The sequence below is a fragment of the Candidatus Pelagibacter communis genome, from assembly GCF_001179945.1.
Taxonomy (GTDB): Bacteria; Pseudomonadota; Alphaproteobacteria; order Pelagibacterales; family Pelagibacteraceae; genus Pelagilacustribacter; species Pelagilacustribacter ubique_A.
Map to the genome: position 1 here is coordinate 57,672 of NZ_CVSG01000075.1, position 48,498 is coordinate 106,169.

Below are 48,498 nucleotides of genomic sequence, written 5' to 3' on the forward strand. Positions count from 1 at the left end.
ATTAAGACTTGAAAATACTTCATTTACAAGAGTGAGCATTTTTATGAATGTTTTTAATTGTCATGTCAACAGAGTTCCAAATACTTGCAAGGTAGAAGAAATTTATTATAAGCCTGGAAAATTTTTAAATGCATCTCTAGATAAAGCTAGTGAAGAAAATGAGAGAAATTTTTTTAAAGTAAAATCAATGAAAGATAATGAGGAAATAATCATAGTTCAAATAGCAGGTTTAATTGCTAGAAGAATTGTATGTGAAGTTGAACAAGGTCAATCTTTGAAACAAGGAGATAGAATAGGCATGATAAGATTTGGGAGTAGAGTAGATATTTATTTTAAAAATAAAAAAGTTTTAGCTAAAATTGGGCAAAATGTAGTAGCTGGAGAAAGCTTAATTGCGTCTGACTAATGGATCAAAATAAAAAATTTAAAATAGTTTCCTCAAAAAAAACTAGATATCTTTTACCAAATATACTCACATTAGGTGGAGTTTGTCTTGGAATAAGTTCAATAAAATTCTCTATCGATGGAAACTTTAGTTTATCAGTCACTTTAATTTTATTAGCAGCAATTGTTGATGCACTTGATGGACGAATAGCAAGATTGATTAAAGGGACATCTGATTTTGGAAAAGAATTAGACTCATTAACAGATTTCGTAAGCTTTGGTATAGCACCAGTGTTTATATTATACTTTTGGGAATTGAATTCTTATGGAAAACTTGGATGGGCCATTGCTTTAATTTACTCTGTTTGTTGTGTGTTGAGGTTAGCTAGATTTAATCTTACTAAAAATGAAAATGAACAAGAATGGAAAAATAATTTTTTCGAGGGAATACCATCACCTGCGGGAGGATTAATAATTTTAATACCTTTAATTTATGAATTAAGTAATTTTAATTTAAACTTTGATTTAAAATTTATCACACCTTATCTAACAATACTTACTGCTTTATTGTTAGTAAGTAAAATTCCAACGCCCTCATTAAAAAAAATATCTATCTCTTCAAAAACTACTATTTTTTTACTTTTGGGCATTGGCACGATATTTATCGCTCTATTATTTTATACCTTTAAAACACTACTCGTTTTAAGTTTCATATATTTAATTTTTATACCTGGAAGTATTTTTTTATACAAAAAAGAGCTTAAAAAACATGCTACAAAAATATCAGATGAAGATCATGAAGATATTTTATAATGAAAAAATCCAAAAGAACAAAGAAAAGTAATTCTTGGAAGATTAAACAACACAGAGATCCATTTTTTAAAAAATCAAAAATACTTGGTTACAGATCAAGAGCATCATTCAAATTAATCGAATTAAACAAAAAATTTAAATTTTTAAAATCAAATACAAAACTTTTAGATTTAGGCTCGTACCCAGGCAGTTGGTCACAAGTTGCAAGTAAAACTATTACTAATGGAAAAATTCTATCCATAGATATTAAAAATATGAGCCCAATTAAAAATGTAAATTTCTATAAAGGTGATATTTTTAAAAAAACTACTAAGATCAAAATAAAAGATTTTTTTGATGGCAAATTAGAGGTAATCATTTCTGATATGGCAGCAAATACAACTGGAAATAAGTCACTTGATTCTATTAGAACAAATCAATTATGCTTAGAAATACTTAATTTATCTTCCAAAATTCTTATTCCTGATGGGGTTTTTGTTTCAAAAGTATTTATGGGTGAAGATTTTGATGAAATTAAAAACTTAGCTGAGATATTATTTAAAGAAATAAAATTTTTTAAACCTTTATCTAGTAGAAATGAATCCAAAGAAACTTATATACATTGTAGAATTTTAAAGACTTTATAATTTTTAAAAATCGTTTATAAGTTAATATGGAAACAATAAAAGAGTCTTTAACCTTTGACGATGTTTTGCTTATTCCAAAGTACTCTGATGTATTACCATCTGAAACTGATATTTCACTAAATCTATCCAAAAAAATAATTTTAAAAGTACCTTTCTTATCCTCAGCTATGGACACAGTCACCGAGTCTAAAATGGCAACGGCAATTGCAGAGTCTGGAGGAATCGGGGTTGTACATAGGAACCTAAACATAAAAAAACAAACTAAAGAGGTAATAAAAGTTAAGAAAAAAAAATTAATTGTAGGGGCTGCAGTTGGTACCAACAGCGAAGATTTAGAAAGAGCCAGGTCATTAATTGATAATGGATGTGATTTGATTGTTATAGATACAGCTCATGGACATAGTGAAAAAGTTCTTAAGATATTATCAAAAATTAAAAAAATAAATTTTAATGTTCCTATTTGTGTGGGAAATATTGCAACTGCGGAAGCTGCAAAAAAATTATATAATTCTGGTGCAGATATTATTAAAGTAGGAATTGGACCTGGTTCTATATGCACAACTAGAATGGTAGCTGGTATTGGTGTTCCACAGATTTCTGCAATTATGGAAGTCAGAGGTGCATTAAAAAATAGAAAAATAAAAATTATTTCAGATGGTGGAGTAAAATTTTCCGGAGACATTGCAAAAGCATTAGCCGCTGGAGCCGATGCCATAATGATGGGATCTATTTTTGCAGGTACGGCTGAAAGTCCAGGAAAAAAATTTAAAATAAAAGGAAGAATATATAAACAATACAGAGGAATGGGCTCAATTGGAGCAATGTCATCAGGTTCAGCTAATAGATATTTTCAAAAAAATTTTAAAGATAAGTCAAAATTTGTACCCGAAGGAGTAGAGGGCAGAGTTGAATATAAAGGAAATGTTTCGAAAATAATTTATCAATTAAAAGGAGGTTTACGATCTTCGATGGGGTACATAGGTGCGAAAAATTTAAATCAAATTTCAAAAAAAGCCAAGTTTATTAAGATTACAAAAGCAGGTTTTTATGAAAGTATGGTACATAGTGTGGAGATTACACAAAAAACAATTAATTATAAGTTATGATACTAAGATTTAAATTAGCTTTAATTTTACTATGTTTACCGAATAAATTAATGGCAAATAATATTTATTTTGATGAAGGTTTAAAACTATTTAATAGTAAAAAATTTGAAGAAGCGAAGTTTAAATTTGAACAAAACATAGTATTTAATCCGAAAAGTGAAATGTCCTATTTGTATCTGTCAAAAATTTTCAAGAATTTGAATGATAAAAATTTGCAAGAAAAGAATTTAAATACAGTCATTCTTTTAAATCCAGAAAATGAGGAAGCAATTTTTAACTTAGTAAAATTAAAACTGGAAGCATCAGATTATAAAAAAAGTAAAGAATTAAATGAAAGATTAAATAATATTTGTGATAAATTTTGTAATCAAAGTAAGAATTTAAAAATTGAAATTGAAAATTTATCAAAAAATTAAATGCAATTTCAAAAATTTAACGAGAGTATTTTAATCATTGATTTTGGGTCTCAAGTTACTAAATTAATAGCAAGAAGAATTAGAGATTTAGGCGTCCATTCTTATGTCATTACCCCATCAGAATTAAAAAAAATTAAAGATTACTCTAAAATTAAAGGTATAATACTTTCTGGAGGTCCATCATCAGTTACAAAGAGTAAATATCAAAGTGTTCCAAAAAATATCTTTTCTAAAAATATTCCAATACTTGGAATATGTTATGGCTTACAGTTAATTGCAAAATTATACGGTGGAAAAATTAAATCATCCAATAAGCGAAGAGAGTTTGGTAGAGCTTTTGTTTTTAAAAAAAGTCGGTCATTATTGACTAAAAATTTTTTCTCTCCTAAAGTTGCTGTCTGGATGAGCCACGAAGATGCAGTAGTTAAACTGCCTAAAGGATTTAAACAAGTTGCCTTTACAAAAAATTCTAAATTAACAATAATCGAAAATAAAAAAGAAAAAATTTATGGCGTACAATTTCATCCAGAAGTAACTCATACAGATAACGGTAAAAAAATATTCAAAAATTTCTTATTCTCCATATGTAAATTAAAAAAAAGATGGAGTATTGCATCTCAAAAAAATAGACTAATTCAAGATGTAAAAAAAATAGTCAAAAAGGATAAAGTTATTTGTGCTCTTTCGGGAGGAGTTGATAGCAGTGTTGTAGCATTATTGATTAACAAAGCTATCAAAAAAAATTTGATTTGTATTATGGTAGATACTGGCTTAATGCGAAAAAATGAATTTAAATACACTTATAAAATTTTTAAAAATAAATATAAACTTAATGTCCGTTTGATTAATGCCTCAAATATATTTTTAAGTAAACTTAAAAATATCTCTAATCCAGAAAAAAAAAGGAAAATTATTGGTAACTTATTTATTAAGATATTCGAAAGAGAGTCAAAAAAATTTAAAAAAATAAAATATCTCGCGCAAGGGACTCTTTATCCTGATATAATTGAAAGTAAGTCATCTACAGGAAGCAAAACTTCAAAAATAAAATCACATCATAATGTTGGAGGGTTACCTAAAAAGATGAATTTAACTTTAATAGAGCCATTAAAAGAATTTTTTAAAGATGAAGTAAGAATTCTTGGGAAAACTTTAGGATTAGAAAAAAATATATGTTATAGGCATCCATTTCCTGGTCCAGGGTTAGGTATAAGAATTATAGGAAATGTGACTAGAGAAAAAATTAAAATTCTTCAAGAAGCAGATCATATTTTTATAAATGAATTAAATGAAAATAATCTTTATCATAAAATTTGGCAAGCTTATGCTGCACTTCTTCCAGTAAAAACTGTTGGGGTGATGGGAGACTCGAGAACTTATGAGTTTACTTGCTTGTTAAGAGCAGTTATTTCCGAAGATGGAATGACTGCGGATTATTTTAGCTTTCCAAAAGAATTTTTAGATAAAATCTCTAATAAAATAATAAATAATGTGAAAGGTATAAATAGAGTGGTATATGATATAAGCTCAAAACCACCTAGTACAATTGAATTAGAATAAATTAGATATAAGCATGAATAAAAAAATTCTAAATATTGTTAAAAAAAAAAATAAATCTAAAATTGTAAGTCTAACAGCTTACTCAAAAAATATTGCAAAAATTCTTGATAAACATTGTGATATAGTTTTAGTTGGAGACTCCATGGCAAATGTTCTCTATGGTTTAAACGATACTCACAAAATAGATTTAAAGAATATGATACAACATACTATAAGTGTAAAAAAAGGTATCAAAAAGTCATTGTTAGTAGTAGATATGCCCAAAGGATCATATAACAATTTAAAATCAGCAAAAAAAAATGCGAAATTACTAATTAGAAAAACAAAATGTGATGCCATCAAATTAGAAAGTAACAATAAAAATTTTGAAATAATAAAATCTTTAGTTAAAATTAATATACCAGTAATGGGTCATATTGGTTTTACTCCACAGTTTAAGAAAAAATTTAAAATTGAAGGTGATACCAAAAATAAAGCCAATAAGCTTTTAAATGAGGCAAAAAATATTGAAAAGGCTGGAGCTTTTTCAATTGTATTAGAGTGTATAGACCCTAAAGCTTCAAAATTAATTACTAATAATTTAAAAATTCCGACTATTGGGATCGGATCTTCAGCAAATTGTGACGGCCAAATACTCGTTACTGATGACATGTTGGGTATAAGTGGTTTTTACCCTAAATTTGTAAAAAAATACTTGTCTCTTGATAGAATTATTGAAAAAGCTATAAAAAAATATAGCAGAGAAGTAAAATTGAAAAACTTTCCCTCGAAGAAAAATTTTTTAAATGGATCAAAATACAGATAAAAAAGTAGAATTTATAGATAAGTTGAAATTGTTTCTTATTGCTCAAAAAATTAAAATAATTTTAATTTTTTTCATTTTAGTACTTTTTTTGATTATTTTTTCAATTATGAAAATAAATCTAGAAAGAGAGAATATCTTAATGTCTGAAAAATTTATTCAAGCAAATATTTATTTAGCTTCTAATGATAAAGAAAAATCTAAAGAAATTTACGAGGAAATAATAAAAAGTAAAAATAAATTTTATTCAATTTTAGCTTTAAACACTATTCTTGAAAAAAAATTGGAGAATAATGAAGAAAAAATAATTAATTATTTTAACATTCTACAAGATTTATCTATTCCGTCTGAACAAAAAGATCTTTTAATTTTAAAGAAAGCATTATATTTAATGCAAATTTCAAAAATCGAAGAAGGTAAAAATTTATTAAAAAAATTGTCCAGCTCTGATTCTTATTTAAAAAAAATATCAGATCAAATATTAGAAAAATAAGTTTTTAAATAAATGAAAAATAAAATTATAATACTATTTATTATTTTAATCTATAGTTGTTCATTTGATAATAAATCTGGCATTTGGAAAAATGAGAATTTAATCACTGAAGATACAAATGATAGTTTTAGAGAGTTTAAAAAGCTCACTATTTCATCTAACCCCTTTAACAAAATCATAAATATCAAAAAAGATTTTAATTTTAAAACACAGCCATTAGTTGATGTAAAAGAGTGGAATGATATTTTTTATAGCGATAATAATAATTTACAAAATTTTAAATATTTAAATCTTAATGAAAAAAATTATAGAAGCAAAAAAATTACAAGAAAAAAAATTAATCAATATATATTATCGGAAAACAATAATATTATATTTAGTGATCTAAAAGGAAATATATTTATATTTTCATTGAAGGAGAAAAAACTAATTAATAAATTTAATTTTTATAAGAATAGATTTAAAAATATTGAAAAAAAATTAAATCTAATAGTAAATAATGGCATTATCTTTGCCTCTGATAATATTGGTTTTTTATATGCAATTGATTATAGAAAAAATAAAGTAATTTGGGCAAAAAATTATAAAATTCCTTTTCGTTCAAATTTAAAGATATCTCAAGATAAACTATTAGCTTCAAATCAAAATAATAAGTTATATTTTTTAAATAAATATTCCGGAGATATTTCTAAACTAATTCCAACAGAGGAAACAAGTGTAAAAAATAGATTTATTAATAATTTATCTTTAAGTAACAATTATCTACTTTTTTTAAATACGTATGGGTCTTTATATGCGGTTAATAAAAAAAATATGGAAATAAAATGGTTCGTAAATTTAAATCAATCCTTAGATATTAATCCTAGTAATCTTTTTTTAGGAAATCAAATAGTTAACAAAGATAATAAGATTATAGTTAGCTCAAATCGATTTACATTTATTATAGAAGCCGAGACTGGAACAATTCTTTTTAGAAAAAATTTTAGCTCCATAGTAAAACCAATTATAATAAATGGTCATTTCCTTTCAATAAGCAAAAATAAATTTTTAATTGCAACTAATATGAACAATGGGAAAATATTATTTTCTTTAGACATAAACAAGGAAATTGCTAATTATTTAAAAATTAAAAAAAAAGATGCTCAAATCAAAAGCATGATGATAGTGAATAATAAAATTTTTGTTTTTTTGAAAAATTCTTTTCTTTTAAAGTTTGATTTAAATGGGAAACTCAAAAATATTGATAAACTACCTTATAAAATAAATACTTTCCCAATTATTATTGATGGATCAATTATGTTTTTTGATTTTAAAAATAGACTCTCGGTAGTTAATTAACTACTGGACTTTCCACTCAATAGTGATAATTGCTTCACTTTTAACCCTTCTAAATTATCTGCTGGTTTTATTGGATAATCACCAGTGAAGTAATGATCACTAAATTGAGGATAATTGTCGTTCCTTTTTGAACCTGTTAAAGCTTTGTAAAGACCGTCTAAACTTAAAAATTTTAGAGTTTTGGCATTAATATATTCAGTCATTTCTCTTATATCTTTTTTATAAGCAAGCAACTCCTTCTCAGACGGCATGTCTACACCATAGAAGTCGGGGTATTTTATTTCTGGGCATGCTATTCTGACATGAACCTCTTTTGCACCACTCTCGTAAAGCATTTTAACAATTTTGTGGCATGTAGTTCCTCTCACAAGCGAGTCATCAATTAAGATTATTGATTTATTCTTTACTATTGTTTTGGTAGAGCTTAGTTTTAACTTTACTCCTAAACTTCTTATATTTTGAGTAGGTTCGATAAATGTTCTTCCAACATAATGATTCCTGATTAGACCTAACTCAAATAATTTTTTCGATTGTTCAGCATACCCGAGGGCAGCTGGCACGCCTGAGTCTGGGACTGGAACTACAAAATCTGCATTTAAATCTGTTTCTTTTGCAAGTTCTGAGCCTAAATTTTTTCTGTACTCATAAGCACATTTTCCGCTAATTAAACTATCAGGTCTTGCAAAATAAATATATTCAAACACGCAAGGTCTAGATTTTTGTATTGGGAACGGTTTTATGCTTTCGAGTTTTTCGTTTTCAACAAAAACAATTTCTCCATTTTCTACCTCTCTTAGAAACTTTGCTCCAACGATATCTAAAGCGCAAGTTTCTGAAGCAAAAATATAAGAGTTATTCAATTTTCCAATTACAAGCGGCCTAATCCCAAATGGATCTCTAACACCCACCAACTTTTTATTCGTCATAAGAATCAATGAATATCCTCCTTGAATTTGAAAAAGTGCATCAATCAATTTATCTAAAAATTTTACCCTTTTTGATTTTGCAATAAGTTGAACAATCGTTTCCGTATCACTAGTAGTTCTAAATATTGCTCCATCTTTGACAAGATTTTTTCTTAAAAGAAGAGCATTTGTCAAATTTCCATTATGAGCTACACTTAAACCTCCCATATGTAAGTCAGCGAAAAATGGTTGAATATTTCTTAATGAGGTTTCACCGGTAGTCGAATATCTATTGTGACCTATTGCAAATTTTCCAGGTAATTTTTCTATAATTTCAGAATTAGTAAAATGATCCCCGACTAATCCTTGTCTTTTTTCAGAGTGATAATTTTTTCCATCAAATGATACTATTCCACATCCCTCTTGCCCCCTGTGCTGCAAAGCATGTAGGCCCAATGCTACAAGTGCTGAGGCATCAATATGATTAGAAATTCCAAAAACTCCACATTCCTCTCTTAATTTGTCTGAATTAAATTTTTTCAATTTTTTCTTTCGTATCAATAAAATCATTACTTGAAGGAAATTCTTCAATTAATAATTCACTACCTTTGTAAATTATATTAAATGATTTTGCTTTATCTGCAGATATACCCCAATTTTTGTAAGGATAAAACCAATTAAATATCGAAAATATACACACACAAACTATATACCCCTTGAAAATACCAAACAAAAAGCCAAAAGTTTTATCGATTGAGCCAACCCCAGTCCATGTTACTGCTCTGCTTAAAACTTTACCAATTAAAATCAGAAAAAATAATGTAAAAATAAATATTGCCATACCTAAACCAAAACTGTTAATAAATTCAGATTCAATATAATCGCTCACATAAGGCTGAAATTTTGGTACCAAAATTATTGTAATAACTGTAGAAAGCACCCACTTCATGAAAGAAATTAAGCTAAGCGAGAAACCTTTTAAAAAACATTGAACAATGCTGTAAGTCATAATAGTAGCTGCAATTATGTCGAACAAATTTATATTTTCTAAAACTTTATCTATACTTTCCATCATTACAAAGGTTTTATCCTGTCTCCAAAAGGCTTATAAACTAAAAGTAACTTAGGAAGCAATGTAAGCACTGAAATCATTGCTAGCAGCATTGCTATTCCAGTGAAAAACCCAAAATAAATTGTCGGTATGAAATTTGATAAAACAAGTATAGAAAATCCAAATACAATAGTTATTGAGGTATTTAATATAGCAACACCAACAGTTTGATGACATCTATCTAAAGTTTGATTATAGTCATTAATTTTTTCAAATTCTTCTTTAAATCTGTAAATATAATGAATACTATTATCAACAGCAATTCCGATTGTGATCGCGGCAATAGTGATTGTCATCATATCAAGAGGAATGTTCATAAAACCAATTATTCCAAGAATAAAAAAAGCAGCAATAAAATTAGGAACTATTCCTATTAAAGATAAAATAATATTTCTAAATAAAATAAAAAACATTAAAAATATTCCCAACATGACTATTCCAAGGGTAAGAATTTGGGATTTAAATAAACTTTGAAGTAGATTATTAAATAGAATTAATACACCAGTTAATTTATACTCCTCTTTTTCTAAATTCAATTTAATTTTTAGATCATTATTAATTTTTTTAATAAGATCATTTCTTCTTAAATTTTCTAAAGAGTCTTTAATCCTTACGGAGACTCTAGCTTCATCCTCTTCAACTGAAATATAAGGTGATATAATTTCTTGTTTTATTTCTTCTGGAATTTTACTATATAAAACTGCGATTTCTAAACTTTGTAATTCTTTTTTATTTAAATCTTCTGCAACTCTTAAAATAGACCCAAAAGATAATACCTTACCTATTTCAGGTAATGATTCTAAATAATCATGCACTTTAAGTATTTTGTCCATTTTATCTCTAGTAAACCAATATTTTGATTTATCTTTATCTTTTTCATTATCTTCATCCCATTCAGAAAATTCGTCATCATCGGTTTTTTCATTTTTTGTTGAAGGAAATTTCAGAATTACATTTAATGGTGTAGTGCCTCCGAGTTCGTCATCAATTTTTTTCATTCCTTTAAAAATTTCAGTTTTTTTATCAAAGTAATTTATAAAACTATTCTCTACTTCAAGTTTTAATATACCAAATATACTAAAAAAAATTATGATTATCGTTGGGCCGAAAATTAAAATCTTATTCTTTTTGGCTATAGACCCAAGTAATGAAGTAATAATAGAGTCTTTCTCTCTTACGTTAATTTCATTCTCTTGAGCAAAAATATTTAATAACGAGGGTAATAGTGTAAAAGTTACTATTAATGAAACAAACAATCCTAGGGTCATCATCCATCCAAAATCTATAATCGGTTTTATTCCACTAAAAATTAATGACAAAAATGCACAAACAGTAGTTAAAACAGTATAAATAATAGGAGGCATCATTTTTTTACTTGTTAAAATAATTGTCTCTCCCTTTGACAAAAGAGGAAACTCTTTTCTCAATTGTAAAAATCTTACAGTAACATGTATATTCATAGCCATGTTAAGTATAAGCATTAAAGCAATAAAATTGGATGAAATGACAGTAACCTTCCAACCCATTAAACCTAGTAGGCCAATCATAATAATAACTGAAGTAGCACAGCCGAGTAATGGCATAACTACCCACCTAATATTTTTAAAAATTAACCATAAGGTTAAAATTATAAATAAAAACACCCCAAACCCGAAAACAATTATATCGTTTTTTATAAAACTCATCATGTCATCGGCAATCATTGGAATGCCCCCCAAATGAATTTTGGCATTCTCTCCATATTTATTTATGATATCCCTTATTTCATTTATATTTTGATGATTTCGAGTATTGTAAAGATTTTTATATTCCTCATATTCTTTTAAAAATTTTTTATAATTTTTCTTTTCCTCCTTTTTTAGACCAGTTTCTATCGATTGATTATAATATTTATCTTTAATTTTTATGTATTCAGCTAATCTCTCGTCTTTTTTTAAATAAACTACTATTCCTGAAGTTTTTCCATCTTCGCTAATTACATAATTTTTATATAAAGGACTATTTAAAATTTCCTCAAAACCTCTTTCTCTATCTATTTCAGGGTAAGCCAAGGTTTTATAATTTTTCAATCTATCCATTAAATTTTCATCTGTGCTTTTCAATAAAGGAACATCAATTACAGTTATTACACTGTCTACCCAGGTCAATTTTTCTATTTTTGATTTTAATAACTGTAAATTAAGTATAGTTTCTTTATCAGTAAAGCTTGAAACCGGAGTGTAGGTAAGAACTAAGAAGTCTTTAGACTTATATCTTTCATTAACTTCTCTTAAATATTTAAGGTCTTTGTCACCCTCTAAAAGGAGTGCATCTGAAGAGGCATCCAGATTAAAATCTTTGGCTTTATAAAGTGAGAAAACTATTAATCCCAATATTAACAAAAGAGTGATTTTTGAAAAATCTACTACAAATTTTTTATAAATATTAGACAACATCAGAATAATTCAGATATATCGTAATTTATTTATAACTAAAGAAAAAACTATGTCTAATTTTTGCTTAAATCTTTAAATTTTGTATAAATTCCTTCAAACTCGACTTTGACAGTACCAGTTGGTCCATGCCTTTGTTTTCCAAGTATTATGTCTGCAAGACCATTTACATCATTCATCTTTGATTGCCATTCGGCGTGCTCAATAGAACCTAATTTAGGTTGTTTTCTCTCTAAATAATAAGCCTCTCTATAAACAAACATTACAACATCAGCATCTTGCTCAATTGATCCTGACTCTCTTAGATCAGCTAATTGAGGTTGTTTATCATCTCTTTGTTCAACTGCTCTAGATAATTGTGATAAAGCCAAAACAGGTACTGATAATTCTTTTGCCAAAGCCTTCAAACCTTGAGTAATTTCAGAAATTTCCTGAACTCTTCCATCATTTTTGTTTGAGCTTGATCTCATTAATTGAATATAATCAACAACTACTAAATTTAATCCATGCAGTCTTTTTATTCTTCTAGCTCTATTACTTAGTGTCGCTATAGTGATAGCTGGTGTTTCATCAATGAATAGAGGAAGATTATATATATTTCTTGAAGTTTCTATATATCTATTTATCTCTTCTTCTGAAACTTTTCCCCGTCTAACATCATCAGATTTAATTTTTGCTTGTTCTGATAAAATTCTAGTTGATAATTGTTCAGATGACATCTCTAAAGAAAAAAAAGCCACTGATGATTTTTCTTCTCTTTTCGAAATATGTTGTGCCGCGTGATAAGCAATATTAGTTGCCAAAGCAGTTTTACCCATAGAAGGTCTTCCAGCCAAAATGATTAAATCAGATTTATGTAAACCTCCTAACTTTTCATCTAAATCAGTTAAACCTGTTGGAACTCCCACAATACCTTGATCACTTTGCATTGCCATTGTCGCCATTTCTATAGTCTGGTCTAGTGCTTGATTAAATTTAAGATATGATTGAGAAAAAGTTCCTTTTTCAGCCAAATCATAAAGAGATTTTTCAGTCCCTTCAATAATACTTTCGGCATTTTGTTCTTCTGAACTAGCATTCAAAGTATCTGCGGATAGTTTATTTGAAATTAAAACTAATTCTCTCCTAAGATACATCTCGTGAACAATTTTAGCATAATCAATTGCTTGTTTAGGTGAGCTTGAAAATCTTGTAAGCTTAACCAAATATTCTGTTCCACCAACTTCTGAAAGCATATTATCTTTTTCAAAAAAATTTTTTAACGTGATTGGATTTGCAATCATTCCCTTGTTATTCAAACTTTGAATTACTTCAAATATTTTTATGTGAGCCGGATCGTAGAAAATTGAGGAGTCAACTATGCTAGAAATTTCATCAATTATATCGTTATTAACAAGTATTGATCCTAATAATGCTTGTTCAGCCTCAATATTTGATGGATGTTTGTTTTCAGAATTATTTACAATAGTTTTAATTTCTTCCACCCGCACATAATAGGCTTGGAAAGATCTTAATAAAGATAAAAGTTACACACTTTTTTTTATGATCTGTGGAAAAGTTATTTAGTCTGAATTTTACTAATCTTTAAAGAGATGTTAGATTTTACTTCAGAATGAAAATTTATGTCTACCTGATAAACGCCTATTTTATCGAGTTCTTCTTTTAAAATTATTTGTGATGGACTGACGTCAGCATTAGTTTTTTGTTTTATCAAATTTGATATTTCTTTAGGTTTTATAGATCCATATAAATCTCCATTTTCTTTACTCTCTTTAAAAAATGAAAACGATTTGTTGTGCACTAGTTTTGCAATTTCTTTAAATTTATTTTTAATTTCTAGATTTTTTCTTTTTAGCTCGTCTTTTTTTTTATTTACCAGTTCAAGATTTTCCTTATTAAACCTAAGAGCCTTACCCTTTTTGAGGAGAAAGTTCCTACCAAATCCACTTTTTACTTTGACCTTATCCCCTATGTTTCCAAGATTTAAAATATTTTCAAGTAATATTAATTCCATTAAATTAATCCTAAGATTTTAGCTCTTTTTATTTCACGAGTTAATTTTTTTTGTTTATTGTACGAGACTGAAGTAATTTTTGATGATATTATCTTACCATTATCAGAAACGTATTTTTTAAGCAGGCTTATATTTTTGTAATCAATTATTGGTGGATTTTTAATAGAAAGAGGACACTTTTTTGAAAATTTTCCATCAGATTTTTGAAACAAACTAAGCTTGTTAAGAGAGCCTGTATTTTTTTTTTTAAATCTTTTATTTTTTCTTTTCATTATTTTTCTTTTCCAAAAAATTCTTTCTTTATGTCTAGTTTTTTATATTTTACTGTAAGATTTCTTATAATCTTACCGTCTACCTTAATTTTTTTTTCAATAGCATCTAAGGTTTTTTTATCACCCTCAAATTTGTAATGAATATAAAATCCTTTTCTATAATTTTTAATTTTATTTGCTAAATTTAGCAGTCCCCATTCTTCGACTTTAAGCACTTTTCCCGACGAATTATTTATTAATTCATTGTAAGTATCTTTAATGATCTTTATTTCTTTCTCAGCCAAATCCTGTTTAGCAACTATAGTATTCTCGTAAAAAGCCATATTATGTTATAAATCTTATAAGAGCTGGGTTATACTATAATAAAATATTATAGCAACATTAATTATTATTGATTAAATTAAGAAATATGGGCGCTTTATTATTTCCTGGTCAAGGATCACAAATTGTAGGCATGGGGTCTGAATTTTTTAATAATTTTAAAAAAGTCAAAAAAATATTTAATGAAGCAGATGAAAAACTAAATTTTTCTATTTCAAAGTTAATTTTAAATGGCCCTGAGGATAAATTACAACTAACTCAAAATACACAACCAGCAATTCTCACAGTAAGTTATTCAATATTTAGAATTATGGTCGATGAATTTGGTTTTGATTTAAAACAAATAAAATTTTTTGCTGGACATTCTTTAGGAGAGTATAGTGCTTTAGTTTGCGCTGAGTCACTTAATTTTCTTGATGCTCTTTATCTTCTTAATGAAAGAGGAAAAGCCATGCAAGAGGCAGTTCCCTTAGGAAAAGGAGCTATGATAGCTGTCTTAGGTGTTAAGATAGATGAAGTAAAAAAACTTATTCAAAAATCACAAAATGATAGTTCTGGGATTTGTGAAATAGCCAATGATAATTCAGAGGGGCAAGTTATAATAAGTGGTGATAGTGATAATATTAAAAAGTTTCAAATTTTTTTAAAAGATAAAAAGATAAAAAGTATCCCTTTGAAAGTTAGCGCTCCGTTTCACTGCTCATTAATGAAACCAGCTGCTGAAAGAATGAGCGAAAAAATAAATAATACTAATTTTATTGATCCAAAATTTGATATAGTTAGTAACGTCAAAGCTTTACCAGAAAATGATGCTAAAAATATTAAAAGTCTTTTGATAGATCAAATTTTTAGTACTGTTAAATGGAGAGAAAGTATAATTAATATCTCAGAAAATGGGGTTTCAAATTTTGTTGAAATTGGCCCGGGAAAAGTTCTTACAGGAATGGTAAAAAGAACATTAAGCAATGCAAAAAGCTTTTCAATCAATTCGATAGCTGATATTAAAAATCTTAAAAATGAATTTAAAAAATAAAAAAGTTCTCATCACAGGTGCTACAGGCGGAATAGGAAATTGTATAGTAAAAAAATTTTATGAACTTGAAGCTCAAATAGTTGCTTCTGGTACTAATGAAAAAAAATTGGAAGAACTTAAAAATAAATTCACTAATATACATGCAGAAAAATTTAAATTAGACAAGCATGATGAAATAGAAAATTTTATTAATCTCGTTGACAAAAAATTAGATGGCATAGATATTTTGATAAATAATGCTGGTATCACTTTAGATAACTTATCAATAAGATTGTCGGAAGAAAATTGGAAAAAAGTTTTAGATATCAATTTAACGTCAACTTTTCTAATGAGTAAATTTGTGATAAAAAAAATGCTTAAACAAAAAAAAGGCAAAATAATTAATATAACATCAATAGTAGGTCACACAGGGAATCTTGGTCAAGCTAATTATGCTGCTTCTAAAGCTGGAATAATTGCTTTTTCAAAAAGTTTAGCTATAGAGTATGCAAAAAAAAATATAAATATTAATTGTGTTTCACCGGGATTTATAAAAACTGAAATGACCGATAAAATAAGTGATGATTTTAAAAAAGTTCTTTTAAGTAAAATCCCCTCTGGCAACCTCGGGTCTGGTGAGGACGTATCAAATTGTGTAGCATTTTTAGCTTCTGATATGGCTAATTATATTAATGGCGAAACAATACATGTTAATGGCGGAATGTATATGTCTTGACAATTCTGTTTAATAATTTATTAAGAAATCATACACACGAAAGGAATTCATGTCAGACGATGTTAAAGGTAAAATAAAAAAAATTGTAGCGGACCATTTAGGAATAGAAGAAGAAAAAGTAACTGATGAAGCAAGTTTTATCGACGATCTAGGAGCAGATAGCTTAGACACCGTTGAGCTTGTTATGGCTTTCGAAGAAGAATTTGGTTCAGAAATATCAGATAGTGAGGCAGAAAAAATATTAACTGTCGGAGATGCTATAAAATTTATTGAAAGCAAAACAAGTTAAAATACAATTTTCGTTTAATGCTACATGGTAAAGAAAATATCATGGTAATATTATCATCACCATCTGGTGTTGGTAAGACAACTTTGACTAAGAAAATTCAACAGAAATATAAAAATTTCAAAATCTCAGTTTCACATACTACAAGAACTCCACGTTCAAATGAGGTAGATGGGGTAGACTATCATTTTGTCTCAAAAAAAAAATTTAAGGAGTTAATTGATGAGAAAAAATTTTATGAACATGCAAAAATTTTTGAGAATTATTATGGTACATTAAAAAAATATGTTGATGAAACTATTAAAGAAAATGATATTTTATTTGATATAGATTGGCAGGGAACGAAACAGCTTTCTAAATACACAAATCTTAATCTAATAAAAATTTACTTGATTACTAACAAAGCCGAATTAAAAAGTAGATTAATCAAAAGAAATCAAAATACAGATGAAGAGATAAAAAAAAGATTTAATTCGTTTGATGAAGATATACTACATTGGAATGATTACGATTATATTATAATAAATAAAAATCTTGAAAATTGCTTCAGACAAATTGAAAAAATAATCGAGATTAATAAAATTGCACCTAATATTTCTTTTCAAAAAACTCAGTGATTTTGTAGTAGATATCAGGATTTAATTGAGATGGTCGCGACTTAAGTTGCAATCCTTGAATCTGACTGATTTCTTTCTCACTTAAAATCTTTTTGATATTTTTATTTATCATTTTCCTACGTCCCGAAAACAAAACATTTGTAACTTTTTCTAGATTATTAATATTTTTAATTTTAAATTTATTTTTTTTTATTGGGCGAAAATGTAATAAAGTTGATGTTACTTTTGGTTTCGGGATAAAGCAATTTGCAGAAATATTGAACTTTTTAAAAACTTTTAAACGATAATTAGATATTATCGATAATCTGCCATAATTAGTTGAAAGATATTCTCCTATAATTTTATCAGCCAGCTCTTTTTGGAACATCAATATAAGGTCATTAAATTTGGGAGGCCAAGTTTTAAATTTCAAAAATTTTACTAAAATTTGTGAAGAAATGTTGTATGGAAGATTACCAAATATAACAGTCTCTTCTTTAATTAATTTCTCAATATTAATACTTAAAATATCATCATTGTATAATTTAAGAATATTATTATGAGAAAATTTTAAGATAAGATTTTCATGTAAAGAAATATCTTTTTCAATAAGTATAAGAGATTTTGGATTATTTTTTAAAATCTCTTCAGTTAAAGCTCCTGTCCCTGGACCTATTTCAATAATATTTTTATTTCTAATATCAACAATATTTATTATTTTTTTTATTATATTTTTATCAATTAAAAAATTTTGACCTAACGATTTTTTAGCAAATTTCATTTTTAAAATTATTTAAAAAAGTAACGCAATTTAAAAGACTTGAATAATTTGCTTTATTTTTTCCAATTAAACCAATTGCGGTTCCATGATCAGGAGAGGCTCTAAAATATTTAAGACCTAAAGTTATATTAATAGCATTAAATTTAAATATCGTTTTAAATGGTGTGAGTACTTGATCATGATACATTCCTACAATTACATCATAATCATTGAAATTCATAAATATTGTATCAGTAACTAGAGGGCCTACTGTGTTTATATTAAGTTTTTTTAACTTAAATATTGCAGGAATTATTTTTTTTCTTTCTTCTGAATTATCTCTTAGTTCACCATTATGAGGGTTTAAACCTAATATACCTATTTTTGGTTTTTTATTGAAATTTTTTATGTACCAAGAATTTATTTTAATAACTTTATTTACGATTAAAGGAATAGTAATTTTTTTTGAAACTTCTTTAAGGTTTATATGTGTTGTAATTGGAGAAACAGCCAATTTTTTATTGTAAATAAGCATGACTTCTGAATCTTTTTTAATTTTACATTTTTTAGCTAAAAATTCGGTCACACCAATTTTATTTTTTTTTAGAAGATTTTTATTAATTGGACAATTTATTATACCAATATTATTATCATTTAATGATAATCTGTGTGCGTAATTAAGGCAATCAATAACAAACTTTGAAGAATTTTTTTTATTCACCTTAAATGGATTTTTAAAAGTAACAGGAACGTCAAAAACCTTTAAATAATTATGTGAGATTTTTTGATTAAAATTATTAACATTTGTTATTTTAATAGAATATTTTAATTTTTTAAATTGTTGTGACAAAAGACTTGTATTAGAAATAAGGAAAACCCTTTTCTTTAATGATTTATTTAATTTTTTCCAAGTTTTATAAATTATTTCAGAATTTATACTATTTGGATCGCCGCTAACTAAAATAATTTTATTTTTCATTTATACTCAATTAAAACTGTGTTCTTTAGTTTTGATAAATGGCTTTTAGAATAAAGATTAAACATTTCATTTTTTTTTTGGTCAATTATTCTTTCCTTAAGTTCCTCTATATTTATATTTTCTACTCTAGCAGTTCTTTCATTAACTAATTTCAAAAAAAGGATACTATTTTGTCTCTTTATTGGATTAGAAATTTGTCCAATCTCCATTGTTTTTAAAACTTCAAAAATTTCTTTTGATAGAGACTTTGAGCTAATCCAGCCCAAATTACCTTTGTTGTTAGCAGAGGATGACATGCTATATTTTAAAGCTGCAGTCTCGAAACCCTCATCTCTGATCTTGTTTTTTAAATCTAAAATAATTTGCTCAATATTAGCGTTTCCTTCCATCAATATTTCAATCTCTGAAATATTAAATTCTTGGAATTTACTTTCATTTTCAATAATTTTTTTTAAGTCTTCTTTCACAGAGTTTTCGTTAATTTCTATTTTTTCTTTATAAAAAAGATAAATAAAATTTTGCCATTTTGTTTGAATTTCAACCTCTTTTAAAAAAAGGTCGTAATCTAGATTATTATCTTTAAATTTATTTTTAAGTTTTGCGATGTCATTTCTAGATACTAAATTTAAATAAGAATTTATCTGATTATTATTTTTTTTAATTTTAAATTTTTTTAATTCGATAATTTTTAATTTATTTTGAATAAGTGACTCTAATGCTTGTTTTTTTAATTTATCTATATTTTCTTGTGTTATCTCATCTCCTGCTAAAACTAAAGTAGTTAAAATTTTATTTTTTACCTCATAATTAGTGATAATTTCATTTTCTACCTTTAAAATTATCCTGTTCGTAATTGCATTGGTTGGAATACATAAAAAATTCAAATAAAAGAATAAAATAATTAAGATTTTGATTTTCATTTGTCAAAAGTCGGTGAATTAATACTTCCAAAAGGTGTAAGCGTAATTTTGAACATTAATGAATTTTCAGGTTCAAGTTCAGAGTCATTATAGAATTCTCTCCTATAAACCAATCCTGCTCTTAAACAATCATTTATATACTCATAACTCAAGTTATAAAATTCAGATGAATCTGTTATCAAATTTCTCTTTGTTTCAAAAGAGAAAGTACCTTGATCTTTGTTTTGTAAATTTATTTTAGTAGTAAAATAATCTTGATTTCCAATATGTTTTTTTTCTTGCAAATAATTGAAGTCAAAGTTAATTGGACCAAAATTCATATTAGTTCCTAATTCATTAAAATTTAAATCTTGATAATTTTGATCAAGTGCAAAATTGTAATTAAGACTAAAATTTTTACTTAATTTTAAGTTTGCAGAACCTACAAGATCTGAGACCTTTTCATTCAAACTTGACTTATCTGGCATTTTGTTATTTTCAACATCTTTAATAACTTGCGCTACTGAAAAATCAAATTCTCTGTCTTTTGCAGTAGTTTTATAGTCAAATCCTAAAGTTCCACTCATACCAGTTTCAAAGTTATGAATATTGCTTAGTCTATTCAAATTAAAAGCAGCACTAGGTGTTAATCTTGATCCAGACGTTTCATTTCTCATACTACCAGGAGCATATCTTAAAAGTAATTTTGGCGTGAGCAAATGTTCTGAACTGTCTTGTTTTTTCCGTAAACTTATTTTTGAAAAAAGACCCAAAGCTCCAAACAATTCACTTGTAGGATCTTCTTTATATTCATCTACATTTTTAATTTCATAATTTATATTTCTTAGGTTACCTAAAATTTTAGTGTTTAAACCACTTTCTAAAAAAATATCTTTTGATCTCCAATCAAAATCATTTACAATAAAATTTTGGAGTTTATTAGTGTCATATAGATGTGTTGAAATATTTGTTTGTAAATCTAAATTACCAACTTTATCATTATTAAGTAAATTTTTATCTATGGTTATTTCGGGTAAAATATACTCATACTTATCTTCGTAACTTTCTTTAAGAGTTTCAAAAATGCTTGCATTAAAACCAAAAAATAAATCGTCATTTTCGTGTGTGAAATTAATGTGATTTTCTAAAGTGTCTGTGTTGTAGTCTACTAAATTAGAATTAATTTTATATAATTTTAAATATTTATCATTGGAAACATCTTGGATAGCTAAACTAAAGCTATTATTAGATCCATCATCGCCTGTGAAGTTTTTTATAAATTTTGAAAAGAAATGAGACTTTTCTCCCGATTTTTTTGTTGAGCTTGTATTTTTGTACCCTTGGGTAAATCCAAAATCTGCGAGAAAATTAGAATTCATGAATGCTTGATGATACTCACCTTGAATTAATGGATTTTCATCTACAAAAATCTTACTTGTTAAAGTAAAATTTTTGTCTCTTCCAATATCAAAAAAGTAAGGTAATGAAACTCCAATTCCTAAATTTTTAGTGTCTGTAAGTGTAGGAGCCAAAAAACCAGATCTTCTATCTACTGTTGGATCAGGATGCGAAAGTTTAGGAATATAAAAAATGGGTATGTCATAAACTTTTATTAATGCGTTGTCATAGTAAATAGTTTTTTTAATGTTGTCATGCAACATCTTAGAAGCCTGTATTGTCCATGGAGGACATTTATCATTTTCTCTATAATCACAAATAGTGAAAATACTTTTATTGAATGTACTTTTTTTAGCACCAAGTTTTATAGAGTTTGCAAATACTCTTGGTTTATTTTTAGGATTAATTTTTAAACTTTCATCATTTAGGAAAGCCTTAATATCAGTGCCTAAAATCTCTTTTTTCTTTGTATCAATATAAATTTGTGAGAATTCGTAATCATTCTTAAGCTTATCTGAGATTTTAATTGAACCAATAGATTGAAATATATTATTTTTTACTTGATAATTAAAGTTCTGTAATTCAATGTAATTACCTTCTTGATCATTTATAGTAGTTGGCTTATTTGAACTAATAGTTTTATTTTTATTATTAATAGTTATATCTCTACCTTTAACTTCATAATTTTCAGAAGTAACAATGTTAGTGGGACCGAAAGTTTTAAAAATTCCTTTAGTTTCATTGAATTCTGCATTTTCTGCAGTAATTACATTATTATCATTATCTTCAGCTATGATTTTTTTTTTTAAAATGAGTAATCCAATCTTTTTATTATATTTTACATATTGACTTTTAATAGTTTTATTTTTTGTTTTTACTACAACATCAGTTTCAAATACTGTTGTTACTTTATCTTTATCTAAAGTAATATTTTTTGCTTGAATCATTATATCCTCCGCAAAAGTATTTGAGAAAAAAATAAAAGTGAAAAGAGAGATATAAATTTTATTTCTCATTTATTTGCAAAACCCCAATAAATGTAAATAAGCTCAATGCAATGACAGGTGCCCAAATAGACAAGGGTAATGGAATTCTGTCAGTTTGACCTAAAGCAATTGATAAATCCTTAAAATAATAAACCAAAACACTTATAATTAGGCCTAAAATTAAGAACTTTAAATTATCAGATTTTTTTAAAGTATTCATAGTCAAAATTGAGGCAATAGCTGTCATTAAAAATAAAAAGAACGGCAGGACAAGCATAGTGTGCAAACTTCGATTTAAAAAACTTTTATTATAGCCATTATTTAAAAGTTTTTTATAATCTATAACTAATTCTAAAAAAGACATAGTATCGGAATTATTAAATAAGCTTGTTATTTTGTCGTAATTATAAATTGACTGGATGTAATGGGTGTTTTTTTTAGTTTTTTCAAAAACTCCATTTACTAATTCAAAAATAATAACATCTTTTAATTCCCAATCATTTGTATTTATATCTACATTTTTTGCAAAAATTTTTTCATATAAATTGTATTTATTATCAAAATGAAAAATAGTTACATCTACCAGTTTGAATCCCTCTGTTTTTCTTGCTGTAATCACCCTATCGACACCTGTTAAATTTTCTTTAATCCACAAACCGTTATTATTAAACGTAACTAAATGATCAATATCACGAGCATATTGAGACTTTGTTTTTTCATAATATTTAACCATTGAAGAGGTTATTGGATTAACAATTATCAAAATAAACCATCCTAAAATAAAAGATGTAAAAGCTAGAATAAAAAAAATCTTTAAATTGGAATATCCGTAAACCTTTAATGTAAGAAGATCTTTATTGTTTCTAATTTTAAGCATAAACCACATACTCGAAATAAATACTATAAAAGGTAAAAGCTTTAAGATCATACTTGGTACAAATATACTTGTAAGCATTAATGGTGTTAAAAAACTAACGTTGTTATTTTTAAAAAATTCTATTTCCTCAAATAAATTTAAAATCATTCCAAAGCTATAAGTTATTAAAACACACAAAAAAAATGTTTTTAAAAAATTTTTAAGTATATAGTTGAAAAGGAGGTTCTTCATGTAATTTTCGACTCCTTTGAAAATTTATAGTTTAAAAGGAAATAAAAAAATAAACTCAAGACAAAAGGCATTATCAGGTAAAATATTCTTAACAAGAAATTTAGCCCTGTGTACCTAATTAATAGTTCAGTCAATAATAAAATAAAAAAACCATAAATAAATATCGATATTTTATTAGAATAAATTCGTTGACTCTTGAGAAGTAAAAATGAACAGACTAACGCAACGACAGGAATATAAAATGGTAACACAACTCTTCTAATAAGAATTGGAAACATTTCTTTATTTATGTCCTCCTTGCAAATTTTGGCGTTTTGATTTTTAGAAATTAAACAAGAAATAAGCGTTAGTGTAGATGTTTCTTGTAACTTTGGTTGTTTAATTGTTGTTGTAACTAAATTACTTAAGTCAATGTTCAATTGTTCAAATTTAAGTATTTCTGTTTCTTCATTTGAACTTTTTGATGAAATAATTTGACCATTGAATAGAAACATTTTTCTTTCTTTTACTATTCCTTTTTCAGCTACAACCGTTGTATTTAATTCATTTGAAATATTTGGTGATAAATTTTTAAGGTTTTTTCCTGTATCGTGTAAAAATATATTTTTAATTTCATTATTAATTTTTTTTTCAACAATAAATGTAAAACCTTTAAATGCGTCACTAAATTGTTGAGTTCTTATTGTAGGTAAAAAAGAATTAAATTGATCCTCGCTTAATAGCTGCCTCGATTTATTTAAAGCTATTGGTGTCAAAAAAGTGGATAGGACAATATAAAAGAGAAGGACAATTACCGAAGTGAAGAACAATAAATTTACTACTTGTATCTTTTTTATTCCCGAGGTCCATAATATGACAAATTCACTATCTTCTAGATGTTTTAAAATAAAAATCACTACGGATAACAGAAAAGCTAATGGAATGAATTTAGGTGCTATTCCAAAAAGGTTTAAGAAAGAGTATTTGAAATATGTGGTCACAGGGTAACCGTTTTCTACTATTAAATCTAAAAAATTTACAGCTCTTACAGTTAGAGCAATAATTGACAAGCCAAAAACAATAACTAAAAACGTCTTTATAATTTCTATAAAAAAATTTTGATAAATTTTGTTTTGAAGCATAGGAAATATTGTATATAAATAAAGCATCCATAAAATAAATTCAACTAATGGTTTAAATATGACTAAATTTACATTGAAAATCTATATATTTGGACTTATATCACTGACACAAATAGGCTTTAATTAAAAATATATGTCAACAAAAATTAATTATCTTAACTCAAACAAAAACAAATCCTTATCGTCTAATATTGTTTTATTTTCTAAAGAGAAATTCAAAATTAATAATTTGAAAAAATATCTATCCAAATCTGAATTTATTTATATTGAAGATTTGCTTAAATCTTTTGACATCAAAAAAAATATTTTTGTTTTTGAGTCAAGCTCCAAAAGAAAAATTATTTTAATATCATTAAAAGATAACATGAAAACTTATGAAGTAGAAAACGTTGGAGCAGAATTTTATGGTCATGTTAATCAAGGGAAAAATAATGAATATTTTTTAATTTCAGATAGTTTAGATGATAAACAAAACAATTTTTTAGGTCATTTTTTACATGGTCTTAAATTAAAGTCTTACGAATTTAAAAAATATAAAACAAAAAACGATAGTAAAAATATTTTAATAAACATTGTTGGAAATAAAAATAAGCCTTCGATACAAAATCAATTAAAATTTAAATCTTTAGAACAAGGAACTTTTTATGCTAGAGATTTAGTTTCTGAGCCAGGAAATGTTTTGCACCCAGATGAATACGCAAAAAGAATATCTTCTTTAAAAAAAGAAGGATTAAGAATAAACATCTATGATGAAAAAAAATTAAAAAAACTAGGTATGTATGCTCTGCTAGGCGTTGGTCAAGGGAGCACAAAAGGTTCTTATCTTATAACAATGGAGTGGAATGGTGCAAAAAACAATTCTAAACCTCTTGCGTTTGTAGGAAAAGGAGTTTGTTTTGACACGGGTGGTTACTCTCTTAAGCCTGCAAGATTTATGGAAGATATGACTTACGATATGGCAGGTTCAGCTACAGTAGTTGGCCTTATGAAAAATTTAGCACTTAGAAAAGCTAAAATAAATGCTGTAGGAGTAGTTGGTCTTGTAGAAAATATGGTGAGTGGAAACGCACAACGCCCTGGAGATATTGTTAAATCTTATAGTGGAAAAACAATTGAAATATTAAATACAGATGCAGAGGGAAGATTAGTTTTAGCAGATGCCTTAACTTTTACTGAAAAGAAATTTAAACCAAAACTAATTGTTGATCTTGCTACTCTTACAGGCGCAATAATTGTCTGTTTAGGCTCTGAATATGCTGGTCTTTTCTCAAATGATAATAAATTATCTAAACAGCTTTTTGAAGCAGGCGAAAAGGTAAATGAAAAAGTCTGGAGAATGCCTTTACATAAAAATTACGATAAACTCATGGATTCTAAAAATGCAGATGTGCAAAACATAAACTATATTGGGGGCGCTGGCTCAACTACTGCTGCCCAATTTTTGCAAAGATTTATTTTGAAAAATACTCCTTGGGCACATTTGGATATAGCAGGAATGGCATTTTCAAAATATGGAGGGGCTTTAAATTCTGGTGGTGCAACAGGATTTGGTGTGAGGTTATTAAATCAATTTGTTGAAGACAATTATGAGTAGTACTGAGCAAACATTATCAATTATAAAACCTGATGCTGTAGAGAGAAATTTAGTCGAGAAAATAAAAGAAATCTTTAAAAAAAATAATTTAGTTATCAAAGATAGTAAAAAAATCCAGATTTCTAAAGAGGAAGCTGCAGACTTTTACAAAGTTCATCAATCTAAGCCATTTTATGATCAACTATGCACTTATTTGTCATCAGGTCCAATAGTAGTAATGATTTTGCAAGGAGAAAATGCAGTAATATTAAACAGAGAGCTGATGGGAGCTACAAATCCAAAAGAGGCTAAAGAAAATACCATAAGAAAGTTATATGGAATATCAATTGATAAAAATTCTGTTCACGGTTCAGACTCAAACTCTAATGCAAAAAAAGAAATAGATTTTTTTTTTAAACATTAATAATTTTGAAAAATTTTTATAATTGACTCAGGAAACACTGAATATTCTAACTTTTGTGTTTTTTGCCTTAATGTTTCTTCATTATCAGATGGATCAATAAAAAAAAACCTCTGAGAAATTATTTTTCCATTATCTAATTTTTCATCTACAAAATGAACTGTACAACCTGTTTTTTTCTCTTTATGTTTTAAAATTTTAGAAAACGTGTTTAAGCCTTTAAATTTTGGCAAAAGAGAGGGGTGAATATTTATTACTTTTTTTCCAAAATTTCTTAAAAATTTTTTTGACAATATTTTCATGTATCCAGCTAAACAAATTATAGAAATATTGCGTTTTTTAAGATCTTGAAGCAAATAATTTTCAAAATTTTGAGATTTTGTATTTATGATTAAATACGGAATAAAATTTTTCTTGGCATGCAATACTCCCAAAGCTTTCTTTTTGTTACTTACTACTAATTTGATTGAAATAGGAAAGCTATAATCCCTAGATCTGTTTATCAAATTTTTTAAATTTGAACCTTTCCCAGATATAAAAATACATGCATTTTTTTTTACCATTTTAAATTCTTATAGAGACTAACCTTTTTTTTATTTCTTGAAATATATCCAATTTCGTAAGGGAGAAAATTTTTAGAAAAATTTTTTCTAATTTTAGCGACATTTTTCTTTGGTGTGATAACACAAAATCCTATACCACAATTAAAAGTTTTTAACATTTCAGCATCAGAGATATTTTTCTTTTTAAGCCATTTAAAAATTTTAGGGATTTTAATTTTAGATAAATCAATGTTCAAGCTTAGCTTTTCTGGAATCGATCTAATTAAATTTTCAATAAGCCCACCACCAGTTATATGAGCTGCAGACGAAATTAAATTATTTTTAGTCAAATTCAAAATTTCTTGAGAATAAATTTTAGTTGGTTTTAATAATTCATTTTTAATACTTTTATCAATTTTATTTTCACCTAGGATTTTTCTGACTAGAGAATATCCATTAGAATGAATACCATTTGACGGTATACCTAAAACTACATCTTTATTTTTTACGTTTTTTTTATTTAAAATTTTTTTTTTTGAAACTATCCCAACACTGAATCCAGCTAAATCAAATTTATCCTTTGAATAAACACCTGGCATCTCTGCTGTCTCGCCACCAATTAATTTACAATTTGAAATTTCACAACCACGAAAAATACCATTTAAAATTTTCTTTGCTTTATTAATTTCGAGTTTACCTACTGCAATATAATCCAGGAAAAAAAGTGGCTTAGCACCTTGCACAACTAAATCATTCACACACATTGCAACTAAATCAATGCCTATTGTATCGAATTTTTTAAATTTGTTGGCTAACTCAATCTTAGTTCCCACCCCATCGGTACATGAGACAATTACTGGGTCTTTAATTTTACTTTTACTAATATCGTATAGGGAGCCAAAGCCCCCAATAAGATCTTTATCTAAATAATTATTCCTTTTTTTGACATTTTTTTTTGATATTTTTGATATGTGTTTAACCAATTTATTAGCTAATGAAATATTTACACCACTTTTTTTGTAACTATTTTGTATTTTTTTCATTAGTAAAAATGATATTTAAACTTAAATGAGTTATTATAAAATTTCTTTCATTATTTTAATTATTTTTCTTAAAACTGGAAATGTTTTATCATTAGAAAATATTTTTAATGTTAATAATATTGAAATTGCGAAAAAGTCAAATAATTCTAATGATGATTTAGCCAATAAAGCAATTAAAAAGGGATTTGAGGAACTCTTAGAAAAGATACTTTTAGATAAAGATATAAAAAAAATATCAGAATTGGAATTTTCTAAAATTAAAGAATTAGTGTCATACTACCAAATTGCCAATGAGACGAAAAATAGTGACAAAGAAAAAGTTAATTTTAATATTTTTTTTGATAAAGATAAATTACATTCACTGTTTTCTAACAAGAGTATTTCTTACTCAGATATTTCCGATAAAGAATTATATTTATTACCTGTAATATTAAAAAAAAACGAGATAATAATTTATAATAATAATTATTTTTACGATTATTGGAATAAGATATATCAATCTGAACTTATTGAATTTATTTTACCGATTGAAAATATTGAAGTGATTCAAAATATAAGTGTTAACAAAGAAAATTTATATGGAATTGACCTTCAAATTTTATTTAAAGAGTATGAAAATAAAAATTTAGCCTTAGTATTAATCGAAGATATTGGATCAAATGAGAAAAAAATTTATTTAAGAACAAAGATAATAAATAAAAAAATTGATAAAACAATTAAAATTAAAAAAGGCGCAAATACTGAAAAATTTAATGATGAAATCATTAAAGTAATTAGTAAGGAATTGATTAATGTTATTAAGTCTCAAAATTTAATAGATGTAAGAACTCCTTCTTTCTTAAATGCAAGACTAATAACTAATAAAAAAAATAATTTGGTAGAATTAAATAATAGGCTACAAAATCTAGATACCGTTGATGGAATATTTGTTCAGGAATTTAATAACAAATATGTGCTATTAAAGATAAGATATTTAGGTAAATTAGATAAAATTATTAATCAACTTAAACAACAAAATATTATGCTTGAATTTACTAACGATCAATGGAATTTGAAAATTAAAAAATGAGTCAGTTAACATTTAAATTTCCATTTAAAAAAAAATATTTTGAGCAAGATTTTTTTGTTTCAAGTAATAATTTTTCTGCGTACAAGCTAATTGAAAGTTGGCCAAATTGGCCAGGTAATTGGCTGAACGTGTATGGAGCATCAGGTTCAGGTAAAACTCATTTATCTAAAATACTAGAAAAAAAAATTGAAAAAATTATAGTTCTAGATGAAAGTAAGCTTGATAATACAGTTGTTTCTGGACTTAATAAAAGCGAGTGCTTAATCATTGATGATTTTAAAAATAAAATTGATGATAAATTATTTTATTCTTTGTTGAATCATTCAAAACAATTAAATAACTATATTTTAGTAAATAGCTTTAAACCTTTAAATAAATTCAATTTTACATTAAATGACTTGAAATCGAGAATTGGTAGCTTTATAAATATTGGAATAGATCTTCCACCAGATGATTTATTGCATGTTATAATTTCAAAATCTTTCTCGGAGAAACAAATAACCATTAGTCCAAAAATTTCTGATTATATTGTAAAAAATGTTGAGAGATCTTATGATAAAATGTTCAAATTTCTTAAAGATGTTGATGATTTGTCTTTATCTTCTGGAAAATCAATAAATATTAATCTAATAAAAAAAGTACTAAATAAATGAATAAATTTAGAACACATAATTGTTCAGAGATAAGTGAAAAAGATCTCAATAAAAATGTAACAATTTCTGGATGGCTTCATAGAAGAAGAGATCACGGAAATTTAATTTTTATTGATATCAGAGACCATTATGGAATCACCCAATGTGTAACAGAAAATAATAATAAATTTTTTTCAATTTTAGAAAAGATTAAACCTGAGTCAGTACTTAAAATAACTGGAAAAGTAATCAAAAGAGAAAAAGGAACAGAAAACTTGGAATTAAAAACTGGAAAAATAGAGATACAAATTCATGGTTTAGAAATTTTATCGAATGCAAAAGAATTACCCATCCCAGTATTTGGTGAACAAGAGTATCCTGAAGAAATAAGACTTAAATATAGGTTCTTAGATTTAAGGCGAGAAGAGATGCATAAAAATATAGTACTTAGATCTAATGTAATTTCATTTATAAGATCAGAAATGTTAAAGTTAGGTTTTTTAGAATATCAAACCCCAATTTTGACATCCTCAAGTCCTGAGGGAGCTAGAGATTTTTTGGTACCAAGTAGGTTAAATCCTGGTAAGTTTTATGCTTTACCACAAGCTCCTCAGCAATTTAAGCAATTGGTAATGGTCTCTGGTTTTGATAAATATTTTCAAATAGCTCCATGTTTTAGAGATGAGGATGCCAGGGCCGATAGAAGTCCTGGAGAGTTTTATCAACTCGATTTAGAAATGTCATTTGTAGAGCAGGAAGATGTATTTAAAGTTGTAGAAAAGCTTTTTGTAAATTTATTTAAAAAATTTTCTTCAAAAAAAATACTATCAGAAGAATTTCCGAGAATTTCTTATAAAGATTCAATGTTAAGATATGGTACAGATAAACCTGATTTAAGAAATCCTTTAATCATCCAGGATGTGACTAATATTTTTGAAAGAGACGATGTAAAGTTTGATATTTTTAAAAAACTTGTGAAATCTGGATCTAAGGTCAGGGCAATTGTTACAAAAAACACAAAAAATAAATCAAGAAGTTTTTTTGACAATATTGATAAATGGGCTAAAGAACAGGGAGCATCTGGATTAGCATATTTTACTTTAGAAAAAGACAAAAAAATTTCTGCTAAAGGTCCTGTGGGTAAATTTTTTAGTGAGGATGCACTCATAACAATTCAATCACAGTGTGAAGCAAAAATAGGGGATAGTATATTTTTTGCTTGCGGCAAACAAAATGAAGTAGAAAAAATTTTATCTCTAGCAAGAAATAAAATAGCACAAGATTTGGAAATTATAGAAGAGAATGTCTTTTCATTTTGTTGGATCGTAGATTATCCAATGTTTGAGAAAGATGAAAAAACAAATAAAATTGTTTTCAGTCATAATCCTTTCTCTATGCCACAAGGAGATATAAAAAGTATGAATTTTGATAAACCTTTAGAAATTAAAGCTTATCAGTATGATATTGTATGTAATGGAGTAGAACTGTCGTCAGGAGCAATAAGAAATCATATACCCGAGTTAATGTACAAGTTGTTTTCTATTGTTGGGTACAATGAAAAGGATGTAAAAGAAAAATTTAGTGGAATGATTAATGCTTTAAGTTATGGCGCACCACCTCACGGAGGGATTGCGCCCGGTATAGATAGAATAGTAATGTTACTAGCTAACAAAAATAATATTAGAGAAGTAACATTATTTCCTATGAATCAAAATGCACAAGATTTGATGATGTCTGCTCCCTCAAATGTTGAGACTAAACAGCTAAAAGAACTTGGTATAAAATTGGATATTAAGAAAAACTAATTTTTAGTTTTTAAATTGATTCTAACATCTGAGAGATCTATCAATTTTTCTTCTAAGTTGCTTCTCACAAAACCTTTTGAGGTGATATTTTTGACTATTTTTAAAAATTTATCGTCAGTATTTTCATTTAGAACAGCTTTAGAACTTGCTATCGATGGTGTGTGAGCAAGTTCCTCTTTACCTAAATAAGAAATCGCTAACTCTCTGAAAACATAATCTAAAATTGACGATGCACTTAAGATCCTGTCATTTCCAACAACGTTTCCAGAAGGTTCGAATTTTGTGTCAATAAAAGCATCGACATACTCATCCAAAGGAACTCCATACTGTAATCCAAGCGAAATAGCTATAGCAAAGTTATTCATCATCGCTTTAACTAATTCACCTTCTTTATTGGTGTCTATAAATATTTCACCAATTTTACCGTCATCATATTCTCCAGTATGAAGATAAACTTTATGATCTCCTATTTGCGCTTTTTGAATATAACCTTTTCTTCTATCTGGCATTTTGAATCTTGTATTATTTTTTTGTTTAATATTAATGTTCTCTATTGTTTTTTTGCTAATATTTCCTGAAATTTTTTTAGAAATTGTGGTATCAACCTTCACATTTTCATTTTTGGTCTCTTTTTTTTCACCAATTTTTTTTGTTTTCCTATTATTTAATTTAACGTCAATTATTTCAACGTTTCCATCATTTCTTTCATCTATTTTAGATAGTTCTTTATCGTTTAGATCACTCAAAGTATGAACTGTTTTAAAAGTACAAGTATAATAAGTTTCAACAATGAATTTTTTCATAATATATTGGAATCTATCTGTTTAAGATATATATTAATACTTAGAAGTGTCTATTATTATATTATACACTTCTTAATTGTGTGGATTTTAAATTTCAAATATGAGTTTAAAAGTAATTTTTACTTGGTGGAATAGACAAACATTGGGAACGTTTTTGAAAACCTTATTTACAGGTAAATTTGTAGGAAAAGATAAATTTGGAAACAAATATTACAAAAATAAAAATGATGAAAGATGGGTAATTTACTCAAAAGAGGTTGAGGCAACTAAAATAACCGCTGACTGGTATCATTGGATTCATCATACAAATGACAAGATTCCCAGTGAGAGTGATAAAAAATATATTTGGCAAAAAGAACATTCAGAAAATAAAACTGGGACAACAGAAAGTTTTAAACCTGTAAAGATAAAAAAAGACGACAATTTGAAAAAATATGAAACATGGAAATAATTTTAAAATAATTTACATTTTTTTAGCATTATTTTCTTCAAATATACTTTCAGCTGAGGAAAAAATTTTAAGTACGCCGTTAATTAATCTTGATCGAATTCAACCAAGTTTTGAAGTTTCCGATGGTGAAAATGATAGTTTATCTACAAAAAATCAAATCAAAGAAAAGAAAAATGAAAAAATTAATTCGCATGCTGTTTTAATTGGTTTAGACAAAATAACCGCTAAATCATCAAAAATTCAAGTGAATTTAGATGAAATAAAAAAATTCGGTCCATTAGAAATAAAAATTCTTAAATGCGGTAAAGTAAAAGTACACAATCAAGTAAATGATGTAGCATATATGCAAGTGAAGGATCTTACTAAAAATGAAAATGAAAAAGTTTATATTTTTAATGGATGGACTTTTTCATCTGACCCGAATTTAACTCCTTTCGATCATGCGATATATGATTTGCAATTACTACATTGTAACAAAGTTTAGAAAAATTTTTCTTTTTCTAACCAGTTAGTATCGAAATTTGAGCTTAAAAACTTTTTATGTTTAAGTATTTTTTTATGCAAATCGATTGTTGTAGTTATGCCCTCAAGGACAAATTCGTCAAGTGATCTTAAAGTTCTTTGAATAGCTTCGGTCCTGTTTCTTCCTTTACAAATCACTTTTGCAATTAAACTATCGTAATAAGGAGTCACTTTACAACCTTGAAAAACTGAACCGTCTACTCTTGTTCTAAAACCAGAAGGCTGATGGCAAACACTAATTGTGCCAGGACTAGGTTGGAAATTCAGAGAAGGATTTTCTGCGTTTATTCTACACTCAATCGTATGACCCCGAGGATTTATATCGCTTTGTTTTAAAGCAGTTTCACCTGTAAAGGCGATCCAAAGTTGCTCCTTAACGATATCAATACCTGTTTGAACTTCAGTTACAGGATGCTCAACTTGAACTCTAGTATTCATCTCTAAAAAATAAAACTTGCCATTTTCATAAATAAACTCAACTGTTCCGGCGCCTTCATAATTTATTTGTTCAACCATTTTAACTGTTTTTTCTAATAAATCCTTTCTTTCGTTTTCAGTTATCACTGGACTAGGAGTCTCTTCAATTAGTTTCTGATGCCTTCTTTGAACAGAACAGTCTCTTTCACCTAGTTGAACAGTTTTATTTTTTCCTGACATAATTTGCACTTCTATATGCCTTGGGTTTTTAAAATATTTTTCGATATAAAGTTCATCATTATTAAAAAATTTTTTAGCCTCTGATTTTGCTAAAAGGAAAAGGCTTTCTAATTTTTCCTCTTCCTCAACGATTTTCATACCTTTTCCACCTCCACCCCCAGCAGCTTTTATTAAAACTGGATATCCAATTTCTTTACAAATTGATTTAGCTTCATCCAAAGATTTAACTCCAGCCTCTGAACCTTCAATAACTGGTAAACCATATTTCTTTGCAACACGTTTAGCTTCTATTTTGTCTCCCATCATTGAAATTATTTTAGCACTTGGGCCTATAAATTTTATTCCATGTTTATTCACAATTTCTGAAAATTTTGCATTTTCTGATAGAAATCCATATCCTGGATGAACAGCTTCAGCTCCAGTTAAATCTACAGCAGACATAATAGATGAAATATTTAAATAACTATTTTGAGGTTGGTGTGAGCCAATACATACACTTTCATCCGCTAATCTAACATGCATAGAATCTGAATCTACATCAGAATGCACCGCAACAGTCTTAATTCCCCATTCTTTGCAAGCTCTAATTACTCTAACAGCTATTTCACCTCTGTTAGCTATTAAGACTTTATTAAACATTATTAAATTATTTTAAAAGAACTAAAGTTTGACCAAATTCTACAGGCTGACCATCCTCGATCATTATTTTTTTAACTTCTCCATTAGCGGTAGAGGGAACATGATTCATTGTTTTCATTGCTTCTACAATCATTACAGTTTGTCCTTTTTTAATTTTATCACCCACTTCTACAAATTTTTTTGCTCCTGGTTCCGGCGCTAAGTAAGCTGTCCCGATTATTGGAGATTTAATTCTTACACCATCAATTTCATCAGATGATTTTAATACTGCTTTATTAGGAGAAACAACCGCACTTGTTTTTACTTGATCAATTAATTTTGATCCTTTTGATACTTTAATTTTTGTTGGCCCGTCCTGATACTCCAATTCAGAGAGCTCAAATTCTTTAAGGTTATCTACAAGTTCTTTTATTAATTTTTTATCTATTTTCATCTTCTAAAATTTTCTTCATAGCTTTTAAAGACATTATATAGCCCTCAGACCCAAAACCACAAATAATACCGCTGGCAACTTTACTAATTAAAGATTTGTGCCTGAAGTCTTCTCTATTATAAATGTTGCTTATATGCAATTCAATAATTGGAATTTTTAATACTTTTAAAGCATCATGAATAGCTACAGATGTGTGTGTATAACCTCCAGCATTTATAATTATGCCATCTTGATCATTTCTTGAATTTTGTATTTGAGTAATTAATTCTCCTTCAATATTTGACTGAAATAAAGAAAGTTTAATATTATTTTTGTCAGCAAAATCTTTACAATTTTTCTCAATGTCTTTTAAAGTGAGACTTCCATATTGTATTTTTTCTCTTTCACCTAAAAGGTTGAGGTTTGGTCCATTAAGAACTATAATTTTATTCATAAGTTTCTTGATATTGAATAACTTAATTATGGCAAAAATACAATTAAATGGAAAAAAAGTAGTAATAAAATCTAAATATTCGATATTGGATCTTTTAAAAAAATACAATTTAGATAAAAAAAAAATAGCAGTAGAATATAATGGTGTAATAGTCCCTAAAGTTTTCTTTAAAAAAAAATATTTAAAAAACAATGATAAACTAGAAATAGTGCACTTTATTGGTGGAGGATAATTTGAAAAAAGATATTTTTAAAGTTGCAGGTACATCTCTTAAATCCAGATTAATTATTGGAACTGGAAAATATAAAAGTCTTTCAGAAACTGCTAAGGCAGTAAAAGCTTCAGGAGCAAGTATGGTAACTGTAGCCGTCAGACGAGTAAATATATTAGATAAAACAAAACCATTACTAAGTGATTATATTAATCCTAAAAAAACAATTTTTTTGCCAAATACAGCTGGTTGTTTTACGTCAGGTGAAGCTTTAAGAACTTTGAGATTAGCAAGAGAAATGGGTGGATGGAAATTAGTTAAATTAGAAGTTTTAGGTGACAAAAAAACTTTATACCCAAATATGATAGAAACAGTTAAGACTACAAAAATACTTGTTAAAGAAGGATTTAAAGTTATGGTCTATTGTACTGATGACCCACTATTAGCAAAAAAATTAGAGGATAATGGCGCATCAGCTATTATGCCTTTAGCTTCCCCAATTGGTTCTGGTTTGGGAATACAAAATAAAGTTAATATTTCACTAATCATTAAACAATCAAAAGTCCCGGTTATAATTGATGCTGGAATAGGGACAGCCTCTGATGCAACTATTGCCATGGAGTTAGGATGTGACGGAGTTTTAATCAATAGTGCTATAGCTAAAGCTAAAAAACCAATATTGATGGCTGAAGCTTTTAAAGATGCGGTAATTTCAGGAAGAAATTCCTATTTAGCTGGCAGGATGGGTAAAAATCATTTTGCGACAGCAAGTTCTCCAACTAAAGGTTTAATTTGATTTCTTTTTTCTTCTCACCCATAGTGTCCTAGGATTTTTTTTTGTTTTAACCTTTTTTATTTCTTTTTTAGATTTTTTTCCTTCCTTTTTTCCTTTAGAAATATCAATTATAGTTTTTTTACTACTTACAATATTTTCTAAATATTCTATTTTATTTATTAATTTTTTTGATTTATTTAATAGCTCAATTTTATATTCAGGTATAATCAACTCTTTGTTAGATAAAATTTCAACTTTGAACGAGTATTTTTTTTGAAAATATTTCAATTCCTCAAGTAGATTTTTTTCTATATATAATTTCACCTTTTCTGGCACATATGACCTAAGTATTTTTACTTTGTCGCCAAAAGCTAAATACTGAATTTTCTTTAGAATTTTTTGAGAAAACGATCCTAATGACAATTGAGTTTCCCATTTGATAGAACCTTCCCTTAGTCTTTGCCTTGTCATTTCTAATAAACCAAAGTTACTTATCTTTCCTAGTTGTATTCTAGCTCTATCTTTTCTAATACTTTCTCTCATTCTTTTTTCAACTGTACGCCTATTATAAAAATTCATCATATCTATAAAATCTATTACAATTAAACCTGATAAATCTCTTAATTTAATTTGACGAGCAATTTCTTCAGCAGCTTCTAAATTTGTATTTAATGCAGTTTTTTCAATATTTGTTTGTTTTGTTGACTGACCTGAGTTGATATCGATGGAAACCAAAGCCTCAGTGGGATTTATGACTATATAGCCTCCAGATTTAAGTTTCACAGTGGGTTCAAAAATATTATTTAATTCTTTTTCAATATTCGCATCTTGAAACAATGGTTTTTTACCCCTGTATTTTTTAATATTTTTAACGTTTTTAGGCATTAGCTCTTTCATGAATTTTTTCGCTTTTTGATATGCTTCATTACCTTCGATATATATATTTTTAGTGTCGTTATCATAAGTATCTCTTAAAGTTCTTTTAATTATATCTCCTTCCTCATAAACCAATGAAGGCGCATTGGAGTCTATTGCTTTATCTTTAATTTCTTCCCAAGTTTTTAAAGTATTTTGAAAATCTTTTTCAATTTCATTTTTTGTTTTATTAGCACCCGCTGTTCTAACGATTACTCCCATACTTTTTGGTATTTGAATTTCGTTCAAAATAGTTCTTATTTTTTGTCTATCAGAAGAGTTAAAAATTTTTCTTGATATTCCTCCACCTTTCGGAGTGTTAGGCATTAAAACCATATATTTTCCAGCCAATGAAATAAAAGTGGTTAGAGCAGCTCCTTTTTGACCTCGTTCCTCTTTAATAACTTGAATTAGGACAACTTGACCGGGCTTAATTACTTCTTGAATTTTATATCTTTTAATACCGTATGAAGATTTTATTTCTTCTCTATACTCTTTTTTTTCTATTTCACCAGATTTAGATATTTCGTTATTTTCAACAATATTATTTTCTTGAGAAGAATTTGATGAATTATTCTCACTAGACTCTTCTAAATTCTTATTTTTTAAACTTTCCCTTATTTCCTCTTCAACTTCTTTGATTTTTTCTTTATCTTCAAAAGGGATCTGGTAATAGTCTGACTGAATATCATTAAAAGCTAAAAAACCATGTCTATCCCTTCCAAAATTAACAAAAGCAGCCTGTAAAGACGGCTCAACTCTACTTATTGCTCCTAAATAAATATTATTTTTAAAAGTTAAATTGTTTTTGTCTTCAAACTCATATTCTTCAATTGAATTAGTAGATTTAAGAATAATACGTGTTTCATTTGGATGCGATGCATCAATATATAAATTTTTTTCCATTTTGATTGAATTCCTTTTATTTTTGCAAAAACTGTGAATTTTAATTTAGTCATATGGTTATTTTATACGATTTTAACTATAAATACACATATTTAAATTTAAATGCCTAAAGAAAGTCAAATTTTTTAACAATATAAAGGTTAGATGCTTAAATTTATTAATTTTTCTATTAAATCTATTATAATTTTTTTTATAATAACACTGCTCTTTTTATTATCTACTTTGTGGTACTTTTCCATTGGTTTACCTGATTATAAAAAGCTATCTAATTATCAACCACCTATATCAAGCAGAGTCTATTCTGAAGATGGAAAATTAATAGCAGAGTATGCCATAGAGAAAAGATTGTTTGTTCCTTATGACTCTATACCTACTACGATAATAAACTCATTTCTTTCTGCAGAGGATAAAAACTTTTTTAATCATCCGGGAATAGACGCTAAAGGAATTTTGAGAGCTTTCATAAACAACATTAAAAATATATCACAAAACAAAAGATTAGAAGGAGCTTCCACAATTACTCAACAAGTAGCTAAAAATTTTCTTCTAACTAACGAAGTTTCAATAAAAAGAAAAATCAAAGAGGCAATTTTAGCTTTTAGAATTGAAAGAGCTTATTCAAAAGAGAGAATTTTAGAACTTTATTTGAATCAGATTTACCTTGGACAAGGAACATATGGAATTGCTGCTGCAAGTCTAGAATATTTTGATAAACCAATAAAGGAATTGAGTTATGCTGATGCCGCTTTACTAGCTGCTTTGCCTAAAGCTCCAAGTAAATATAATCCTTACAGATTTCCAGAGATAAGTAAATTTAGAAGAAATTTAGTTTTAAAGAATTTAGAGGAAAATAAATTTATTTCTAAAGATGAGTTTAAAAATTTGAAAGCTTCAACATTAAAATTAAAAAAAAGAAAAATAGAAATTGTAAATGAGGCAAATTCTTATACCGAGGAGGTTAGGCGATCAGTAAAAGAAAATTATGGTTTTGAAAAATTATATTCAGAGGGACTTAGCATAAGAACACCACTTAATATTAATTATCAAATTCAAGCACTTGAGTCTCTGAGAAAAGGAATTGAAGATTATGACAAACGACATGGGTGGAGGGGTCCAATTTCAAATACTCAAAAAAATAAAAATTGGAAATATAAATTAGATAGTTTTAAATTAGATCCAACCTTGGGCTGGAAATTTGCAGAAATTCAAGGTGTAAATAATACAGAAATAAATTTTAAAATTATCAACGAAAAAGATACAAAAGATATTTTCGGTGTACTAAGTAATAAAAAAGTTAAGTGGGCCCTTTCTAATAAAAAAACTTTAAAAGAAGTTTTTAAAGTTGGTGATATCGTATTTGTAAAAAAAAATAAAAATTCTTGGGGCTTAAAGCAATATCCAAAAGTTAATGGAGGTATTGTAGCATTAGATCCTTACACCGGAGACGTAAAAGCTCTAGTAGGTGGTTTTAACTTTCGGTCTAGCGAATTCAATAGAGTAACGCAAGCTAAGAGACAACCCGGCTCAGCATTTAAACCTATTGTGTATGCTGCAGCATTGGAAAATGGTTTTTCACCTAATTCAATTATTTTGGATGCACCATTTGTTGAAAGTCAAGGTGTGGGATTAAAAAACTGGAAACCAGAAAATTATGGAAAAAAATTTTACGGGCCTACTACTTTAAGAAAAGGCATAGAATATTCCAGGAATTTGATGACAGTGAGAGTAGCAAAAATTTTAGGATTGAATAAGATTTTAGAATTATCAAAAAAATTGGATATTTATGATGATATACCAGAACTTTTATCTGTTTCACTTGGGGCAGCTGAAACTACACTGTTAAATCTAACATCAGCTTATGCTCCATTTGTTAATGGAGGAAAAAAAATTAATCCTACATTAATCTCAAGAATACAGGATAGAAGAGGAAATACAATTTTCAGTTTAAAAAATAGAAAATGTATCGGTTGTGATAAATTTATAAATCAAAGTGAGGAACTTCCAAAGATAGAAAATACCAATATGAGAGTTTTTAGTGAGGAAACCGCTTACCAGATGGTGTCTATTCTTAATGGTACAGTCAAAAGAGGAACAGCAAAAAAATTAAAATCACTTAATGTTCCTTTAGCAGGTAAAACTGGCACAACAAATAAAAATTTCGATGCATGGTTTATAGGATTTTCTTCAAATTTAGTAATCGGGGTTTACATTGGTTTTGACAACCCACAAACTTTAGGAAAATTTGAAACTGGATCAAAAGCAGCTTTACCGATTTTTAAAAATTTTATTGAAAGTGCGCTTTTTAAAAATGATTTTAAAGAGTTCAAAGTCCCTGAAAACATTTATTTGACGTCTTTAAATTATGATACCGGACTAAAAGCTTCGTTAGGGGATAAAAAAACTATTATTGAAGCTCTTAAGGTGAAAGATATTAACAACATTAATAATAATAATTTAATTTCAATTAATAACCGTGATACTTTAATCAAATATAGGCAATTTTACTAATGCAAAATTTTGAAAATCAGCTGAACAATTTAGAAAAGAATCTTAAAAATATTAGGGGGTATCTTTGATAAAAATAAAGTTGAGAATAAAATCAAAGAACTTGAAAATATATCGCAAAAAGAAAATTTTTGGAAAGATCAAAAGCTTGTAAGAAAAACTGTCAAACAGAAAAAAATTTTTGAAGAGATCCTCAATACTTATAAAAGATCATTTAATGATATCTCAGATTTAAGAGAATTGTTTAATATTGCAATCAAGGAAAATGATGAAGAAACAATCAATGATTGTAATAATAAAATAGAAGAAATTCAAAAAACTTTAAGAAATTGCGAAAAAATTTGTTTTCTTTCCGGAGATAACGACGATTTGAACATTTATTTAGAAATACATGCAGGAGCTGGAGGCACTGAAAGTCAAGACTGGGCTGATATGCTAAGAAGGATGTATATAAAATGGTTTGATAAAAAAAAATACAAATATGAAATTATAAGTGAGCACAAAGGAGATGAAGCTGGTATTAAGTCCTCGATTTTAAAAGTAGACGGCGACTACTTGTATGGATTAATGAGATCTGAGTCAGGTGTTCACAGATTAGTTAGAATTTCGCCATTTGACAGTGGCGCGAGAAGACACACAAGCTTCGCAAGTGTTTGGGTTTATCCTGTTGTTGATGATGACATAGATATAAAAGTTGATGAGAAAGATTTAAGAATTGACACTTATAGATCCAGTGGAGCTGGTGGGCAACACGTAAATACAACTGATAGCGCAGTGAGAATTACTCATCTTCCAACTAAAATAGTTGTTCAATGTCAAAATGAGAGATCTCAACATAAAAATAAAGAAACTTGTTACAAAATGCTTAAAGCAAGATTGTACGAACATGAGATACAAAAAAGGGAGGAACAAAATCAAAAAAATTTAGATTCTAAAACCGATATTGGTTGGGGTCATCAAATAAGATCTTATATTTTACAACCTTATCAATTAGTTAAAGATTTGCGTAATAAGAAAGAAAGCACAAATCCTTCTAGTGTTCTTGATGGAAATATTGATGAGTTCATTGAGGAAGGTATTAAAAACAAATAATGAGAAAAATATTTAATTTATCATTTATCTTTATTTTAAGTGTTTTAACCTTGCTACTAGTATTTCTATCAACTACGGGCATAGAAACAAAAAGATTTAATAGTTTAATAACAAAAAAGATTAAAGAAAGTAACGCCAATATAGACTTAAATTTAGATACTATAAAATTCAAGCTTGATATTAGAGAAATTAGTTTATTTTTAGAGGCTAAAAATCCTAGTATAAACTTTAAAGAAATCAAACTTCCTATTAAGAATATAAAAGCTTATGTTAACTTTCTTTCTCTAATAAAATCTGAAAATAAGTTTGAAAAAATAAGTTTAAATTTTAATCAAATTAGTTTTGAAAATATCAAAAAAATTTCATCAATATTAAAACCATCGAATTTCTCGAGTTTTTTGAACAATAAACTCGTTGAAGGAAAATTGAATATACAAATTGAATTTTATTTTAATAAAAATAATGAAATAGAAAACTTTATAACAAAAGGATCAATAGAGGATGCAAAAATTAATTATGAAAAAGAAATCTTTTTAGAAAACACAAACTTTACTTTTTTTGCGGATAACACAGATATTTTGATAAAAAGTTTTCTTGGAAAATTTGGTCCATTGGATATAAAGGATGGTGACGCAAAAATTCAAATCTCCCCAGAAATTTCCATAGAAACTAATTTTTTGAGTAATATAAAAATTGATAATAAATTAAAAAAAGAATATGACTTTTTAAATCAATTCTTAAATTTAAATTCTTTAGATAATTTAAACGGTGAGTTCAACAATACTCTTTTTGTAAATCTAGACAAAACACTCAAAATTAAAAATTTTAATTTTAAAAATAGTGGTAAAATAATAAATGCAAAACTAAATTTTCAAAAATCTATCAAAAATTTTTTACTTGAGGATAGCCTTAAATTTATTATCGTAAAAGATACTGAGATAAATACTTTTATAAACTCAAATAAAAACAATATAGAAATTAAAGGCAAATATTCATTTAATAATAATAATTTTTTAGATTTTGAGTCAGAAAATATAATTAGTAAAGACATATTTAAATCTAAAATCAGAGCGAATATAGACGAAAAAATACAAATAGAACTAATAAATTATACAAAACCTAAAGAAATAATCGCTGAAGTTTCTATTGAACTTGAAAAATTTGGAGATAATCTTAAATTAAAGAATCTTAATTATGCGCAAGGTAAAAATTCAATAGTTATAAATGATCTTAAATTTCAAAAAGGTATATTTTCAAATTTAAAAAAAGCATCAGTAAAAACATTTTCTAAAAAAATATCAAATAATGATTTTAAAATTTTATTTGGGGATAAAATTATAATTGAAGGCAACAAATTTGATGCTAGTAATTTAGCCAAGCTTATAAATCAAAAAAAAAGTGACAATAATCTAAAAAAATTAAATAAGAATATTGAAATTAATATTGCTAAAGTTATTGCTCCTTTATCAGAAAAATTATTAAAATTTAGACTTATTGGAAAAATTGAAAGAGGAAAATTTATAAAAATTTCCTCTAAAGGTGATTTTGGAAATAATAATTTTTTAGATATCACAATGAAAAGTGATAAATTAAAGAAGAAAAAATATTTAGAAATCTACTCAGATATTACAAAACCATTGTTAACTGAATATAGTTTTTTCAGGGGATTAACAGGTGGAAAATTATTGTACACATCAATAATTGATGATAATTCCTCAACTTCTAAATTAAAAATTGAAAATTTTAAAGTTGTAAATGCACCTAACATGGTAAAACTACTAACTCTTGCAGACCTTGGAGGTTTAGCAGACTTAGCTGAAGGAGAAGGGATATCATTTGAAACATTAGAAATAGATATTGATCAAACGGATGAATTAATTAAGATAAATGAAATTTTAGCCTTGGGACCCAGTATCTCAGTTTTAATGGACGGTTATCAAGATAAAAACGTAACAAGCTTAAGAGGTACATTAATTCCAGCAAAAACACTAAACAAAATGATTTCCAGAATACCTTTAATTGGCGATATAATAATTCCGAAAGAAGTAGGAGAGGGATTATTTGGAATAAGCTTCAAAATGAAAGGACCTAAGGGAAAAATAAAAACATCGATAAATCCAATTAGAACAATTACTCCAAGATTTATTCAAAAAATTATAGATAGAAACAAAAAAATTAATTAATCTTAATAATATAATGTTTTTTCTTTCCATAAGAAATTTTTAAAACGTTATTTGTAAAATCTGTTAATTCTAAAATTTTTTTTGGGTCAGCAATTAAAATATCATTTATTTTCAATCCTTTATTTTCAATAATCCTTCTTGCTTCACTTTTAGAATGAACAATTTGATTTTTTGATAAAAAATCTAAAAGCTTTATTCCTTTTATGATATCTTTTTTTTTAACAATAATTTCTGGAAGACTTGATCCTAATCCTTTTCCGTGAAACGTGTCTTTAGCTGTTTGCTCTGCTTTGTTTGATGCAACTTCTCCATGTAAAATTTTGGTTGCTTCATTAGCTAATAAAATTTTTAGATCATTTATATTTGATTTTCTTTTAAATAGATTATCAATTTCATTAGTTTCTAACTCAGTAAAAAAGTTTAAAAATTTTTTTACATCTCTATCATCAGTATTTCTCCAAAATTGCCAATAATCATAAGCAGAAAACAAATCTTCGTTAAGCCAAACAGCGCCTGACTCTGTTTTACCCATCTTTGTTCCAGAAGCCAAAGTAATTAGTGGGGAGGTTATACCATATGCTTCTTTTTTAAGCATTCTTCTTATAAGCTCAACGCCATTTACAATATTTCCCCATTGATCTGAACCTCCAATTTGTAAAATACAATTATTTTTTTTATATAATTGATAAAAATCATAGGCTTGCAAAATCATATAGTTAAATTCCATATAACTAAGTGATTGTTCTCTCTCTAGTCTAAGTTTTACACTTTCAAAAGTAAGCATCTTGTTAATAGTAAAATGACTTCCAATATCGCGTAAAAATTTGATATAATTTAATTTTGTAAGCCATTTTGCGTTATCAACATAAATAGGCTTAGTATTTTTATTTGAAGTATCTAAAATTTTATTAAAAACTTTTTTTATACTTTTTATATTATTATTTATTTCTGTTTTTTCGAGAATTTTTCTAGTTGAGTCCTTACCTGATGGGTCACCAATTAATGTTGTGCCTCCTCCCAACAAAACGATTGGGCGATGACCATATTTTTGCATCATTTTAAGGATCATTATTTGAAGAAGACTTCCAACATGTAAACTTTTAGCTGTACAGTCAAAACCAATATAAGCAGAAATTGATTTTTTATCGCTAATTTCTTTGAGTTTATCAAAGTCTGTGCACTGACTTAAATAACCCCTAGAACTCATCTCAGCTAAAAATTTGTTTTTCATAGCACTTACTGTTTTAACTACTATTATACGAAAATTGTTATAAATAAATAAAAATATGAGTAAAAATTATACATCTTTAGGCTTGATGAGCGGGACATCTGGAGATGGAGTAGATGCTTCCATAATAAACTCAGATGGTGTTAATACATTTGAGACAATAAAAAATAAGTATTATGAATATGATTCTAATATTTACAAAGATTTTCATTTTTTAAAAGAAAGAATATTTAACCTGTACGATTTAAAAAGGCTCTCAAAAGAAGTTAACGAATTAGAAAGGAAAATTACATTATTTCACGCTAAGATTATTAAAGAATTATTAATCAATAACGACAAAACTTTAGTCGGTTTTCATGGTCAAACAATTTACCACAATGCGATGGAGAAAATTTCAAGGCAGTTAGGAGACGGAAAATTACTTTACCAACTAACAAAAAAGAGGATAATTTACAATTTTAGAGAAAATGATATTTTAAATGGTGGTGAAGGAGCGCCTCTTACACCTATATTTCATCAATTGATAGCAACTAAAAAAAAAATAAAACTTCCAATCTGTTTTCTTAATATTGGAGGAATATCAAATATTACAATTGTTAAAAATAAAAGAGGTTATGATGAATTATTTAGTAAAGATATTGGACCTGGAAATTGCCTTATTGATACTTGGGTGAGAAAAAATTCTGATAAAAAATTTGACCGAGACGGACACTTAGCAAGTATAGGAAAAAAAAATGAAATAATTTTCGAACAAGCTCAAGAATTGTATTATAACAGGAACAAAGAAAAAAAATCATTTGATACAAATGATTTTGATATATCGTTTTCTAGAGGTTTATCACTGGAAGATGGAACAACCACACTTACTGAGTTTACAGGAAGTATTATTGGTGAAACATTATCTCTTTTAGCAAAAGACGATAAGATATTTGAGGATATAATAATTTGTGGTGGAGGAAGAAAAAATAATACATTAATAAAAACTATTAAAAAAAATCTTTTTCAAAAATTTAAAATAAGTATGATAGATAACCTTGGAATTGATGGCGATTTTGTAGAGTCTCAAGCTTTTGGCTTTTTAGCAATTAGATCCTATAAAAAATTACCAATAACTTTTCCAAGCACTACCAATTGTAAAAAACCATGTTCAGGCGGTAAAATCGTTGAAAATTAAATAAGAGCGGTCTTCTCTTTTAAATATTTTTCTATTTCCAACGATAATTCTTTTTCTTTGTCTTTAAAAAAATGATTTGAATTTTTTATTTTAGAAAAAATTACCTCAACACCCTTTTGACTTTTAATTCTGTTATCAAGTTCATTAATACTTTCTTTAGTCACTAATTCATCATTTTCACTGTAAATTACTTGACCAGAAGTAGGACACGGAGCTAAAAATGAAAAATCGTAAACGTTAGGTTGTGGAGAAACTGCTATGAAATTATTTACTTCAGGTCTTCTCATTATAAGTTGCATACAAATCAATGATCCAAAAGAAAAACCAGAAACCCAACATTGACTATAATCTAAATTTTGTCTTTCAATCCAATCCAAAGCCGCTGCAGCATCAGAAAGTTCTCCTTGACCATTATCAAATACCCCGTCACTTTTACCAACACCTCTAAAGTTTACCTTTATCACTGAAAAACCATTTTCCAAAAAAATATTATACATAAGTTGAACAATTCTATTATTCATAGTTCCACCGTACTGAGGATGCGGATGAAGAACAATCGCTACAGGTGAACCAAACTTTGGATTTTTATAATATTTTGCTTCAAGTCTTCCGGCAGGCCCAGGAATGAAAATTTCTAAACTTTTTGGTTTCATAATTGATAATGATTATTATTAAAAAAAAAAGTACAGATTTATATCACGTTTTTATGCGACAAATATTTTTTTTTAATCCTGACCAAAATAGTAGGAATTCTTCTAAAACTATTATAATACAATGCTTAATTATGAAATTAACCAACAAAGGTAGATACGCAGTAATGGCAATGGCAGACTTAGCATCAAATGCTAAAGATGGGCCGATAAGTCTTACTGAAATTTCTATGAGACAAAATATTTCATTGGCTTATTTAGAACAAATTTTTTTAAAGCTTAAAAGCAACAAATTGGTTAAGAGCTCAAGAGGAGCTGCTGGAGGATATGTTTTAGAAAAACCAGCCTCCGAGATTAAGTTATCTAATATTATTTTTGCGGTTGATGAGGAAGTTAAAACATTAAATTGTAAAAAAAACTCAAAAAGAGGGTGCAATAACAAATCAACTAAATGTATTACTCATAATCTATGGGACCAATTAGATCAACACATAAATGGTTTTTTTGAAAAAGTAAAATTACAAGATCTTACTAAAACAGTTGAAAAATAACAATGAAGAGTGAAGAGTTAAATAATCAGGATTATAAATACGGTTTTACTACTGATATAGAAAATTTTAAAGCTCCAAAAGGACTTTCAGAGAAAACTATAAAATTTATTTCTGAAGTAAAAAAAGAACCTAAATGGATGCTCGATTGGAGATTAAAGGCATTTAATAGATTAAAAGTTTTAAAGGAACCTAACTGGCAAAAACCAAAATATCCAAAAATTAATTACCAAGACTTGTATTATTACTCAGCTCCAAAAAGCATGAAAGATAAACCAAAAAGCTTAGACGAAGTTGATCCGAAACTTATTGAAACATACAATAAACTTGGAATTCCTCTTAATGAACAAAAAAGATTAAGCGGAGTAGCTGTTGATGCAGTTTTTGACTCTGTTTCTGTGGCGACAACTTTTAAAGGAGAATTAGATAAAAAAGGGATAATTTTTTGCCCTATTTCTGAAGCCATTCAGAAACATCCAGATTTAGTAAAAAAATATTTAGGTTCTGTCATACCTCTTAGCGATCATTATTTTGCAACGCTTAACTCAGCAGTATTTACAGATGGGTCTTTTGTTTACATTCCACCTAACACAAGATGTCCAATGGAACTTTCTACTTATTTTAGAATAAACGCATCTGAAACAGGTCAATTCGAAAGAACATTAATCATTGCGGATAAAGGTAGTTACGTTAGTTATTTAGAAGGTTGCACAGCACCGATGAGGGACGAAAATCAATTACATGCAGCTAATGTAGAATTAGTAGCCTTAGATGATGCAGAGATAAAATACTCAACAGTTCAAAATTGGTATCC

The 48,498-nt window shown here is 27.1% G+C and carries 50 protein-coding genes (1 of these 50 cut by a window edge); 28 read left to right on the plus strand and 22 right to left on the minus strand.

The window, feature by feature from the left end; genetic code table 11:
• The 9 genes in view from AMN78_RS03050 to AMN78_RS03090 are tightly spaced (at most 26 nt apart) and all read left to right on the plus strand, a layout consistent with a single transcriptional unit that may run on beyond the window.
• Window positions 1-406 carry the 3' portion of a phosphatidylserine decarboxylase gene (locus AMN78_RS03050; protein ID WP_075534115.1) on the plus strand. The gene continues 245 nt to the left of window position 1, outside the view, so only the last 406 of its 651 coding nucleotides appear in the window; the start codon falls outside the window, past its left edge; it ends in the stop codon at window positions 404-406.
• A complete protein-coding gene (pssA, locus tag AMN78_RS03055) occupies window positions 406-1,197 on the plus strand; it encodes a CDP-diacylglycerol--serine O-phosphatidyltransferase (protein ID WP_075534116.1) in 792 nt (263 codons plus the stop codon). Before AMN78_RS03050 ends, pssA begins: the two co-directional genes overlap by 1 nt.
• On the plus strand, window positions 1,197-1,823 hold the full coding sequence (locus AMN78_RS03060; protein ID WP_075534117.1) for an RlmE family RNA methyltransferase: 627 nt from the start codon (window positions 1,197-1,199) through the stop codon (window positions 1,821-1,823). Before pssA ends, AMN78_RS03060 begins: the two co-directional genes overlap by 1 nt.
• A gap of 26 nt (window positions 1,824-1,849) precedes the next feature.
• Window positions 1,850-2,929, plus strand: a complete 1,080-nt coding sequence (guaB, locus tag AMN78_RS03065; protein WP_075534118.1) for an IMP dehydrogenase — start codon at window positions 1,850-1,852, stop codon at window positions 2,927-2,929.
• Window positions 2,926-3,345 (plus strand): tetratricopeptide repeat protein, encoded by a 420-nt coding sequence (locus AMN78_RS03070; protein WP_075534119.1) that lies wholly within the window; start codon window positions 2,926-2,928, stop codon window positions 3,343-3,345. The genes guaB and AMN78_RS03070 overlap by 4 nt, the downstream gene beginning before the upstream one ends.
• A complete protein-coding gene (gene guaA, locus AMN78_RS03075) occupies window positions 3,346-4,905 on the plus strand; it encodes a glutamine-hydrolyzing GMP synthase (RefSeq protein ID WP_075534120.1) in 1,560 nt (519 codons plus the stop codon). It begins immediately after the preceding gene.
• A gap of 13 nt (window positions 4,906-4,918) precedes the next feature.
• Window positions 4,919-5,710: a 3-methyl-2-oxobutanoate hydroxymethyltransferase gene (gene panB / locus AMN78_RS03080; RefSeq protein ID WP_075534121.1), complete on the plus strand. Its 792-nt coding sequence runs from the start codon at window positions 4,919-4,921 to the stop codon at window positions 5,708-5,710.
• Entirely contained in the window at window positions 5,691-6,200 is a 510-nt protein-coding gene (locus tag AMN78_RS03085; RefSeq protein ID WP_075534122.1) for a hypothetical protein, read from the plus strand. Before panB ends, AMN78_RS03085 begins: the two co-directional genes overlap by 20 nt.
• 12 nt (window positions 6,201-6,212) lie before the next feature.
• Window positions 6,213-7,538 carry an outer membrane protein assembly factor BamB family protein gene (locus tag AMN78_RS03090; protein ID WP_075534123.1) on the plus strand — a complete coding sequence of 442 codons (1,326 nt, stop codon included), beginning with the start codon at window positions 6,213-6,215 and terminating at the stop codon, window positions 7,536-7,538.
• Here the strand turns inward: AMN78_RS03090 and purF are convergent.
• From purF to rpsF, 7 genes are all read right to left on the minus strand, one after another.
• The gene (gene purF, locus AMN78_RS03095) at window positions 7,535-9,013 is read right to left on the minus strand and encodes an amidophosphoribosyltransferase (protein ID WP_075534124.1); all 1,479 of its coding nucleotides are present in this window, start codon (window positions 9,011-9,013) and stop codon (window positions 7,535-7,537) included. The two genes, AMN78_RS03090 and purF, sit on opposite strands and share 4 nt — an antisense overlap.
• The gene (locus AMN78_RS03100) at window positions 8,973-9,518 is read right to left on the minus strand and encodes a CvpA family protein (RefSeq protein WP_075534125.1); all 546 of its coding nucleotides are present in this window, start codon (window positions 9,516-9,518) and stop codon (window positions 8,973-8,975) included. The genes purF and AMN78_RS03100 overlap by 41 nt, the downstream gene beginning before the upstream one ends.
• The gene (locus tag AMN78_RS03105; RefSeq protein ID WP_075534126.1) at window positions 9,518-11,989 is read right to left on the minus strand and encodes an efflux RND transporter permease subunit; all 2,472 of its coding nucleotides are present in this window, start codon (window positions 11,987-11,989) and stop codon (window positions 9,518-9,520) included. Before AMN78_RS03105 ends, AMN78_RS03100 begins: the two co-directional genes overlap by 1 nt.
• A 53-nt stretch (window positions 11,990-12,042) precedes the next feature.
• Window positions 12,043-13,470: a replicative DNA helicase gene (locus tag AMN78_RS03110; RefSeq protein WP_075534127.1), complete on the minus strand. Its 1,428-nt coding sequence runs from the start codon at window positions 13,468-13,470 to the stop codon at window positions 12,043-12,045.
• A gap of 74 nt (window positions 13,471-13,544) precedes the next feature.
• Window positions 13,545-14,000: a 50S ribosomal protein L9 gene (gene rplI / locus AMN78_RS03115; protein WP_075534128.1), complete on the minus strand. Its 456-nt coding sequence runs from the start codon at window positions 13,998-14,000 to the stop codon at window positions 13,545-13,547.
• Window positions 14,000-14,272, minus strand: coding sequence for a 30S ribosomal protein S18 (rpsR, locus tag AMN78_RS03120; RefSeq protein ID WP_075534129.1), 273 nt, complete (start codon window positions 14,270-14,272; stop codon window positions 14,000-14,002). Before rpsR ends, rplI begins: the two co-directional genes overlap by 1 nt.
• Window positions 14,272-14,595, minus strand: a complete 324-nt coding sequence (gene rpsF / locus AMN78_RS03125; protein ID WP_075534130.1) for a 30S ribosomal protein S6 — start codon at window positions 14,593-14,595, stop codon at window positions 14,272-14,274. The genes rpsR and rpsF overlap by 1 nt, the downstream gene beginning before the upstream one ends.
• 68 nt (window positions 14,596-14,663) lie before the next feature.
• On the opposite strand from rpsF, the gene fabD reads away from it, so the two are divergent.
• From fabD to gmk, 4 genes are read left to right on the plus strand one after another with little or no spacing between them, the layout of a single operon-like run.
• Window positions 14,664-15,626, plus strand: coding sequence for an ACP S-malonyltransferase (gene fabD / locus AMN78_RS03130; RefSeq protein WP_256997708.1), 963 nt, complete (start codon window positions 14,664-14,666; stop codon window positions 15,624-15,626).
• A complete protein-coding gene (gene fabG / locus AMN78_RS03135) occupies window positions 15,610-16,341 on the plus strand; it encodes a 3-oxoacyl-ACP reductase FabG (protein ID WP_075534132.1) in 732 nt (243 codons plus the stop codon). The genes fabD and fabG overlap by 17 nt, the downstream gene beginning before the upstream one ends.
• A gap of 49 nt (window positions 16,342-16,390) precedes the next feature.
• Window positions 16,391-16,630, plus strand: a complete 240-nt coding sequence (locus AMN78_RS03140) for an acyl carrier protein (RefSeq protein ID WP_075534133.1) — start codon at window positions 16,391-16,393, stop codon at window positions 16,628-16,630.
• A gap of 17 nt (window positions 16,631-16,647) precedes the next feature.
• The gene (gene gmk / locus AMN78_RS03145; RefSeq protein ID WP_075534134.1) at window positions 16,648-17,244 is read left to right on the plus strand and encodes a guanylate kinase; all 597 of its coding nucleotides are present in this window, start codon (window positions 16,648-16,650) and stop codon (window positions 17,242-17,244) included.
• Here gmk and rsmA read toward each other — a convergent pair.
• The 6 genes from rsmA to AMN78_RS03175 are packed head-to-tail and all read right to left on the minus strand — an operon-like array spanning window position 17,216 to window position 24,501.
• A complete protein-coding gene (gene rsmA, locus AMN78_RS03150; protein WP_075534135.1) occupies window positions 17,216-18,004 on the minus strand; it encodes a 16S rRNA (adenine(1518)-N(6)/adenine(1519)-N(6))-dimethyltransferase RsmA in 789 nt (262 codons plus the stop codon). The genes gmk and rsmA overlap by 29 nt on opposite strands.
• Window positions 17,991-18,962, minus strand: coding sequence for a PdxA family dehydrogenase (locus AMN78_RS03155; RefSeq protein WP_075534136.1), 972 nt, complete (start codon window positions 18,960-18,962; stop codon window positions 17,991-17,993). Before AMN78_RS03155 ends, rsmA begins: the two co-directional genes overlap by 14 nt.
• On the minus strand, window positions 18,959-19,882 hold the full coding sequence (locus AMN78_RS03160) for a peptidylprolyl isomerase (protein WP_075534137.1): 924 nt from the start codon (window positions 19,880-19,882) through the stop codon (window positions 18,959-18,961). The genes AMN78_RS03155 and AMN78_RS03160 overlap by 4 nt, the downstream gene beginning before the upstream one ends.
• Window positions 19,879-22,275, minus strand: coding sequence for an LPS-assembly protein LptD (locus AMN78_RS03165; protein ID WP_075534138.1), 2,397 nt, complete (start codon window positions 22,273-22,275; stop codon window positions 19,879-19,881). The genes AMN78_RS03160 and AMN78_RS03165 overlap by 4 nt, the downstream gene beginning before the upstream one ends.
• The gene (locus tag AMN78_RS03170; RefSeq protein ID WP_075534139.1) at window positions 22,265-23,353 is read right to left on the minus strand and encodes an LptF/LptG family permease; all 1,089 of its coding nucleotides are present in this window, start codon (window positions 23,351-23,353) and stop codon (window positions 22,265-22,267) included. Before AMN78_RS03170 ends, AMN78_RS03165 begins: the two co-directional genes overlap by 11 nt.
• Window positions 23,350-24,501: an LptF/LptG family permease gene (locus AMN78_RS03175; protein WP_082254532.1), complete on the minus strand. Its 1,152-nt coding sequence runs from the start codon at window positions 24,499-24,501 to the stop codon at window positions 23,350-23,352. Before AMN78_RS03175 ends, AMN78_RS03170 begins: the two co-directional genes overlap by 4 nt.
• Window positions 24,502-24,607: 106 nt before the next feature.
• Between AMN78_RS03175 and AMN78_RS03180 the strand changes: the two genes are divergently transcribed.
• Together AMN78_RS03180 and ndk are read left to right on the plus strand one after the other, a co-directional pair.
• Window positions 24,608-26,068, plus strand: coding sequence for a leucyl aminopeptidase (locus tag AMN78_RS03180; protein ID WP_075534141.1), 1,461 nt, complete (start codon window positions 24,608-24,610; stop codon window positions 26,066-26,068).
• Entirely contained in the window at window positions 26,061-26,471 is a 411-nt protein-coding gene (gene ndk / locus AMN78_RS03185; protein ID WP_075534142.1) for a nucleoside-diphosphate kinase, read from the plus strand. Before AMN78_RS03180 ends, ndk begins: the two co-directional genes overlap by 8 nt.
• Here the strand turns inward: ndk and purN are convergent.
• Both purN and purM read right to left on the minus strand, forming a co-directional pair.
• Complete coding sequence (gene purN, locus AMN78_RS03190; protein WP_075534143.1) at window positions 26,468-27,031, minus strand: phosphoribosylglycinamide formyltransferase; 564 nt, start codon at window positions 27,029-27,031, stop codon at window positions 26,468-26,470. The genes ndk and purN overlap by 4 nt on opposite strands.
• Window positions 27,025-28,053: a phosphoribosylformylglycinamidine cyclo-ligase gene (purM, locus tag AMN78_RS03195; RefSeq protein WP_075534144.1), complete on the minus strand. Its 1,029-nt coding sequence runs from the start codon at window positions 28,051-28,053 to the stop codon at window positions 27,025-27,027. Before purM ends, purN begins: the two co-directional genes overlap by 7 nt.
• Window positions 28,054-28,078: 25 nt before the next feature.
• On the opposite strand from purM, the gene AMN78_RS03200 reads away from it, so the two are divergent.
• Genes AMN78_RS03200 through aspS form a run of 3 tightly spaced genes read left to right on the plus strand, consistent with a single transcriptional unit; the run spans window position 28,079 to window position 31,559 of the window.
• Complete coding sequence (locus AMN78_RS03200; protein WP_075534145.1) at window positions 28,079-29,122, plus strand: DUF2066 domain-containing protein; 1,044 nt, start codon at window positions 28,079-28,081, stop codon at window positions 29,120-29,122.
• Window positions 29,119-29,775 (plus strand): HdaA/DnaA family protein, encoded by a 657-nt coding sequence (locus AMN78_RS03205; RefSeq protein WP_075534146.1) that lies wholly within the window; start codon window positions 29,119-29,121, stop codon window positions 29,773-29,775. The genes AMN78_RS03200 and AMN78_RS03205 overlap by 4 nt, the downstream gene beginning before the upstream one ends.
• Window positions 29,772-31,559 (plus strand): aspartate--tRNA ligase, encoded by a 1,788-nt coding sequence (gene aspS, locus AMN78_RS03210; protein WP_075534147.1) that lies wholly within the window; start codon window positions 29,772-29,774, stop codon window positions 31,557-31,559. The genes AMN78_RS03205 and aspS overlap by 4 nt, the downstream gene beginning before the upstream one ends.
• On the opposite strand, the gene AMN78_RS03215 is transcribed toward aspS, so the two are convergent.
• Complete coding sequence (locus tag AMN78_RS03215; protein ID WP_075534148.1) at window positions 31,556-32,362, minus strand: TSCPD domain-containing protein; 807 nt, start codon at window positions 32,360-32,362, stop codon at window positions 31,556-31,558. The genes aspS and AMN78_RS03215 overlap by 4 nt on opposite strands.
• 100 nt (window positions 32,363-32,462) lie before the next feature.
• On the opposite strand from AMN78_RS03215, the gene AMN78_RS03220 reads away from it, so the two are divergent.
• Together AMN78_RS03220 and AMN78_RS03225 are read left to right on the plus strand one after the other, a co-directional pair.
• On the plus strand, window positions 32,463-32,813 hold the full coding sequence (locus tag AMN78_RS03220; RefSeq protein WP_075534149.1) for an NADH-ubiquinone oxidoreductase subunit NDUFA12 family protein: 351 nt from the start codon (window positions 32,463-32,465) through the stop codon (window positions 32,811-32,813).
• A complete protein-coding gene (locus AMN78_RS03225; protein ID WP_075534150.1) occupies window positions 32,797-33,297 on the plus strand; it encodes a DUF2155 domain-containing protein in 501 nt (166 codons plus the stop codon). The genes AMN78_RS03220 and AMN78_RS03225 overlap by 17 nt, the downstream gene beginning before the upstream one ends.
• Here AMN78_RS03225 and accC read toward each other — a convergent pair.
• The 3 genes from accC to aroQ are packed head-to-tail and all read right to left on the minus strand — an operon-like array spanning window position 33,294 to window position 35,497.
• Window positions 33,294-34,631: an acetyl-CoA carboxylase biotin carboxylase subunit gene (gene accC, locus AMN78_RS03230; RefSeq protein ID WP_075534151.1), complete on the minus strand. Its 1,338-nt coding sequence runs from the start codon at window positions 34,629-34,631 to the stop codon at window positions 33,294-33,296. The genes AMN78_RS03225 and accC overlap by 4 nt on opposite strands.
• Window positions 34,632-34,638: 7 nt before the next feature.
• Window positions 34,639-35,064, minus strand: a complete 426-nt coding sequence (locus AMN78_RS03235; protein WP_075534152.1) for an acetyl-CoA carboxylase biotin carboxyl carrier protein — start codon at window positions 35,062-35,064, stop codon at window positions 34,639-34,641.
• On the minus strand, window positions 35,051-35,497 hold the full coding sequence (gene aroQ / locus AMN78_RS03240) for a type II 3-dehydroquinate dehydratase (RefSeq protein ID WP_075534153.1): 447 nt from the start codon (window positions 35,495-35,497) through the stop codon (window positions 35,051-35,053). Before aroQ ends, AMN78_RS03235 begins: the two co-directional genes overlap by 14 nt.
• 28 nt (window positions 35,498-35,525) lie before the next feature.
• Between aroQ and thiS the strand changes: the two genes are divergently transcribed.
• Both thiS and AMN78_RS03250 read left to right on the plus strand, forming a co-directional pair.
• The gene (gene thiS, locus AMN78_RS03245; RefSeq protein WP_075534154.1) at window positions 35,526-35,729 is read left to right on the plus strand and encodes a sulfur carrier protein ThiS; all 204 of its coding nucleotides are present in this window, start codon (window positions 35,526-35,528) and stop codon (window positions 35,727-35,729) included.
• 1 nt (window position 35,730) lies between these two features.
• Window positions 35,731-36,504, plus strand: a complete 774-nt coding sequence (locus AMN78_RS03250; RefSeq protein WP_075534163.1) for a thiazole synthase — start codon at window positions 35,731-35,733, stop codon at window positions 36,502-36,504.
• Here the strand turns inward: AMN78_RS03250 and AMN78_RS03255 are convergent.
• Window positions 36,496-38,304 (minus strand): Rne/Rng family ribonuclease, encoded by a 1,809-nt coding sequence (locus AMN78_RS03255; protein WP_075534155.1) that lies wholly within the window; start codon window positions 38,302-38,304, stop codon window positions 36,496-36,498. The genes AMN78_RS03250 and AMN78_RS03255 overlap by 9 nt on opposite strands.
• A gap of 144 nt (window positions 38,305-38,448) precedes the next feature.
• Here AMN78_RS03255 and AMN78_RS03260 point away from each other — a divergent pair, with 144 nt between their 5' ends.
• Genes AMN78_RS03260 through AMN78_RS03270 form a run of 3 tightly spaced genes read left to right on the plus strand, consistent with a single transcriptional unit; the run spans window position 38,449 to window position 44,084 of the window.
• Window positions 38,449-40,812, plus strand: coding sequence for a penicillin-binding protein 1A (locus tag AMN78_RS03260; protein WP_102133227.1), 2,364 nt, complete (start codon window positions 38,449-38,451; stop codon window positions 40,810-40,812).
• A gap of 39 nt (window positions 40,813-40,851) precedes the next feature.
• Complete coding sequence (gene prfB / locus AMN78_RS03265; RefSeq protein WP_102133228.1) at window positions 40,852-41,901, plus strand: peptide chain release factor 2; 1,050 nt, start codon at window positions 40,852-40,854, stop codon at window positions 41,899-41,901.
• Window positions 41,901-44,084 carry a hypothetical protein gene (locus tag AMN78_RS03270; RefSeq protein ID WP_075534157.1) on the plus strand — a complete coding sequence of 728 codons (2,184 nt, stop codon included), beginning with the start codon at window positions 41,901-41,903 and terminating at the stop codon, window positions 44,082-44,084. Before prfB ends, AMN78_RS03270 begins: the two co-directional genes overlap by 1 nt.
• On the opposite strand, the gene tyrS is transcribed toward AMN78_RS03270, so the two are convergent.
• Window positions 44,077-45,315 (minus strand): tyrosine--tRNA ligase, encoded by a 1,239-nt coding sequence (gene tyrS / locus AMN78_RS03275; protein WP_075534158.1) that lies wholly within the window; start codon window positions 45,313-45,315, stop codon window positions 44,077-44,079. The genes AMN78_RS03270 and tyrS overlap by 8 nt on opposite strands.
• Window positions 45,316-45,370: 55 nt before the next feature.
• Between tyrS and AMN78_RS03280 the strand changes: the two genes are divergently transcribed.
• Complete coding sequence (locus AMN78_RS03280; RefSeq protein WP_075534159.1) at window positions 45,371-46,486, plus strand: anhydro-N-acetylmuramic acid kinase; 1,116 nt, start codon at window positions 45,371-45,373, stop codon at window positions 46,484-46,486.
• On the opposite strand, the gene AMN78_RS03285 is transcribed toward AMN78_RS03280, so the two are convergent.
• Window positions 46,483-47,139, minus strand: a complete 657-nt coding sequence (locus AMN78_RS03285; RefSeq protein WP_075534160.1) for an alpha/beta hydrolase — start codon at window positions 47,137-47,139, stop codon at window positions 46,483-46,485. The genes AMN78_RS03280 and AMN78_RS03285 overlap by 4 nt on opposite strands.
• A 131-nt stretch (window positions 47,140-47,270) precedes the next feature.
• On the opposite strand from AMN78_RS03285, the gene AMN78_RS03290 reads away from it, so the two are divergent.
• Both AMN78_RS03290 and sufB read left to right on the plus strand, forming a co-directional pair.
• A complete protein-coding gene (locus tag AMN78_RS03290) occupies window positions 47,271-47,687 on the plus strand; it encodes an Rrf2 family transcriptional regulator (protein ID WP_075534165.1) in 417 nt (138 codons plus the stop codon).
• Between the two features lie 2 nt (window positions 47,688-47,689).
• On the plus strand, window positions 47,690-48,498 hold an 809-nt coding region (sufB, locus tag AMN78_RS03295), incomplete at its 3' end, for a Fe-S cluster assembly protein SufB (RefSeq protein WP_075534161.1).

Excerpts from the sequence above, each read along its gene's own strand:
- rpsR (WP_075534129.1), bottom strand. The coding sequence starts at position 14,272 with ATGAAAAGAAAAAATAAAAGATTTAAAAAAAAAAATACAGGCTCTCTT.
- purN (WP_075534143.1), bottom strand. The coding sequence starts at position 27,031 with ATGGTAAAAAAAAATGCATGTATTTTTATATCTGGGAAAGGTTCAAAT.
- AMN78_RS03060 (WP_075534117.1), top strand. The coding sequence starts at position 1,197 with ATGAAAAAATCCAAAAGAACAAAGAAAAGTAATTCTTGGAAGATTAAA.
- rplI (WP_075534128.1), bottom strand. The coding sequence starts at position 14,000 with ATGGAATTAATATTACTTGAAAATATTTTAAATCTTGGAAACATAGGG.
- AMN78_RS03180 (WP_075534141.1), top strand. The coding sequence starts at position 24,608 with ATGTCAACAAAAATTAATTATCTTAACTCAAACAAAAACAAATCCTTA.
- guaA (WP_075534120.1), top strand. The coding sequence starts at position 3,346 with ATGCAATTTCAAAAATTTAACGAGAGTATTTTAATCATTGATTTTGGG.
- AMN78_RS03220 (WP_075534149.1), top strand. The coding sequence starts at position 32,463 with ATGAGTTTAAAAGTAATTTTTACTTGGTGGAATAGACAAACATTGGGA.
- AMN78_RS03085 (WP_075534122.1), top strand. The coding sequence starts at position 5,691 with ATGGATCAAAATACAGATAAAAAAGTAGAATTTATAGATAAGTTGAAA.
- AMN78_RS03215 (WP_075534148.1), bottom strand. The coding sequence starts at position 32,362 with ATGAAAAAATTCATTGTTGAAACTTATTATACTTGTACTTTTAAAACA.
- AMN78_RS03170 (WP_075534139.1), bottom strand. The coding sequence starts at position 23,353 with ATGAAGAACCTCCTTTTCAACTATATACTTAAAAATTTTTTAAAAACA.
- AMN78_RS03070 (WP_075534119.1), top strand. The coding sequence starts at position 2,926 with ATGATACTAAGATTTAAATTAGCTTTAATTTTACTATGTTTACCGAAT.
- rpsF (WP_075534130.1), bottom strand. The coding sequence starts at position 14,595 with ATGGCTTTTTACGAGAATACTATAGTTGCTAAACAGGATTTGGCTGAG.
- AMN78_RS03200 (WP_075534145.1), top strand. The coding sequence starts at position 28,079 with ATGAGTTATTATAAAATTTCTTTCATTATTTTAATTATTTTTCTTAAA.
- gmk (WP_075534134.1), top strand. The coding sequence starts at position 16,648 with ATGCTACATGGTAAAGAAAATATCATGGTAATATTATCATCACCATCT.
- thiS (WP_075534154.1), top strand. The coding sequence starts at position 35,526 with ATGGCAAAAATACAATTAAATGGAAAAAAAGTAGTAATAAAATCTAAA.
- AMN78_RS03235 (WP_075534152.1), bottom strand. The coding sequence starts at position 35,064 with ATGAAAATAGATAAAAAATTAATAAAAGAACTTGTAGATAACCTTAAA.
- AMN78_RS03175 (WP_082254532.1), bottom strand. The coding sequence starts at position 24,501 with ATGCTTTATTTATATACAATATTTCCTATGCTTCAAAACAAAATTTAT.
- AMN78_RS03100 (WP_075534125.1), bottom strand. The coding sequence starts at position 9,518 with ATGATGGAAAGTATAGATAAAGTTTTAGAAAATATAAATTTGTTCGAC.
- purM (WP_075534144.1), bottom strand. The coding sequence starts at position 28,053 with ATGAAAAAAATACAAAATAGTTACAAAAAAAGTGGTGTAAATATTTCA.
- AMN78_RS03255 (WP_075534155.1), bottom strand. The coding sequence starts at position 38,304 with ATGGAAAAAAATTTATATATTGATGCATCGCATCCAAATGAAACACGT.
- AMN78_RS03140 (WP_075534133.1), top strand. The coding sequence starts at position 16,391 with ATGTCAGACGATGTTAAAGGTAAAATAAAAAAAATTGTAGCGGACCAT.
- tyrS (WP_075534158.1), bottom strand. The coding sequence starts at position 45,315 with ATGAAAAACAAATTTTTAGCTGAGATGAGTTCTAGGGGTTATTTAAGT.
- guaB (WP_075534118.1), top strand. The coding sequence starts at position 1,850 with ATGGAAACAATAAAAGAGTCTTTAACCTTTGACGATGTTTTGCTTATT.
- AMN78_RS03205 (WP_075534146.1), top strand. The coding sequence starts at position 29,119 with ATGAGTCAGTTAACATTTAAATTTCCATTTAAAAAAAAATATTTTGAG.
- AMN78_RS03280 (WP_075534159.1), top strand. The coding sequence starts at position 45,371 with ATGAGTAAAAATTATACATCTTTAGGCTTGATGAGCGGGACATCTGGA.
- AMN78_RS03160 (WP_075534137.1), bottom strand. The coding sequence starts at position 19,882 with ATGAAAATCAAAATCTTAATTATTTTATTCTTTTATTTGAATTTTTTA.
- fabG (WP_075534132.1), top strand. The coding sequence starts at position 15,610 with ATGAATTTAAAAAATAAAAAAGTTCTCATCACAGGTGCTACAGGCGGA.
- AMN78_RS03165 (WP_075534138.1), bottom strand. The coding sequence starts at position 22,275 with ATGAGAAATAAAATTTATATCTCTCTTTTCACTTTTATTTTTTTCTCA.
- pssA (WP_075534116.1), top strand. The coding sequence starts at position 406 with ATGGATCAAAATAAAAAATTTAAAATAGTTTCCTCAAAAAAAACTAGA.
- AMN78_RS03105 (WP_075534126.1), bottom strand. The coding sequence starts at position 11,989 with ATGTTGTCTAATATTTATAAAAAATTTGTAGTAGATTTTTCAAAAATC.
- accC (WP_075534151.1), bottom strand. The coding sequence starts at position 34,631 with ATGTTTAATAAAGTCTTAATAGCTAACAGAGGTGAAATAGCTGTTAGA.
- AMN78_RS03090 (WP_075534123.1), top strand. The coding sequence starts at position 6,213 with ATGAAAAATAAAATTATAATACTATTTATTATTTTAATCTATAGTTGT.
- AMN78_RS03285 (WP_075534160.1), bottom strand. The coding sequence starts at position 47,139 with ATGAAACCAAAAAGTTTAGAAATTTTCATTCCTGGGCCTGCCGGAAGA.
- AMN78_RS03155 (WP_075534136.1), bottom strand. The coding sequence starts at position 18,962 with ATGAAAAATAAAATTATTTTAGTTAGCGGCGATCCAAATAGTATAAAT.
- rsmA (WP_075534135.1), bottom strand. The coding sequence starts at position 18,004 with ATGAAATTTGCTAAAAAATCGTTAGGTCAAAATTTTTTAATTGATAAA.
- AMN78_RS03225 (WP_075534150.1), top strand. The coding sequence starts at position 32,797 with ATGAAACATGGAAATAATTTTAAAATAATTTACATTTTTTTAGCATTA.
- ndk (WP_075534142.1), top strand. The coding sequence starts at position 26,061 with ATGAGTAGTACTGAGCAAACATTATCAATTATAAAACCTGATGCTGTA.
- aspS (WP_075534147.1), top strand. The coding sequence starts at position 29,772 with ATGAATAAATTTAGAACACATAATTGTTCAGAGATAAGTGAAAAAGAT.
- AMN78_RS03290 (WP_075534165.1), top strand. The coding sequence starts at position 47,271 with ATGAAATTAACCAACAAAGGTAGATACGCAGTAATGGCAATGGCAGAC.
- purF (WP_075534124.1), bottom strand. The coding sequence starts at position 9,013 with ATGATTTTATTGATACGAAAGAAAAAATTGAAAAAATTTAATTCAGAC.
- panB (WP_075534121.1), top strand. The coding sequence starts at position 4,919 with ATGAATAAAAAAATTCTAAATATTGTTAAAAAAAAAAATAAATCTAAA.
- AMN78_RS03270 (WP_075534157.1), top strand. The coding sequence starts at position 41,901 with ATGAGAAAAATATTTAATTTATCATTTATCTTTATTTTAAGTGTTTTA.
- AMN78_RS03260 (WP_102133227.1), top strand. The coding sequence starts at position 38,449 with ATGCTTAAATTTATTAATTTTTCTATTAAATCTATTATAATTTTTTTT.
- aroQ (WP_075534153.1), bottom strand. The coding sequence starts at position 35,497 with ATGAATAAAATTATAGTTCTTAATGGACCAAACCTCAACCTTTTAGGT.